The 55,777-nt window shown below is 68.3% G+C and carries 55 protein-coding genes, 1 tRNA gene and 1 riboswitch (2 of these 57 only partly in view); of the genes, 22 read left to right on the top strand and 34 right to left on the bottom strand.

What is annotated here, in order from left to right; all coding sequences use genetic code 11:
* The 3 genes from KIT25_01585 to KIT25_01575 all read left to right on the top strand — a co-directional run.
* Nucleotides 1-419, top strand: the 3' portion of a protein-coding gene (locus tag KIT25_01585) for an SUMF1/EgtB/PvdO family nonheme iron enzyme (protein ID UYN95667.1). The gene continues 913 nt to the left of window position 1, outside the view; only the last 419 of its 1,332 coding nucleotides appear in the window; the start codon falls outside the window, past its left edge; the stop codon is at nt 417-419.
* A 34-nt stretch (nt 420-453) separates the two neighbouring features.
* The gene (locus tag KIT25_01580; protein UYN95666.1) at nt 454-876 is read left to right on the top strand and encodes a hypothetical protein; all 423 of its coding nucleotides are present in this window, start codon (nt 454-456) and stop codon (nt 874-876) included.
* 64 nt (nt 877-940) lie between these two features.
* Nucleotides 941-1,030, top strand: a tRNA-Ser gene (locus tag KIT25_01575).
* 341 nt (nt 1,031-1,371) lie between these two features.
* Here KIT25_01575 and KIT25_01570 read toward each other — a convergent pair.
* Nucleotides 1,372-2,277: a GNAT family N-acetyltransferase gene (locus KIT25_01570; GenBank protein ID UYN95665.1), complete on the bottom strand. Its 906-nt coding sequence runs from the start codon at nt 2,275-2,277 to the stop codon at nt 1,372-1,374.
* Between the two features lie 559 nt (nt 2,278-2,836).
* Here KIT25_01570 and htpG point away from each other — a divergent pair.
* Entirely contained in the window at nt 2,837-4,735 is a 1,899-nt protein-coding gene (gene htpG, locus KIT25_01565; GenBank protein ID UYN95664.1) for a molecular chaperone HtpG, read from the top strand.
* A gap of 205 nt (nt 4,736-4,940) precedes the next feature.
* Nucleotides 4,941-5,486 carry a hypothetical protein gene (locus KIT25_01560; protein UYN95663.1) on the top strand — a complete coding sequence of 182 codons (546 nt, stop codon included), beginning with the start codon at nt 4,941-4,943 and terminating at the stop codon, nt 5,484-5,486.
* Nucleotides 5,487-5,592: 106 nt separating this feature from the next.
* Here KIT25_01560 and KIT25_01555 read toward each other — a convergent pair whose 3' ends face one another.
* The 4 genes from KIT25_01555 to KIT25_01540 all read right to left on the bottom strand — a co-directional run bounded on the left by KIT25_01555 (nt 5,593) and on the right by KIT25_01540 (nt 9,142).
* Nucleotides 5,593-6,699, bottom strand: a complete 1,107-nt coding sequence (locus KIT25_01555) for an NAD(P)H-dependent oxidoreductase (GenBank protein UYN95662.1) — start codon at nt 6,697-6,699, stop codon at nt 5,593-5,595.
* A gap of 129 nt (nt 6,700-6,828) precedes the next feature.
* Nucleotides 6,829-7,248, bottom strand: coding sequence for a RidA family protein (locus KIT25_01550; protein UYN95661.1), 420 nt, complete (start codon nt 7,246-7,248; stop codon nt 6,829-6,831).
* A 166-nt stretch (nt 7,249-7,414) separates the two neighbouring features.
* On the bottom strand, nt 7,415-8,284 hold the full coding sequence (locus tag KIT25_01545) for an MBL fold metallo-hydrolase (GenBank protein UYN95660.1): 870 nt from the start codon (nt 8,282-8,284) through the stop codon (nt 7,415-7,417).
* 78 nt (nt 8,285-8,362) lie between these two features.
* Nucleotides 8,363-9,142: an SDR family oxidoreductase gene (locus tag KIT25_01540; protein UYN95659.1), complete on the bottom strand. Its 780-nt coding sequence runs from the start codon at nt 9,140-9,142 to the stop codon at nt 8,363-8,365.
* A 276-nt stretch (nt 9,143-9,418) separates the two neighbouring features.
* On the opposite strand from KIT25_01540, the gene KIT25_01535 reads away from it, so the two are divergent.
* The 5 genes from KIT25_01535 (at nt 9,419) to KIT25_01515 (ending at nt 14,317) form a co-directional block, all read left to right on the top strand.
* Nucleotides 9,419-10,012, top strand: a complete 594-nt coding sequence (locus KIT25_01535; protein UYN95658.1) for a TetR/AcrR family transcriptional regulator — start codon at nt 9,419-9,421, stop codon at nt 10,010-10,012.
* Between the two features lie 10 nt (nt 10,013-10,022).
* Nucleotides 10,023-10,307: a hypothetical protein gene (locus KIT25_01530; GenBank protein UYN95657.1), complete on the top strand. Its 285-nt coding sequence runs from the start codon at nt 10,023-10,025 to the stop codon at nt 10,305-10,307.
* A gap of 216 nt (nt 10,308-10,523) precedes the next feature.
* Entirely contained in the window at nt 10,524-12,389 is a 1,866-nt protein-coding gene (locus KIT25_01525) for a dihydroxy-acid dehydratase (GenBank protein UYN95656.1), read from the top strand.
* A gap of 24 nt (nt 12,390-12,413) precedes the next feature.
* The gene (locus KIT25_01520) at nt 12,414-13,322 is read left to right on the top strand and encodes an LLM class flavin-dependent oxidoreductase (GenBank protein UYN95655.1); all 909 of its coding nucleotides are present in this window, start codon (nt 12,414-12,416) and stop codon (nt 13,320-13,322) included.
* Nucleotides 13,323-13,345: 23 nt separating this feature from the next.
* Nucleotides 13,346-14,317 carry a hypothetical protein gene (locus KIT25_01515; protein UYN95654.1) on the top strand — a complete coding sequence of 324 codons (972 nt, stop codon included), beginning with the start codon at nt 13,346-13,348 and terminating at the stop codon, nt 14,315-14,317.
* A 6-nt stretch (nt 14,318-14,323) separates the two neighbouring features.
* Here the strand turns inward: KIT25_01515 and KIT25_01510 are convergent, their stop codons facing one another.
* Complete coding sequence (locus tag KIT25_01510; protein ID UYN95653.1) at nt 14,324-14,989, bottom strand: hypothetical protein; 666 nt, start codon at nt 14,987-14,989, stop codon at nt 14,324-14,326.
* Between the two features lie 176 nt (nt 14,990-15,165).
* On the opposite strand from KIT25_01510, the gene KIT25_01505 reads away from it, so the two are divergent.
* Nucleotides 15,166-16,110 (top strand): hypothetical protein, encoded by a 945-nt coding sequence (locus KIT25_01505; protein UYN95652.1) that lies wholly within the window; start codon nt 15,166-15,168, stop codon nt 16,108-16,110.
* Nucleotides 16,107-16,757, top strand: a complete 651-nt coding sequence (locus tag KIT25_01500; protein ID UYN95651.1) for a hypothetical protein — start codon at nt 16,107-16,109, stop codon at nt 16,755-16,757. Before KIT25_01505 ends, KIT25_01500 begins: the two co-directional genes overlap by 4 nt.
* Nucleotides 16,758-16,772: 15 nt before the next feature.
* Here the strand turns inward: KIT25_01500 and KIT25_01495 are convergent, their stop codons facing one another.
* Nucleotides 16,773-17,939, bottom strand: a complete 1,167-nt coding sequence (locus KIT25_01495; protein UYN95650.1) for a hypothetical protein — start codon at nt 17,937-17,939, stop codon at nt 16,773-16,775.
* Between the two features lie 200 nt (nt 17,940-18,139).
* Here KIT25_01495 and KIT25_01490 point away from each other — a divergent pair, with 200 nt between their 5' ends.
* A complete protein-coding gene (locus tag KIT25_01490; GenBank protein ID UYN95649.1) occupies nt 18,140-18,604 on the top strand; it encodes a DUF2569 family protein in 465 nt (154 codons plus the stop codon).
* Nucleotides 18,605-18,643: 39 nt separating this feature from the next.
* Here the strand turns inward: KIT25_01490 and KIT25_01485 are convergent, their stop codons facing one another.
* Entirely contained in the window at nt 18,644-19,420 is a 777-nt protein-coding gene (locus KIT25_01485; protein ID UYN95648.1) for a two pore domain potassium channel family protein, read from the bottom strand.
* A gap of 109 nt (nt 19,421-19,529) precedes the next feature.
* On the opposite strand from KIT25_01485, the gene KIT25_01480 reads away from it, so the two are divergent.
* The 4 genes from KIT25_01480 (at nt 19,530) to KIT25_01465 (ending at nt 23,653) form a co-directional block, all read left to right on the top strand.
* On the top strand, nt 19,530-20,330 hold the full coding sequence (locus tag KIT25_01480) for an enoyl-CoA hydratase/isomerase family protein (protein ID UYN95647.1): 801 nt from the start codon (nt 19,530-19,532) through the stop codon (nt 20,328-20,330).
* 16 nt (nt 20,331-20,346) lie between these two features.
* Entirely contained in the window at nt 20,347-21,123 is a 777-nt protein-coding gene (locus KIT25_01475; protein UYN95646.1) for an SDR family oxidoreductase, read from the top strand.
* A 944-nt stretch (nt 21,124-22,067) separates the two neighbouring features.
* On the top strand, nt 22,068-22,967 hold the full coding sequence (locus KIT25_01470) for an NAD(P)-dependent oxidoreductase (GenBank protein UYN95645.1): 900 nt from the start codon (nt 22,068-22,070) through the stop codon (nt 22,965-22,967).
* Entirely contained in the window at nt 22,964-23,653 is a 690-nt protein-coding gene (locus KIT25_01465; protein UYN95644.1) for an alpha/beta hydrolase, read from the top strand. Before KIT25_01470 ends, KIT25_01465 begins: the two co-directional genes overlap by 4 nt.
* A 12-nt stretch (nt 23,654-23,665) precedes the next feature.
* On the opposite strand, the gene KIT25_01460 is transcribed toward KIT25_01465, so the two are convergent.
* The 6 genes from KIT25_01460 to KIT25_01435 are packed head-to-tail and all read right to left on the bottom strand — an operon-like array spanning nt 23,666 to nt 30,353.
* Nucleotides 23,666-24,883, bottom strand: a complete 1,218-nt coding sequence (locus KIT25_01460; GenBank protein UYN95643.1) for a CoA transferase — start codon at nt 24,881-24,883, stop codon at nt 23,666-23,668.
* Nucleotides 24,884-24,898: 15 nt separating this feature from the next.
* A complete protein-coding gene (locus tag KIT25_01455) occupies nt 24,899-25,879 on the bottom strand; it encodes an ATP-binding cassette domain-containing protein (protein ID UYN95642.1) in 981 nt (326 codons plus the stop codon).
* Nucleotides 25,876-26,856 carry an ABC transporter ATP-binding protein gene (locus KIT25_01450; protein ID UYN95641.1) on the bottom strand — a complete coding sequence of 327 codons (981 nt, stop codon included), beginning with the start codon at nt 26,854-26,856 and terminating at the stop codon, nt 25,876-25,878. Before KIT25_01450 ends, KIT25_01455 begins: the two co-directional genes overlap by 4 nt.
* Nucleotides 26,853-27,779, bottom strand: coding sequence for an ABC transporter permease (locus KIT25_01445; protein ID UYN95640.1), 927 nt, complete (start codon nt 27,777-27,779; stop codon nt 26,853-26,855). Before KIT25_01445 ends, KIT25_01450 begins: the two co-directional genes overlap by 4 nt.
* 2 nt (nt 27,780-27,781) lie before the next feature.
* Nucleotides 27,782-28,699 carry an ABC transporter permease gene (locus KIT25_01440; protein ID UYN95639.1) on the bottom strand — a complete coding sequence of 306 codons (918 nt, stop codon included), beginning with the start codon at nt 28,697-28,699 and terminating at the stop codon, nt 27,782-27,784.
* A 13-nt stretch (nt 28,700-28,712) separates the two neighbouring features.
* Nucleotides 28,713-30,353 (bottom strand): ABC transporter substrate-binding protein, encoded by a 1,641-nt coding sequence (locus tag KIT25_01435; protein UYN95638.1) that lies wholly within the window; start codon nt 30,351-30,353, stop codon nt 28,713-28,715.
* Between the two features lie 253 nt (nt 30,354-30,606).
* On the opposite strand from KIT25_01435, the gene KIT25_01430 reads away from it, so the two are divergent.
* Nucleotides 30,607-31,095, top strand: coding sequence for a MarR family transcriptional regulator (locus KIT25_01430; GenBank protein UYN95637.1), 489 nt, complete (start codon nt 30,607-30,609; stop codon nt 31,093-31,095).
* On the opposite strand, the gene pobA is transcribed toward KIT25_01430, so the two are convergent.
* Nucleotides 31,074-32,255 (bottom strand): 4-hydroxybenzoate 3-monooxygenase, encoded by a 1,182-nt coding sequence (gene pobA, locus KIT25_01425; protein UYN95636.1) that lies wholly within the window; start codon nt 32,253-32,255, stop codon nt 31,074-31,076. The two genes, KIT25_01430 and pobA, sit on opposite strands and share 22 nt — an antisense overlap.
* Before the next feature lie 173 nt (nt 32,256-32,428).
* Here pobA and KIT25_01420 point away from each other — a divergent pair, with 173 nt between their 5' ends.
* Nucleotides 32,429-32,704, top strand: a complete 276-nt coding sequence (locus tag KIT25_01420) for a hypothetical protein (GenBank protein ID UYN95635.1) — start codon at nt 32,429-32,431, stop codon at nt 32,702-32,704.
* A gap of 11 nt (nt 32,705-32,715) precedes the next feature.
* On the opposite strand, the gene KIT25_01415 is transcribed toward KIT25_01420, so the two are convergent.
* Nucleotides 32,716-34,308, bottom strand: coding sequence for an ABC transporter substrate-binding protein (locus tag KIT25_01415; protein UYN95634.1), 1,593 nt, complete (start codon nt 34,306-34,308; stop codon nt 32,716-32,718).
* Nucleotides 34,309-34,442: 134 nt separating this feature from the next.
* On the opposite strand from KIT25_01415, the gene KIT25_01410 reads away from it, so the two are divergent.
* A complete protein-coding gene (locus KIT25_01410; protein ID UYN95633.1) occupies nt 34,443-35,213 on the top strand; it encodes an ABC transporter ATP-binding protein in 771 nt (256 codons plus the stop codon).
* Nucleotides 35,210-36,013: an ABC transporter permease gene (locus tag KIT25_01405; protein UYN95632.1), complete on the top strand. Its 804-nt coding sequence runs from the start codon at nt 35,210-35,212 to the stop codon at nt 36,011-36,013. Before KIT25_01410 ends, KIT25_01405 begins: the two co-directional genes overlap by 4 nt.
* Here the strand turns inward: KIT25_01405 and KIT25_01400 are convergent.
* From KIT25_01400 to cbiE, 12 genes are all read right to left on the bottom strand, one after another.
* A complete protein-coding gene (locus KIT25_01400; protein UYN95631.1) occupies nt 35,955-37,436 on the bottom strand; it encodes an NAD(P)/FAD-dependent oxidoreductase in 1,482 nt (493 codons plus the stop codon). The two genes, KIT25_01405 and KIT25_01400, sit on opposite strands and share 59 nt — an antisense overlap.
* A 65-nt stretch (nt 37,437-37,501) precedes the next feature.
* A complete protein-coding gene (locus KIT25_01395; GenBank protein UYN95630.1) occupies nt 37,502-38,245 on the bottom strand; it encodes an ABC transporter ATP-binding protein in 744 nt (247 codons plus the stop codon).
* Nucleotides 38,242-39,222 carry an iron ABC transporter permease gene (locus KIT25_01390; protein ID UYN95629.1) on the bottom strand — a complete coding sequence of 327 codons (981 nt, stop codon included), beginning with the start codon at nt 39,220-39,222 and terminating at the stop codon, nt 38,242-38,244. The genes KIT25_01395 and KIT25_01390 overlap by 4 nt, the downstream gene beginning before the upstream one ends.
* Nucleotides 39,219-40,109 (bottom strand): ABC transporter substrate-binding protein, encoded by an 891-nt coding sequence (locus tag KIT25_01385; GenBank protein ID UYN95628.1) that lies wholly within the window; start codon nt 40,107-40,109, stop codon nt 39,219-39,221. Before KIT25_01385 ends, KIT25_01390 begins: the two co-directional genes overlap by 4 nt.
* Complete coding sequence (locus KIT25_01380; protein ID UYN95627.1) at nt 40,106-42,271, bottom strand: TonB-dependent receptor; 2,166 nt, start codon at nt 42,269-42,271, stop codon at nt 40,106-40,108. Before KIT25_01380 ends, KIT25_01385 begins: the two co-directional genes overlap by 4 nt.
* Nucleotides 42,268-43,008: a hypothetical protein gene (locus tag KIT25_01375; GenBank protein ID UYN95626.1), complete on the bottom strand. Its 741-nt coding sequence runs from the start codon at nt 43,006-43,008 to the stop codon at nt 42,268-42,270. The genes KIT25_01380 and KIT25_01375 overlap by 4 nt, the downstream gene beginning before the upstream one ends.
* A 110-nt stretch (nt 43,009-43,118) precedes the next feature.
* Nucleotides 43,119-43,307, bottom strand: a riboswitch (cobalamin riboswitch).
* A 25-nt stretch (nt 43,308-43,332) separates the two neighbouring features.
* Nucleotides 43,333-43,971, bottom strand: a complete 639-nt coding sequence (gene bluB / locus KIT25_01370) for a 5,6-dimethylbenzimidazole synthase (GenBank protein UYN95625.1) — start codon at nt 43,969-43,971, stop codon at nt 43,333-43,335.
* The gene (locus KIT25_01365; GenBank protein ID UYN95624.1) at nt 43,968-45,263 is read right to left on the bottom strand and encodes a cobyrinate a,c-diamide synthase; all 1,296 of its coding nucleotides are present in this window, start codon (nt 45,261-45,263) and stop codon (nt 43,968-43,970) included. The genes bluB and KIT25_01365 overlap by 4 nt, the downstream gene beginning before the upstream one ends.
* On the bottom strand, nt 45,260-46,048 hold the full coding sequence (gene cobA, locus KIT25_01360) for a uroporphyrinogen-III C-methyltransferase (protein ID UYN95623.1): 789 nt from the start codon (nt 46,046-46,048) through the stop codon (nt 45,260-45,262). The genes KIT25_01365 and cobA overlap by 4 nt, the downstream gene beginning before the upstream one ends.
* A gap of 33 nt (nt 46,049-46,081) precedes the next feature.
* Nucleotides 46,082-46,840, bottom strand: a complete 759-nt coding sequence (gene cobM, locus KIT25_01355; GenBank protein ID UYN95622.1) for a precorrin-4 C(11)-methyltransferase — start codon at nt 46,838-46,840, stop codon at nt 46,082-46,084.
* The gene (locus KIT25_01350) at nt 46,837-47,220 is read right to left on the bottom strand and encodes a cobalamin biosynthesis protein (protein ID UYN95621.1); all 384 of its coding nucleotides are present in this window, start codon (nt 47,218-47,220) and stop codon (nt 46,837-46,839) included. Before KIT25_01350 ends, cobM begins: the two co-directional genes overlap by 4 nt.
* On the bottom strand, nt 47,217-48,437 hold the full coding sequence (cbiE, locus tag KIT25_01345; GenBank protein ID UYN95620.1) for a precorrin-6y C5,15-methyltransferase (decarboxylating) subunit CbiE: 1,221 nt from the start codon (nt 48,435-48,437) through the stop codon (nt 47,217-47,219). The genes KIT25_01350 and cbiE overlap by 4 nt, the downstream gene beginning before the upstream one ends.
* On the opposite strand from cbiE, the gene KIT25_01340 reads away from it, so the two are divergent.
* On the top strand, nt 48,436-49,194 hold the full coding sequence (locus tag KIT25_01340) for a cobalt-precorrin-6A reductase (GenBank protein UYN95619.1): 759 nt from the start codon (nt 48,436-48,438) through the stop codon (nt 49,192-49,194). The genes cbiE and KIT25_01340 overlap by 2 nt on opposite strands.
* On the opposite strand, the gene cobJ is transcribed toward KIT25_01340, so the two are convergent.
* The 6 genes in view from cobJ to cobW are tightly spaced (at most 6 nt apart) and all read right to left on the bottom strand, a layout consistent with a single transcriptional unit that may run on beyond the window.
* Entirely contained in the window at nt 49,164-49,910 is a 747-nt protein-coding gene (gene cobJ / locus KIT25_01335) for a precorrin-3B C(17)-methyltransferase (GenBank protein ID UYN95618.1), read from the bottom strand. The genes KIT25_01340 and cobJ overlap by 31 nt on opposite strands.
* Nucleotides 49,907-50,665, bottom strand: coding sequence for a precorrin-2 C(20)-methyltransferase (locus tag KIT25_01330; protein ID UYN95617.1), 759 nt, complete (start codon nt 50,663-50,665; stop codon nt 49,907-49,909). Before KIT25_01330 ends, cobJ begins: the two co-directional genes overlap by 4 nt.
* Nucleotides 50,662-51,291 (bottom strand): precorrin-8X methylmutase, encoded by a 630-nt coding sequence (locus KIT25_01325; GenBank protein ID UYN95616.1) that lies wholly within the window; start codon nt 51,289-51,291, stop codon nt 50,662-50,664. Before KIT25_01325 ends, KIT25_01330 begins: the two co-directional genes overlap by 4 nt.
* Nucleotides 51,288-52,412 (bottom strand): precorrin-3B synthase, encoded by a 1,125-nt coding sequence (gene cobG / locus KIT25_01320; protein ID UYN95615.1) that lies wholly within the window; start codon nt 52,410-52,412, stop codon nt 51,288-51,290. Before cobG ends, KIT25_01325 begins: the two co-directional genes overlap by 4 nt.
* Nucleotides 52,409-55,540: a cobaltochelatase subunit CobN gene (locus tag KIT25_01315; protein ID UYN95614.1), complete on the bottom strand. Its 3,132-nt coding sequence runs from the start codon at nt 55,538-55,540 to the stop codon at nt 52,409-52,411. Before KIT25_01315 ends, cobG begins: the two co-directional genes overlap by 4 nt.
* 6 nt (nt 55,541-55,546) lie before the next feature.
* On the bottom strand, nt 55,547-55,777 hold the end of the coding sequence (cobW, locus tag KIT25_01310; protein UYN95613.1) for a cobalamin biosynthesis protein CobW. The gene runs 804 nt beyond the window's last position; the window shows 231 of its 1,035 coding nt (coding positions 805-1,035); the start codon falls outside the window, past its right edge; the stop codon is at nt 55,547-55,549.

Here is a 55,777-nt window from a genome sequence, read left to right as displayed (position 1 = left end):
AATGGGAAGCCGCCGCGGTCGGCCAGCCATCGGCCGACGGCGCGCACCTGGCCGACGCGAGAAGGCGCTGGCCGTGGGGAGACGCGCCGCCCGACCCCACGCGCGCCAACCTCGATTTCGCCGGCGACGGACCGCTCGACGTCGCGGCGCTGCCCGACGGCGACAGCGCCTTCGGCTGCCGCCAGACGATCGGCAACGTCTGGGAATGGACCGCGTCCGACTTCCTGCCCTTCGCCGGGTTCAGTGCCGACCCCTACGAGGACTATTCACAGCCCTGGTTCGGCACGCGCAAGGTACTGCGCGGCGGATGCTGGGCGACCAGCGCGCGCATCGCTCGCCCGGCCTATCGCAACTTCTTCACGCCGGATCGCGCGGATGTGTTCGCCGGCTTCCGCACCTGCGCCCTCCGGGCGAGGTAGGCTGGGCGGGCACGAGAGACGGAGAGAACGCGCAATGCCGATGCGTTGGGACATCGATCATACGGGGAGGTTCGTCACCATCGTCGGCGAGGGACCGTTGACCTTGAAGGACATGGAGGCGCATTTCGACGCACTCTCGGTCGCCGGCGCCATGGGCTACGCCAAGCTGGTCGACGTCTCCCGCGCCGAGCCGATCTACGACGACAAGGACGTGATGCTGATGGGCGCGCGGCTCAGCGCCTACACCTCGACGCTCGAATCGGGACCGCTCGCCGTGATCGGCCGCAACGACACGATCACCGCGGCCTTCATGCGTTTCGTCAACATCTCGCCGGCCAAGCGGCCGGCCCGCCTGTTCGCCACCGAGGCGGAGGCGCGGGCCTGGCTCGCCACCCAGGAGAACGCCGTGATGGCGCCGCCGCCCGGCGGGCGGACGACGCCAGGACCGCGCCAGTGACGGCTCGAGGGCCGCTTGCCCCTGCCCGCCCCGCCGCCTAAAAGGACGCCCGACCGCATCCCGGGGACAGGTGGCCGAGTGGTTTAAGGCACACGCTTGGAAAGCGTGCGTGGTGTAACAGCCACCGCGGGTTCGAATCCCGCCCTGTCCGCCAACCAGTCCGCACGCGGCGGTAGTTGCCGCATGTGCAGTCGGATCATCGAACGACTACCGGAGAACCGGCCAGGCGTCCCAGGTCGCGCCAATTCGCCCGATTTTCTCTGGACCATGATGGTCGAGTGGTCGTTTGTGATGCAAATGAGCAGATACCGAAGAGGCCGTTGCGGGACTATCTTCAGTGGAGATCCGAAAGCCACCTCGGGTTCGAATCCCGACTGGTTCAATCACCACCATCGGTTCGAATCCTGACCGGTAGACACGCAAACGATATCCATTTTCGAGGGGTAAAGCGGACATGGCGGACCCGCTTTCCGATAAGGTCATTGGCGCGGGCGACTACCGCCAGTCGTCGAGCACGAACATATCGGGCCGGCTGTAGCCCGGCTCATTGGGGCGGTGCATCGTGACACCCTGAAGCTGCGTCCGAAACCCGCGCTGTTGCATGGCGCGATAGGCCGCCTCGCGGCCTGCGTTCACTCCGGCCACGACGTTGGCCATTCCGACGGTGGCGCCAAAGTCGATGCACGCATCGAGGAGCGCCGCAAATCGCTGCTCGGCGCCTGGACCCGGCATCACCGCACCAAACTTCACGAAGAGATTGCCTTCACCCGCTTCGGTCGCCAGACCGAAATGGCAAACGGCGAACCCTGCCACGCGGCTCTCGCCTTCCATCAGCAGCAGCGTATCGCCAAGCTTGCGCGCAAAGACCGTGCGGATTTCGGCGCCGAGATCGAGGCCGGGATAGAGCTGCTCGGTCAGTGCGCGAACGGACGCTTGGACCTGGGGACGCTGCCCTTCCGGCAGCTCGCCGTGGCGCAGCCAGCGGCGCGTCGAGCCGGTCGTGGCGGGTATTGCCATCACGGGTGTCAGGAAGCGCGGATGGAAACCGAACTTGCCGTAGGTCCAGACGTGCTTGGCACTCTGCGGAAAGGTGAACAGGCCGGCGTGGCTCACGCCCCATGCATCGAACGCATCGCAGGCTTCGCGGACGAGGCGTTGGCCGATGCCACTGTCCCAGATGTCGGGCCGAATGGTGATTGGACCTAAGACGCCCACGCTGCCCCAACGTGTCGCGAAGTTCGATCCGACGAGTTGTCCCTTGTCCTCGGCCACGAACGCCTTGACGTGCTCGGCGCCGAAGCGGCCTCTGGCATAGTCGAGGTCGCTCCAGAATTTCTCCGGATCGGGTGCGCCCAGGAACGTCCCAAAGGCGATACGGATGATTCGCTGTGCCTCTGGCACGTCGCGCTCTTCAAGCGGCCGAATGATGGTAATCGCGCTCTCCCTGCGGCTGCGAGCGGAATACTACCAGACTTTCCTGTGGGAACCGCGACTTGAACCCTGCTGCTCACAAGGCCCCATCGCCCCTTGCAACTTGCGTGTCCGCTCTTGGCCCAGAGCTGACGTTGTCTGTGGGGCGCAGGGATGTCCACCTTTGAGGGGTAAAGCGAAACGGCATTCGGTAGCTCGAGTGTCCGACCAAGAGAGCGAACAATTGCCTTCGGTGCCAGCACCGGCAATCGCGCTGGGACTTCTGGCGAGTCTGGCTACCTTTATCGGGCTTGGAATTGCGATCTACGCTTTGAGGTGACTCTCAGAAGCCTTGATCCGGTTCATAGGGCTATGGCGTAGGTATAGTGCTCATCATCGTCGTGCACGGCCCGCCAGCGTGTCGAACGCCAACCATCGACCCGCAGTCCGCCTGCGCTGACAGGCGGGAGTTCCGCCGCGCGACCCACTTGCCCCGGCGATCAATTGTCCTATATCCCCGCCGCGAAATGTATCCGAGGGACCGACGGCGATGAGCGACGAGGCGGGAGAGAAGACGGCACGGCACCCGTTCCAGGCGGAGGTGGCCGAGCTGCTGAACCTGATGGTCCACTCGGTCTATTCCGAGACAGACGTCTTCCTGCGCGAGTTGATCTCCAACGCGTCCGACGCATGCGACAAGGTCCGCTACGAGGCGATCGCCCGGCCCGAGCTGCTGGCCGGCGACGAGAGGCTCGCCATCCGGCTGAAGCCCGACGCCGCCGCCAGGACCCTGACCGTCGTCGACAACGGCATCGGCATGGACCGGCAGGAGCTGATCGACAATCTCGGCACCCTGGCGCGCTCCGGCACCAAGGCGTTCCTCGCGGGATTGAAGGACGCGAAGGACGGGCTCGGCCTGATCGGCCAGTTCGGCGTCGGCTTCTACGCCGCCTTCATGGTGGCCGACCGCATCGTCGTGACCAGTCGCTGCGCCGGCGCGAGCGAGGCCTGGAGCTGGACCTCGGAGGGCGGCGCCGGCTTCGAGGTCGCGCCGGCCGGCGAGGCCGAGGCGGCGCGCGTGGCGCGCGGCACCGAGATCGTGCTGCATCTCAAGGAGGACGCGGCGCGCTACCTCCAGCCGTTCGAGCTGGAGCGCGTCGTCCACACCTACTCCGAGCACATCCTGTTCCCGATCGAGCTGGTCGACGACAAGGGCGAGGCGCGGCAGGTCAACGCGGCGAGCGCACTGTGGCAACGGCCGAAGTCGGAGCTGAAGCCGGAGGACTACACCCAGGCCTACCGGTCGACCGCCATGGCCTTCGACGAGCCGGCGCTGACCCTCCACTACAAGGTCGAGGGACGGCAGGCCTACGCCGTGCTGCTGTTCGTGCCGAGCCAGCCGCCCTTCGACCTCGCCGATCCCGGCCGCAAGGGACGCGTGAAGCTCTATGTCCGCCGCGTCTACATCACCGACGATGCCGAGCTCCTGCCCGCCTACCTGCGCTTCGTGCGCGGCGTGGTCGACAGCGAGGATCTGCCGCTCAACCTGTCGCGCGAGATGCTGCAGAACAACCCGCAGGTCCGGCAGATCCGGAACGGACTGGTCGGCCGCGTGCTCACCGAACTGGAGAGCGCCGCCACGAAGGAGGCGGAGACCTTCGGCAGGATCTGGAGCGCCTTCGGCCCGGTCCTCAAGGAAGGGCTCTACGAGGATCACGAGCGACGCGCCCAGCTTCTCGCGCTGGCACGCTTTTCCACGACGGCCGGCGAGACGCCGCGCACGCTCCGGGAGTACGTCGCCGATCTCAAGCCCAATCAGACGGAGATCTACTATCTGGTGGGCGACAGCCTGGAGCGGCTGAAGTCGAACCCCAAGCTCGAGGCGGCGCGGGCGCGCGGCATCGAAGTGCTGCTGCTCACCGATCCGATCGACGCCTTCTGGACGACCCTGCCGCAGGAGTTCGAGGGCAGGAAGCTCAGATCGCTGAGCCAGGGCGATGTCGATTTCGGCCCGGTCCCGCTGCTCGATGCGGAGAAGAAGGACGACGCCGACAAGCCCGACGGCCAGGAGGAAGCGGCGCTCCTCGAGGCGATCAAGGGCGTGCTCGGCGACGCGGTCGCCGACGTGAAGCCCTCGACCCGCCTCACCGAGAGCGCCTCCTGCCTGGTGGCGAGCGCCCACGGCCCCGACCGCGAACTCGAGCGCCTGCTCGCCCACCAGAGACAGGGCAGCGGCGCCAAGCCGATCCTCGAGCTCAACATGAAGCATGCGCTGCTCCGCGCCCTCGGCGCCGCCCGAAAGGAGGACCGGACCGGCGACGTGCAGGACCTGGCGCACCTCCTGCTCGACCAGGCGCGCATCCTCGACGGCGAGCTGCCGGCCGAGCCGGCCGCCTTCACCAGACGCCTCAACGACCTGGTCCTGCGCGGCATGCAGGCGGAGAAGTAGCACTCGATCGATATCGAGCCGAACAAGCGCCGACTTGGCGCGCCGGCGCTGCCGGTCGGCGCGTATGCGAGCGACCACAGCGGAGTGCCGCCATGGCGCCGCCGCGACGCGACGCCTTGGTCGTGGCGCGGGTATCAAAGGCTGTTTGGACCGCCCGCAAGAAGGCTAGAATATATTTCACTTACCCGGTGCGGAGGAGAGGCAGGTGTCGGAAAAGATGGACGCACTGCTCGCTTACATGGCGGATGCGGGTGAGCAAGCCCGCCACCACGAAACCGAGCGGAGTTCCTTCACCAATGCGGGACTTGGCTTTGCGGGGGCCATCGCAACCGTCGCCGCGAGCGCAGGACAAGGTGGGACGCCACTTTTAGTCGGCGGAATTGCGGTCGTGTTTCTTGGCGTCTTCGGTCTTGTCTTGTCGCTAAAGTGCTACGAACGCAATCGTTTCCACGTGAAGGTGTTCGAGCTGGCGCGAAAAGCCATCGACACCGCACTTGCAGGCGGAACTCCACCACCGTCGCTGACGGAAATTCGCGCGGCCGCGGAACTCGAGCATAGAGCGCAGTTTCGCACACTGTATTCCGCGCCTCGCTCTTCGTCCTCCGGCGCTTCGAAGGCAAGACCATCTTGGCTTGTCGGGCTCCGATTGAACCGCCTCTGGCTCATCGCCTGGATCCTCGTGATCAGTGGCGGAACCGTGCTGACTGTGGCCGGGGCGGCGATATGGTGCGGCGACACGCGCACCGGATAGACGAGACCGAGCTTCCCGTCGGCGCCGGCAGCGCAGGCCGAGCAAGCCGAGCGCCCTGGAGCCCGCCGAGCCACCCCGCCGATATGAGCGCGCGTGCGCAAAAGTGCTAGGGATCCTCGGAATCGAGATGATGAGCCTTGCGACCGCCTCGCGCGATCTGGGATGCGGCACTGTCCGACTCCGCCAGACGTCCCGCCAGCTCGACGCATCGATCGACAAGCTCACAAGCACCTTGGTGCAGCTCGGCGCTGTTTCGAACCTCGGTAATGTGATTCTCCATATCCTCGGCCGACCAGCCACGACTATGGGCGATGAATGGAAACGGCGGAAAAGAGAAACCGAGTTCTCCGAAGAACATCATCATCTGCCCGACGACCGCCTGAACATTGTCCTGCCCGCCGATCACGATGAAGGCGGCGACCTTGTTGCGGATGAGCACTCGATTATGGATCGTGATCTGGTTTTGCACGCAATTCAGCCGCTCCGTCATCTTGACGTAGAGCGAACCGGGACCGCCCCACCGGATGGGCGTGGCGATCAACACGATGTCGGCCCAAAAAACCAGCGCCTCATAGACCGCGTCGAGCTGATCGGTGGCGTCCATCTGCGTGATCGTACAGGGCCACGTGCAGGCATGGGCACTCTTCGAGTAATAGCCCTCGCACGCCCGGAAGCGAAGATCGTTGAGACGGATCAAACGTGTTTCCATTCCAGCTTCCCTGGCGTGGCCGAGCGACGTCTGAAGCAGGCCTTCGGAAGTGGAATAGCGCGGGAACTCGCGGTTCATGGCCGTCGTGGAGATTCCGGCAACCCGCAGCGGACCCGGTTCGCGCACGATGGCCCGGCTCAACGGGTGCTTGACATGCGGTGCCTGAATCCGCCGGGTGACAGGGGTGAGATCGATGTAGAGATCTTCGCCTTGAATGCGCAACGCGTGGCTCGGCACCGCGGCTGCAACTCCTGGCCGTGCCTGGCCGGTCGAGCGATGAAACATCCAGTTGTGCCAGGGACAGACGATATAGTCGTCCTTCAGTGAGCCTTGGCCGAGAGGTCCGCCGGCATGATTGCAGACGCCGGAGACTGCTCCGAACTCGCCGTCGCGGTAGGAAAGGGCAATGCGGACACGGCCGACTTCGAGCTGCTGAAGAGCGCATTTCTTCAGGTCTTCGACGGCCCCCAACCGCTGCCAGTTCTCGTTGGCTTGGTCTGCCATCTCATCTCCTTCCTCGATGCAAGCAGCCGAGGTCCGGCACGCCAAAATAGGCGGCCCGACCACGATAAACCATCACAATCACGTCGTTCGTCGTGCGCGGCACGGCACCGACTGCCGAGGCACCGAAGCTCAGGGCAGGATGGCTTCGCCTTCGATCTCGACCTTTGCCTGCGGATCGATCAACGCCGAGACCTGTACCAACGTCATCGCCGGGAAATGCTTGCCCAACGTCGCACCCCACGCCGCACCGATTGCGGCGCCGGCGCCGTTGAACTCCGCAATGTCCGTCACATAGGCGCGCAGCATCACCAGATGCCCTGGCTCGCCTCCCGCCGCCTTCAGAACGGCCACGACATTGCTCAGGGCCACGCGCCACTGCGTGCCGGCGTCCGTCCCCGGGGCGATATGGGCCTGTCCGGGCTCCCGGCCAATCTGCCCCGCGATGCGCACGCTCTTCGTGCCCCTGGCGACGACGGCATGCGAGAAGCCACGCGGCCGCGACCAGCCGTCCGGCAGGATCGGCGTATAGGCGATGTCGGATGGGCTCATACTTCGTGTCTCCTCCAGGATCAGATCGGACGGGTCAGTGATTCCAGTCAGGCTCCATGTCGGCTTCAACGTACGCTACCGCAAGTGCGTGGACGTACTTTGTAAGGATCGGGCTCTCTCTACCGCTACCAACCGCCCCTTCATCGGTTCGGCGTCACGCTCGGACTCATGCGTATTCCAGGCGGAAGCCGTCGCCCCAGCGCTTGATGTGGCCGACCGAGGGCGAGGGGAAATGCATGGTGCAGCACAAGGTGTCGGTGTCGCAGTAGCGCTCGAGGAAGCTCCGGCGCGTCCGGATGGCCTGCTCGCGGTCGGTGTCGACGCGCATGACCAGGTCGGGATAGCGGGCCTGGATCGGCGAGTGGATCAGGTCGCCGGTGAACACCGCGGCGTCGGAGCCCTTGCCGGCGCAGACCGCGAAATGGTCGGGCGTGTGGCCCGGGGTCGGGCTCAAGCGGACATGATCGTTGAGCGCATGGTCGCTGGCGACCAGCTCGGCCCGGTTGGCCTCGATGATCGGCAGCACGCTGTCGCTGATCTGGTCGAGCGGGGTCTTCTTATGGATCTCGCTCCAGTAGGTGTATTCCTTCTTCGAGAACAGGTAGCGCGCCTTCGGGAAGGTCGGCACCCAGCGGCCGTTCTCCAGCCGCGTGTTCCAGCCGACGTGGTCGCCGTGCAGGTGCGTGCACATCACGAAGTCGATGTCCTCGACCCCGAGGCCGGCCGCCTTCAGCGCCGCCATCCAGTTGCCGTCGGTCTTCTTGTTCCAGGTCGGCCGCTGCGGGAAGTTCTTGTCGTTGCCGATGCAGCTGTCGACCAGGATGTTGTGATGCGGCGTCTTGACGACGTACGACTGGAAGCACAGCACGACGTTGCCGGTCGCGCTGTCGTAGCCGCCGGGCGCCAGCCAGGCGAGGTTTTCGCTCAGCGTCTCCTTCGACAAGGTCGGCAGGAAGTCGAGGATCGGCGTGAAGCCCTGCTCCTGCTCGACGATCCGGTGGATGGTCATGTCGTTGACGGAAAAGCTCGTGCGCATCGCTGGCGTCTCCTCACCCGTGGTCCCTTCGAATTCGCCGCGCCATCATAGCCCAGCCCGCGGCCGATGGGGCACGCCTCACAGCGCGGTCATGCCGCCATCCACGAACAGTAGCGCGCCGGTGACGTAGGAGGCATCGTCGGAGGCGAGGAACAGGATGGCGGCGGCGACCTCCTCGGCCCGGCCCGGGCGCTTCAGCATGGTGCCGCGTGCCGCCTGCGCGTTGTACTGCTCGACGGTCTCGCCGGCCGCCGCGATGCGGCGCTGGTGGAACGGCGTGAAGATCGGACCGGGACCGACGGCGTTCACGCGAATGCCTTCCGCCGAGTGGTCGGCGGCGAGTGCGCGCGTCAGGCCCGCGATCGCCGCCTTGGTGGTGTCGTACTGCAGGTTGCCGCCGCCGGCGACGACAGACCGGACGGAGGCGACGTTGACGATGGCTCCCCCGGGGGCACCGCCCTTGTTGCGTCGCATCAGCGGGACGGCCGCCTTGGCGCAGAAGACGTAGCTCATCAGGTTGACGCCGAGGATCTCGTTCCAGCTCGCCGCGCTCGCCTCGTCGATCTTCTCGTACTTTCGGATGCCGGCATTGTTGACGAGGATGTCGAGGCGCCCGAACTGCCGCGCGGCGCCGTCGACGAAGGCGAGGCAGGCGGCTTCGCTGCCGACGTCGGCCTGGGTGAAGGCGACCCGGGCGCCGGCCTTTTCGAGCTCGCTCGCCACGCGCCGGCCGCCCTCGCCGTCGCGGTCGCAGAAGGCCACGCTCGCGCCCTCGGCGACGAAGCGCCTGACCGTCGCCTCGCCGATCCCCGATGCGCCGCCCGTCACCGCGGCGACCTTGCCGTCGAGCCTTGCCATGTCGTCCCCCTTCATTGCATTGCGAAACCTGCTCCCTCGCTTCAGGCCCGAGGAGCGCCGCCGATCATCCCCTGCCGCCGCGTCCAAGGCGAGGCCGTCATGGACCGACGAGTCGCTGGCACGATGATGGCCTCTTCGCCGGTCGTGCACTGCGCGAACGATCCACTGGCCGTCATTGACCGTGTAGGACATTTGTCCTAATCGTTCCTGGGTCGAATGTCCTACGACGTGGTTCACGGCTGGTGCCCGGGCGCGCGATATTCGTGGAGGTCGGACATGGGCGCGAGCGAAACCCGCAGGCAGATCGTGGATGCCGCAGATCGCCTCTTCTACGAGCAGGGCTTCGAAGCCACCTCGCTTGCCGACATCGCCCGGGACGTCGGCCTCTCTCGCGGCAATTTCTACTACCACTTCAGGACGAAGGACGAGATTCTCGATGCCGTCATCGCGCAGCGCGTAGCGAATACGCGCGCCATGCTCAAGGCCTGGGATGCGGAGTCGCCGACAGGTCGCATCCGCAGCTTCGTTCATATCCTCATCGTGAACCGAGCGAAAATCATGGCCTACGGCTGCCCGGTCGGCACGCTCTGCAACGAACTGGCCAAGCTCGATCACGCGGCGAAGGACGACGCGACCCTCCTGTTCGCCTTGTTCCGCGCCTGGCTCTCCCGCCAGTTCGCCGCCCTCGGGCGCAAGGCGGATGCCGATGCCCTGGCCCTCCACGTCTTGATGCGCAGTCAGGGCGTTGCGACGCTCGCCACCGCCTTTCGCGACGAGGATTTCATCCGCCGCGAGGTCGCCGACGTGGAGGCATGGCTGCGCGCCCAATGCCCTGCGAAGTCACGCCCGGCTTCGCGTCAACCCGCCTGACGGAGAAACCATGCACGTCATCACCCTTCGCTTTGCCGACAAGAGCAAGGCGCCGCAATTCATGGACGCGCACAACGCCTGGATCAAACGCGGCTTCGACGACGGCGTTTTCCTGCTGACGGGCAGTCTTCAGCCGAATGCGGGCGGGATGATCCTCGCGCACAATGCGTCTCGGGAGGAGATCGAGGCTCGCGTGCAGGACGACCCCTTCGTCGCCGAGGGTGTCGTCGACGCCGAAATCCTCGCCGTCACGCCGGGCCGCGCCGATGAACGGCTCGCCTTCCTGAAAGCCTGAGCCGCGAGCGCGGCGATCTCGCATCGCGAGCCGTTCCGGCAAGCCCGGATCGTAGCCGCGCCGGTTCCGTTCGACGCGCGACGTGCGTCGGCGCCGATGTCATCGCCGGCGCAGAGCGAACCCGGCCATCCGCCTAGGCAATGTCCGGGGCGGCTGGTACAAAACCGGCCGCCGCGAGCGACGCTCGACGCCATCACCGCCACGGACGTGCAGGACATGAACAGCAGGAACGTCATCATCGACCGGCATCCCGGCCGCTCCAGCCAGACCATCGGCATGGCCCGCGTCATCGGCACCGATCCCGACCTGATCCACGAGCCGTCGGTCGGCGTGGTCGGCACCAAGGGCGACAGCCAGTGCTATCTCGGCGTGATGGCCAAGGTCGACGCCATCCACGAGGCGCTGAAGGGTCGCATCGGCAGCGGCCAGGGCCAGCTCCGGCTGCGCCTCGTCCAGCCCGAATACACGATCGCCACCTCCGACGGCATCCGCAACGGCACGCGCGAGATGCGCTATTCGCTGATCGGCCGCGAGATCACCCACGATTCGCTGTGCGAGCACCTGAGCGCGACCGGTCTCGCCGGCACCATCGCCGTCGTCGCCTGCGACAAGCCTCCGGTCGGCGCGCTGGCCGCCCTGCTCGAACACAACCGGCCCGCCATCATCATGTCGGACGGCCCGATCCATCCCGGCAGGGATCCCGAATCGGGCGAGGCGCTCGACATCGTCAGCGCCTACCAGGTCGCCGGCCACCCCGACGCCGCGCTGCGCGAGCGCATCGCCTGCCACGCCTGCCCAGGCATCGGCAGCTGCGGCGGCATGTTCACCTACAACACCATGCAGACCTTCATTGGCACGGTCGGCATGCAGCCCCTGCACATGGTGGCGCCGCCGTCCGACGATCCGCGCCGGCTCGAGGAGTTCCCCGCCGAGCTCGTCCGGATGCTCGCCGACCTGATCGACAAGGACATCAAGCCGCGCGACATCGTCGGCCGCGATTCGATCCGCAACGCGGTGATCGTCGCCATGGCGATCGGCGGCTCGACCAACGTCGTGCTGCACGCGCCCGAGATCGCACGCGCCGCGGGCTTCGCCGACTTCTGGAAGGAAGTCATGACGCCGGAGGAGTTCAACCACCTCTCCCAGTACCTCGTGCCGGTGCTGACCGACGCACGGCCCTACGGCAAGTATTCGATGGTCGACATCGACAAGGCGGGCGGCGTGCAGACCATCGTGCGCGAGCTGCTCGACGCCGGCCTGCTGAACGGCGAGGTGCTCACCTGCACCGGCGAGACGCTGGCCAAACAGGTCGAGCGGCTCGGCGCCAGGCGCGCCGACGGCAAGGTCGTCTACGCCGTCGACAAGCCCTACAAGCCGACCGGCGGCCTGCGTGTGCTGGGCGGCAACCTGTCGCCGGATTTCTCCGCCATCCTGAAGCTCGCCGGCGTCGAGGGCGGGCTGGAGAACAACGTGTTCCGCGGCAAGGCGCGCATCTTCGAGGGCGAGCGCGGCCTGCTGGAGGCGCTCGACACGAATCCCGGCCAGTTCCAGAACCACGACATCGTCATCGTGCGCTACGAGGGGCCGAGCGGCGCGCCCGGCATGCCCGAGATGCTCGACCCGACCTCGCGCATCACCGCGCTCTGCCGCGAGCGCAACATCGTGGTGGCGCTGATGACCGACGCGCGCTTCTCGGGCGGCTCGGTCGGGCTGGTGATCGGCCATGTCGGACCCGAGGCGGCGCTCGGCGGCCCGATCGCCCTGCTCGAGGACGGCGACGAGATCGTGGTCGACCTCAACAGCAACGAACTGAACTGCCCCGCCCTCGCCGACAAGGCGACGCGGGAGCGGCGCCAGGCGGCGTGGGACAAGGTCGTCGCCGCCAATGGCGGGCTGCATCCCCATTGCGGCGTCGCCGACACCCGCCTGCTGCACCGCGCGCGGCTGACCGCCGTGCCGGCGACGCGCGGCGGCGGCCTGCATCCCAACCGCGAGGTCTGGGTGCGCGAGCCGCGCCGCGCCGAGCGCTCGGGCTTCACGCCACGCAACCGGCACCGACCGGACCGCAACAAGGCGTTCTGAACCGACGACCGGAGGAATCGAACGATGGCCGAACCGCTGCCCGCCCTGTGCCTGATCGCCGTGCCGGGGCGGCGGCGGACCACCCTCGAGCTGTGCCGCGAGGCCGAGCGGCGCGGCTATGCCGGCATCTACGTGCCGAGCCCGTTCGGCAACATGTCGATGTGCGAGGCGCTCGCCTGGAACACGACGTCGGTGCCGTTCGGCACGGCCATCGCGCCGATCTACCAGCGCACCATCGTCGATTTCGCGCAGAGCGCGGCGATGATGCACGAGATCTCGAATGGGCGCTTCCGCCTCGGCATCGGCATCGCCCACGGCCCCTCGCACGTGCGCATGGGCGTGACGCCGGGCAAGCCGCTCGCCGACACCCGCGCCTTCATCGAGAAGTTCCGCGCCGAGAAGTCGTTCGGCGCGCTGCCGCCGATCATCGTCGCCGCCTTGCGCCGCAGGATGGTGGCGCTGGCGGGCGAGCTGGCCGAGGGCGTGGTGTTCGCCAACGCCTCGCTGTCGCACATGGAAACCTCGCTCCAGGCGCTGCCGGCGGCCCGGCGCAACGATGCCGATTTCTTCATCGGCAACATGATCCCGACCTGCATCTGCGACGACGTCGAGGCCGCCCGGGCGGTGAATCGGCGCACGCTCACCAACTACGCCTTTCTGCCGAACTACCGGAACTACTGGAAGGAGGCAGGCTACGTCGAGGAGATGGACGCGATCGAGACGGCGGTCGCCGAGGGCCGCCGCGACGACGTGCCGAAGTACCTGACCGACCGCTGGCTGGCCGACAACACGCTGTTCGGCCCGACCGCCGCGGTGCGCGAGCGCGTCGAGGCGTGGCGCGCCGCCGGCGTCCACACGCCGATCCTCGTGCCCTCGTCGGCCGCCGGCAACCAGATGAAGGCGATCGAGGAGGTCTTCGCCGCATTCGCCTGAGGAGCGGGCGGCGGCGGCGCGCGATGCATCTCTATTGCACCTACTTCGACCATCGCTTCCTCGCGCGCGGCGTGGCGATGATCCGCTCGCTCCGCCGCGTCGATCCGGGCTGCCGCATCGTCGTGCTCTGTCTCACGCCCGACGGCGAACGGGGCCTGGCGCGCGAGACGGGCATCGAGGCGATCCGGCTCGCCGATTTCGAGCGCGACCATCCCGACCTGCTGGCGATCAAGGACACGCGCTCGCTGCGCGACTATTACTTCACCCTGTCCGGCTGCCTGGTGGCGGCGATGCTGCGCCGCGCCGCGCCCGACGGGATCGTGACCTATGTCGACGCCGACCTCTTCTTCTATTCGAGCCCCGCGCCGCTGTTCGAGGCCATGGCCGGAGCCTCGGTCGGCCTCGTTGGTCATCGGCACCATTGGTGGACGAAGCGCCTGGAGAAGTACGGCCGGCTGAATGTCGGCTGGGTGAGTTTCCGCAACGACCCGGTCGGCTGGATGGCGGCGCATTGGTGGCGCGAGCGCTGCATCGAATGGTGCTACGGCTATGTCGACGGCGAGCGCTTCGCCGACCAGAAATACCTCGACGGCATGATCGCCGCCTTCCCCCGGGTGGTCGAGATCGCCCATCCGGGCGCCAATCTCGGGCCGTGGAACATCTGCCGGCATTCGGTCGCCGCATCCACCGATGGACGCTTCGTCGTCGACGGCGGCCATCCGCTGATCTTCTTCCACTACTCGGGGCTGACCCGGCTCGACGCCGATCTCTATCTCTGCAGCAACGTGTCCTATCTCGGGCCCTTCACGCCGACGGTGCGGCGGAGGCTCTACGCGCCCTATCTCGGCGAACTCGAGCGGATCCGGCGCGAGCTCGGCCTGCCCGACGAGGTCGAGCCCGACGAGCGCGGAGAGCCGCGGCTGCGGCGCCGGTTGATGGCGCCCGTCCTGCGACTCGCCGGCCGCCTCGCCGGGCACTACGTCACGCCGGCCTGACGCCGGTCACTCCTCTTCCCCGCGGCTCGTCCAGCGCGGCGGCAGCAGGCGCGTGTTGAGATAATAGTGCGGGCTGTTGTGGGTCAGGCGGAGCGTGCCCACCAGCGGCAGGTCGTACTTGCTGTGGAAGTAGATCTCGGCGCGCTGGACGATGCCGGCGTCGTCGACGATCGGATGGCCGATCAGGGGGCGGAACGGGCAGCGGAAGTGCGCCGACTCGCCGGGCTCGAGCCGCTGCGTGCCCGACGGGAACTGGACGTCGACCGAGTCGATCAGAGTCGGCGGCGTGCCCGACGCCCGGATATGGGCGAGCACGCAGCCGATCCTGAGATCGGCGAGGGGAAACCACGGGCTGGTGTTCTCGACCCGGAAGGCGACGTCGAACGGCGAGCCGGTCACCACGTCGTCCGACGAATAGGCCGGCACCGGCCGCAGCGACCACAGGCCCGCGGCGGCGAGGGCGAGCAGGAAGAGCGCCGAAACCGTCACCAGCGCGCGCCGCAGCCACGACACCTCCTCGCGCGCCATCGCGAGCAGTTCCTGCCGCAGGGTGAGCGGCGGCGGCGCGGCGCGGCGCGCCTGTCGCCCCGGCACCTGTGGCGCCCGCGGCGCGGCCCTTCCGGCGGCGGCCCGTCCGGCGGCGGCTTTCGCGGTCTTCTTCTTTCTCGCCATGATCCCCGGTCGCTATACATCGCTCGTCGGGAGCGACCAAGCGCCTGAAAACGCTGGCGTATCGGGCACGGCTTCCGCTTCTTCCGAGATTTCCCGTTCTGCCGGTGATCGGCACGGTCGATGTCCTGTAGGGACCGGCATCCGCAGCCGCGGCCATCCCGCAGGAGGAAGCCCCGATGTCGAAGCCGAACGCCGTTTGCCAAGCGGACGGAACCGCCGCGAGCGAGGTCGCCCGTCGGCTCGTCCTGGCGGCGGCAGCCGCCGCGGCGCTCGCCCTGGCGCCCTCGCCTGCGCTGGCGAACGAGGACGCCGAACGCGCCAACCGCCTCCTGCTGGCGCCGCAGGACGAAGCGAACGCCCTGGCGACGATCGTCGGCTGCACGCCGCGCGACATGACCAATCGGGCCGGAGACAACGGCTACGGATGCGCGGGCAACAACTACCAGTTCCTGGTGGCGCGCACGTCGGCCGGCCGGCTCGACAGCGTCGTCTTCATCGTGGCGTCGGGACAGCGGAGTTGGGGAGTCGAGCCGCTCATGGAGAAATTCCTCGAGCGCTATCTGTCGCGAACCCGCATCCTGCAGATCGGAACCATGCTCGGGACCCGGGAACGGGAGAGTCGCCTGGGCAACATCGTCGTCGAGAACCTCGGCATCGGAACGAGCGGCCAGATCCTGCGGCTCAGTCACGGCACGGCGAAGCAGGAGGCCGCCGCCACCCTGCGCAAGAGGAACGCCGAACACTTCGCGTCGATGGAGCGGGTCCTCGGCAGCGGGGTCGCCCTGCGCGGCGTCTACATCGACGAGGGCGGCATAAGAAGCCAGAGTCACAGGATCGAGGTGTCGTTCAGCGACTACGATGCGGCCAAGGGCACGTTCCGGGCGCGCATGAAATGGCAATCGGGCTCGGTGCTGGCCCTCGCCGGCAAGGCGAACGGCAAGACGATCTCCCTCATGGAGACGGCCTGGATCCAGAACCCGACGAACAAGTCCGGTCGGTTCAACCGCTACGACGGGGTCGTGACCGCGTCGAACATCGAGGGCTGGCTGTGCACCAACGGCTCGCTGGCCGGGAAGTGCGACCGGGCGAAGTCGCGCTTCTCGCTGGAGCTCGCGCCATGACCGCGCGTCGGCGAATCCAACCGGACCGGCGCGAATCCTGGACCATGGTCGGCACGACCGTCGCCCTCTCGCTGGCGGCGACCGGCGAGGCCTTCGCCCAGGCCGCCCGCGGCGGCGACTCGGGCGGCGGCTTCCTGCCGGGACTGATCGTCACCCTCCTGATCGTCGCCGGTGCGGCCTATTTCTTTCGCGACCGCATCCGCCGGCAACTCGAGCAGGATCGCGCACGCGCCGCCGGGATCGCGGCGACTGCGGCGGGCCGGACGCAGCTTCACGGCCAGGTCGCGGCCCTGCGCATCGTCGCCATCGTGCTTCTCGTGGTGGCCGCGCTCGTGACGATCATCCTGCTGGTCAAGATCAACAACACCTCGAGCTGGGCGCTGCGCTTCGACTCTCGCGTGCACGAGCAGCTCGGCTGGTGGAGCATGGGCACGGGTCTCGCCTGGATCCTGGCGCTCGCGGCCGTCGTGCTGTGGCGCGTCGCGGCACGGAATCTCGGCCGCGCCGTCGCCACCCGGATCGCCGAGATCCGCGCGCGCCTCGTCGCCATCGAGCACGAGCTCGAACGCCGCGCCGACGGCACGAGGGCCGACCTGCGCGGCGAGAAGCAGATGCTGGAGTCCGAACTCAGGCAGCTCGGCGCCTGAGCCGCCGGGCGGCACCTACGGCTCGACCCGGATGTCGACCGGGTCACCGAAGAGACGCAGCCGCTGCTGGCCGGCACGCGTGGCAGTGAACACGACCGCCCGCACCGGCGTGTCGCCGCCGCAGGCGTCGCTGTAGCGATGGCCGACGCCGCCGTCCGACCACGCGCCGATCGAGAGCGTCGGCAGTTCGCCCGCGACCTCTTCCCAGGACGGTGGCGGCTCGCCGCATCGCCCGCGCTTGCCGTGAACGACGATCGCCTCGCCCACCTTGGCGACGACCGACGGCTGCCAGGCAACCGGCTGTCCCGCCCTGTCGATCGCCGTCGGGCCGGCCGGCCCGGCATCGGCGACCGGCGGCGCCTCCGCCGGCTCGACCCGGATGACCACCGGATCCTCGTAGAGCATGAAGCGGTCCTCTCCCGGCCGGGTGGCGGTGAACACCACCGCGCGCGCCGGCGTCGGGCCGCCGCAGGAGCGGCTGACGCGATAGCCGACGCCGCCGTTCGACCAGACGCCCGTCGACAGGTTCGGCAAACCCTGGAACGTCTCCTCCCACGACACCGGCTGCTCGGCACACCGCCCGCGCTTGCCGTGGATGACGGCCGATTCGCCCACCTTGAGGACGGTGAGCTCGCGGTTGAAGATGTGCTGCCCGGTCATGTCGATCCTCGGCGCGCCCGGCAGCTTGGAGGCGTCGACGGGACGCCACCAGTCCTCGGCGACGGTCAACCCGACGAAGCTCGCCGCGCCAAGCAGCAGCACGGCGGCGGCGATCGCCGGCTTCCAGCCCGACCGGCGCCCGGACGTGCCGGTGGTGGCGGACGGCGGATCGGCGGCGTCCCCCGCGTCGCCCTCCTCCGCGTTGCCCTCCTCCTCGACGGCCGGCCGGCGCCGCTGCACGTCGCCGTAGAGTCGGTTCCAGAGCTCCTGCACCTCGCCGTCCATGCCCTCGACCTCGAGCAGCAGGGTGAGGATGCGGAAATTGCGGCGGCTCGGCGCATGCACCCCCTGCCGCCAGTTGTTGAGGTTCTTCAGCGCCGTCTCGTAGGAGCTCTGCGTGCTCTTTCTGGTGAAGCTGCAATAGGCGCTGGCGAGCCGGCTGTTGTCGAGATGGCCGCGCTCCAGGCACAGCGCGTCGAACAGGGTGTGCCACTCCACGCACTTGCTGAACTTGCCTTGCATCGCACTCTCGACACCAGATTTCACAGCGAGTGCGCCAAGGGTTAGCTACCTTGCAGATGCTTTGCAACCTCTTGAAACGGCTTGCCAATTTCCCAGGTTTCTCGATTCTTGCAAGGCTGGAGCCTCGGCTCGCGAGGGCCCCCACTCAAGGCCGTGGCGACGCCGGCAGGGCAGGGACTGGCCTGGCAAGGAGAAGAGACATGCGGGAGTGGAAGCAGCTCAGCATCGACGAAGCCAAGGCGCATCCACTCTACGGAGTGAAGGGCTGGCTCCTGGTCGTCCTGGTCCTCTTGGCGTTGGGAGCGCTCAACGTGCTCTATGGCCTGCTGACCTATTCCGAAACGGCGGCCATATACGGCGCCTATACGCCGCTCTACATCGTCGTCTCCGCGGTTGGCGGCTTGATCGGCGCCTGTCTCGCCTATCTCGGCTTCACCAGGGATCGCCGCTTTCCGAAGTACGTCGTCACCTGGCTCTATGTCGTCATCGCGCTCGGAGCGTTCAATCTGCTTTGGACGCCCTTCGTGGTCGCCGCCGGGATGCGCTCGTTCGTGATCGGTGCCGGGATTCTCGGCCTCGTCCACATTGCCCTTCTCATCTGGTACTTCAGGGCCTCGAAGCGCGTGAACGTCACGTATTTCCACCGTGAACGGGCGGGTGCCTGACCTGCCGGACATCGTTCCGGATCGTGGCAAGCCTCGGCGTCAGCCAACCCCCTCGGTCTCGATGTGCAGCACCCGTCCGCAATGCTTGCAATGGACGGCGTCCGCATCGTGCACCAGCAGGCCGCAGTCGGGGCATTCGTGGTGGACCTTGCTCGGCCGGAAGATCGCCTGCAGCAGGCGCAGGAACAGGCCGACGCCGACCACCATGATGACGACGGCGAGGATGCGGCCGCCCGGCCCGGTGAGCGTGATGTCGCCGAAGCCGGTGGTGGTCAGCGTGGTGATGGTGAAATAGAGCGCGTCGACGTAGGTGACGATCTGCGGGTTGATGTTGTGCTGGGTGACGAACACCAGCGACGTGACGATGAAGATGAAGACGCCGAGATTGACCGTGCGCTGGATGATGTCCTCGTGGCCGCGGAACCACGGCGAATCGCGCCGCAGGTCGCGCAGCAGGTGGTAGGAGCGCAGCAGCCGGAGCGCGCGGGCGATGCGCAGGAAGGCGAGGTTCTCGACGAACAGCGGCAGCAGCAGGGTGGCGATGACGACGATGTCGGCGACCGCGACGAAGCTCAGCAGCGCCTTGCGGCGCGACGGCTCGGCATAGAGCCGGGCGGCGAACTCGACCGACAGCAGCACCGCCAGGGCGAGGTCGAGCGCCACCACCCAGCCCCGCACGCCGACCGTCGACGAGACGAGAAAGGCCGCGATGGTGACGACGTCGAACGCCACCAGCCCGTAGCGGAAGCGGCGCGCCTCGCGGTCGCCGCCGAAATAGAGTCGCTGGAGTCTGTCCCGCAGGGGCACGGTCTGCATCCGCCGTGGATAGCACCCGCGCGGGCCGCATGGCAGCCCTCGTCGCGCGGGTTGCCTTTGCCGTCCCGCTCGGTCAGCCTGCCCGGCAACCGAGGAGGAAACCGAGACCATGGCCGTCGTCGAAACCGAACGTCACGGACAGGTGCTGGTGGTGCGGATGAACCGCCCCGAGCGCCTCAACGCCCTCAACCACGAGATGCGCAGCGAGCTCGCCGAGATCTGGTCGGACTTCCGCCACAGCAAGGAGCTCGAGGTCGCCATCTTCACCGGCGCCGGACGCGGCTTCTGCGCCGGCGAGGACATGAAGGAATCGCTGCAGTCGGGCACGCCGGGCGGCAAGCGGCCGGCCAGGGAAGACCCGTTCATGGCCGGCACGCTCGAGAAGCCGGTGATCGCCGCGGTCAACGGCTTCGCCATGGGCGGCGGCTTCATGCTGGTCGAGCGCACCGACCTCCGGCTCGCCGTGCCGGAGGCGGTGTTCGAGGTCTCCGAGGCCAAGCGCTGGCTGCTCGGCGGCTACAATCACGGCCACATCGCCAACCTGCCCTACCCGGTCGCCATGGAGATGGCGCTCGGCTTCCGCTTCACCGCGCAGCGCTTCCACGAGATCGGCTTCCTCAACCGGCTGGTGCCGGCCGACCGGCTGATGCCGGAGGCGCTGGCGATGGCCGAGCACCTGCTTAGCCTGCCGCCGGCGTCGCGGGTCAACACCGTGCACATGATGCGCCAGATGCGGCCCGCGCCGACGGCGCAGCAGGAGAAGCTCGCCAGGGCGCTGCACGAGCACGGCGCCAAGAGCGACCTGATGGAATCGCGCGCCGCCTTCGCCGAGAAGCGCAAGCCCGACTTCAAGGGCTGGAACGATCCGCAGGACCGCTACCGCCTGCCGACCCTCGATTCGGTGAAGTGACGGCGCGGCGCGGGGCATGCGGTTCACCAACAAGGTGGCGCTGATCACGGCGGCGGCCAACGGCATCGGCCGCGCCACCGCCGCCATCATGGCGCGCGAGGGCGCCACGGTGATCGCCGCCGACAACCACGAGGGCCGGCTGGCCGAGGCCGTGCCGGCGCTGCGCCGCGAGATCGGCGGCTCGGTCGGCCGGGTCGAGGGCCGCCAGGTCGACGCCCTCGACGCGGCGCAGGTCGACCGGCTGGTGGCCGACACGCTGCGCGATCACGGCCGGATCGACATCCTGGTCAACGCCGTCGGCGGCAGCACGGTGATCGACGATCCGACGGCGACCACCGACAGGCTGAGCCTCGCCGACTGGCAGAAGCTGATCGCCTTCAACCTCGACGGCACGTTCCTGTGCTGCCACGCCGTGATCCCCGCGATGAAGCGCCAGCGCGCCGGCAAGATCGTCAACCTCGCCTCGATCGCCGGCCGCGGGCTGAGCTTCAACAGCTCGAGCGCCTATGCCGCGGCCAAGGGCGGCATCATCGCCTTCACCCGCAAGCTCGCCCACGAGCTCGGGCCCGACGGCATCAACGTCAACGCGATCGCGCCCAGCGTCACCCTGACCGAGCGCATCCGGCCGCACTGGGAGAAGCGCTCGCAGGCGGCACAAGCGGAGGAGATCGAGCGCACGCCGCTGCGCCGCGTCGCCGAGGCGGTCGACCAGGCCCGCGTGATCTGCTTCCTCGCCTCCGAGGACGCCGACTTCGTCACCGGCCTCACCATCGACGTCACCGGCGGGGTGTAGCGGGGGACGAGGCCCATCGGGCCGTCGTCTCCGGGCCGATGCAATGAATGCCACCGAAGGGAGATGTCCCCGAATCCGGCAGACGGCGAGGCCTTCAGTTGTGTTCGGGTGCATTGCGCAGACCACGTATGCAAGATGGCGGCGCAGGGCGCCCTCCGGTAGCGCACACGTCGCACGACGAGGACGAGGGCAGCGCCCCCCGAGATCGGAACGATTATTTCGGCCCGCAGGGCCGCCCGAACGGCGCTTGTTTGAGCTCAACCAGGAGCGGACGAAGGTGGGACGCTGACATCTGTGCGGATGACAAGATGCTTGTACGAACTCATACGATATGCCATACAGGGCAATGGCCTTGCTCGATCCCAAGTGGCGCCGGGGAGTTTCCGGTATTTGCGGTATTTCCGCCGGCCGATTTTCGTTCGACGTCATACGATGGCGGCCGCCGGCGACCCGGCAGGGGACTTCCCGGCCTTTCCGGCCTTTCCGCCACGGGCAAGACGTTCGTGTACAGGCAATGTCCCTCTCCAGCGGAGGGGGCGACCCGGCCGGATGGGGTTACGGCAGTTCCTGCAGTTTCTGCAGCGGCCTTTTCGCCTTCGCGGGCGCCGGTTCCGCCCCTCCGGCTGGTTCCCGCAGTCTCCGCCAGTGCGCTACCGGGTCGAACGCCGGAAAATTTGGTCCAGTTTCGCCGCCGCGGGAAAGGAGTGTGGGCACCCCTCGTCGCTACATCTGGACGCGGGGCGAATTGATTCCCGTTTTTTAATTCGGGCGACCCAACCTGTTGGGGCGGCTCGCCCCCTCTCCTCGCCTCTCCCCCTGTCGGGGGAGAGGAAAATGAAGGCGGGCGGCTGCATGGGGCACGGCTGCGGATGGGACAGCGGCGGCAAAGGGCGCTACATCGGCCATCGGTGAAGGCGGCGTCCCGTCGCCGTCAGGGAGGGAACATGGCCGGCAAGGTCGGATTCATCGGGCTCGGCGCCATGGGCGGGCCGATGGCGCTCAACCTCGCGAAGGCGGGGTTCGAGCTGGTGGTCCACGACATCGACGCGGCGAAGACCGGGCCGCTGCGCGCGGCCGGCGCCGCGGTCGCCGGCTCGGCCGAGCAGGTCGCCGCCGCGGCCGAGCGCACGGTCGTCATCGTCGAGACCACCGAGCAGGTCGAGGCGGTGACCATCGGCGGGCACGGCATCATCCGCGGCGCGAAGCCCGGCCACGTCGTCGCCTGCATGGCGACCATCGACCCGTTCGCCGCGCAGGCCATCGCCGACCGGCTGGCGGCGGTCGACATCGCCATGCTCGACGCGCCGGTGAGCGGCGGCACGGCGCGCGCCCGCTCGGGCGAGCTGTCGGTGATCGTCGGCGGCAGCGCCGACGCGCTCGCCAGATGCGCCGACCTGTTCGCGGCGATGGGCAACCGGACCTTCCATGTCGGCCCGCTCGGCAGCGGGCTCGCCATGAAGCTGGTCAACAACATGCTGGTCCAGGTCAACACCGTGGCGGTGGCCGAGGCCCTGGTGCTGGGCGTCAAGGCGGGGCTCGATCCGCAGACGATCTACGAGGTGGTGCGCGTCTCGACCGGCGCCAGCGCCGCCTGGGAGATGCGCGTGCCGCGCATCCTGGCCGGCGACTTCGCGCCGGGCGGCACGGTCGACATCTCCTACAAGGACCAGGAGCTGGAGACCGCCTTCGCCAAGCGGCTGGGCGTGCCGCTGCTGCTCGCCAACCTGACGCAGCAGGTCTACCAGATGGCGCGCGCCGAAGGGCTCAACAAGCAGGACGGGGCGGCGATCGTGAAGGTGTTCGAGCGCCTGGCGGGCGTGACGGTGAAAGGCGGCGGGCAATGACCACCTTCGTGCTGATCCACGGGGCCTACCAGGGCGGCTGGATCTGGAACCGGGTCGCCGAACGCCTGCGCGCACGGGGCCATCTCGTGCTGGCGCCCACGCTGGACGGCTGCGCCGAGCGCAAGGACCAGGTGCGCGCCGGCATCACCACCGAGACGCACGCCGCCGAGATCGCCCTGCTGCTGTTCTACCGCGACCTGAAGGACGTCGTCCTCGCTGGCACCAGCACCGGCGGCATGGTGATGGCGCGCGCCGCCGAGCTGGCGCGCGAGCGCGTCGCCCGCGTGGTCTTCGCCGACGCGCTCGCCCTGCTCGACGGCGAGGCGCTGCCCGACATCGTCAAGCGGCCGACGGCGGTGAACACCGAGCTGACCACCGGGCCGTCGCGCCACGATTTCGAGACGCGCCTGTTCGCCGACCTCGACCCGGCGACCAAGGCGTGGGCGCTCGACCGCTGCACGCCCCATCCGATCGCCGCCATGGAGGCGCCGGTGCGGCTCGAGCGCTTCTGGGACCTGGCGTGGGACGCCTCGGTGATCTGGTGCAGGCGCAGCGCCAACCCGCCGCGCGCCCACCAGCGCCGCGCGGCGGAGCGCCTGAACGGCCGCTGGCACGAGCTCGACACCGGCCACTATCCGATGCTGACCGAGCCCGAGGCGCTGGCCCGCCTGATCGCCGAGGGCTGACGGGCGTCGATGTCAGATGACGCCGCGCCGGCGCAGCTCGCCGATCCGGTCCGGGCCGTAGCCGAGCTCGCCCAGCACCGCGTCGTTGTGCTCGCCGAGCTCCGGCGCGATGCCGGGCCGGGCCGGCGTCTCGGAGAACTGCCAGGGCGTGCCGTGGACCTTGAGCTTGCGGCCGTACTTGGGATAGTCGACGTGGGTGACGTAGCCGTTGGCGATCACGTCGGGATCGTTCGACGCCTCGAGCATGGTGTTGATCGGCGCCGAGACGATGTCGGCGCCGCGCAGCTTGGCCACCCAGTCGTCGCGCGCGCCCGTCGCGAACAGCTCGTCGAGCAGGGCCAGCAGCTCGATCCTCCTGGCGTCGTTGTCGATTATGACACCGAGCTTCTCGAAGCCGGCCTGCTTGAGCCTCGGCATGAAGCCGAGCGCGGTCATGGCGTCGCTCCAGTTCTCCGGGCCGGTGAGCTGGAAGACCAGCGGCTTGCCGTCGCGGTCGTTGAACGAGGCGCTGATGCCCGGCCGCTCGGCGGTGCCGGTGACGCGCGCCTGGCCGGTGACGGGGTTCCGGTCGCGCCACATGGTGGTGGTGAAGGTCCAGCCCATCAGGCGCACCAGCGAGCCGAGCAGCGACAGCTCGATCTTCTGGCCCTGGCCGGTGGCGCGCGCATGGGTGAGCGCCGCGAGCGCGCCGCCGAAGGCCAGCATGGCCGTCGATTCGTCGGCCACCGAGGCGATGCCGGTGCGCATCGGCTGGCCGGGCTGGGCGTAGGCCTCGGCGATGCCGCCGAGCGCCTGGGCCATCGAATCGGTGCCCGGCAGGTGGCCGTTGGGGCCGCGCGTGCCGTAGCCCGAGATCGAGACGTAGACCAGCCTGGGGTTGACCTTGCGCAACTCCTCCCAGCCGAAGCCGTTCTTCTCGGCGGCGCCGGGGCGGAAGTTCTGGCCGAAGATGTCGGCGCGCGCGACCAGCTCGTGCAGGATGGCGCGGCCCTCGGCCTCCTTGAGGTTCAAGGTCACGCTCTTCACGCCGCGGTTGTTGGTTTCGAAGAAGGTGCTGGGCATGCCGGGCAGGACGGTCATGCGCCGCGAGCCGTCGCCGCCCCTGGGGGTCTCGATCTTGATCACGTCGGCGCCGAGGTCGGCCATCAGCATGTAGGGAACGGTGCCGGCCTGCGCGGTGGAGCAGGACACCACCTTCACACCGTGGAGCGGACCGTGCGGCTGGGACATGACGCGTTCCTCTACTCAAGCGTTGTCGAACAGGTGGCAGGAGACGAAGTGGCCGGGCGATACCTCGCGCAGCGCCGGCTCCTGCCGGCTGCAACGCGGCATCGCCCACGGGCAGCGCGGATGGAAGTGGCAGCCGTGCGGCGGATTGAGCGGCGACGGCACCTCGCCGCGCAGCTCGATCTCCTCCGCGCTGCGGCCGGGCCAGGCCACCAGCACGGCCGAGAACAGCGCCTTCGTGTAGGGATGGCGCACGTCCTCGAACAGCGACGCGGTCGGCGCCTTCTCGACGATCTTGCCGAGATACATGACGACGGTGTGGTCGGCCATGTGGCGCACCGTGGCGAGGTCGTGCGCGACCAGCAGGTAGGCGACGTTGTCCTGCGCCTGGATGTCTTTCAGCAGGTTCATCATCTGGGCGCGGATCGACACGTCGAGCGCCGAGACGGGCTCATCGAGCACGATCAGCTTGGGCCGCGAGGCGAGCGCGGCGGCGAGCGCGATGCGCTGGCGCTGGCCGCCGCTGAACTCGTGCGGATACTGCTCGGCCTGCTCGGGGCGCAGGCCGACCTGTTGCAGCAGCTCGCGCACGCGCCCGGCGATGCTCTCGCGGTCGCCCCAGCCGTTGACGATCAGCGACTCGGCGACGATGCGGCCGACCTTCATGCGCGGATTGAGCGACGACCATGGATCCTGGAACACCGCCTGGACCTTGGCGCGGTAGGCGCGCAGCGCCTCGCCGTCGAGGCCGTGGATCGGCTCGCCCTCGAGCAGGACGCGGCCCTCCGTCGGCTCGTCGAGGTTGAGGATGATGCGCGAGGTCGTGGTCTTGCCGCAGCCCGATTCGCCGACCAGGCCGACCGTCTTGCCGGCCTCGATCTCGAAGGAGACGTCGTCGACCGCCTTGATCTGGCCGAGCACGCGGGCGAACAGGATGCCCTTGAGCAGGGGAAAGTGCTTGCGCACGCCCTCGACGCGCAGCAGCGGCCCGCCGGTCACGACGCGCCGACCTTCCAGCAGTCGGCGGTGTGGGCGTCGCCCACCGTCACCGTGCCGGGATACGCCTCGAGGCAGCGCGGCTCGACCAGGGCGCAGCGCGAGGCGAAGCGGCAGCCGGCCGGCAGGTCCATCAGCGACGGCGGCTGGCCGTCAATGGTGGTGAGGCGGCCGGCGCTGCCGGTCATCCTCGGCACCGACGCGATCAGGGCGCGGGTGTAGGGATGCTGCGGCGCCTCGAAGATCCGCTGCACCGGGCCGCACTCGACGATGCGCCCGGCATACATCACCGCCACGCGGTCGCACATGCGGCCGACGACGCCGAAATCGTGGGTGATGAACAGGATCGCCATGCCGGTCTCGGCCTGCAGGCGCTTCAGCAGCTTGAGGTACTGGAGCTGGATGGTGACGTCGAGCGCCGTCGTCGGCTCGTCGGCGATCAGCACCTCGGGCCGGCCGCTGATGGCGATGGCGCCGACCACGCGCTGCTTCATGCCGCCGCTCATCTGGTGGGGATACTGGCCGATGCGCTGCTCGGGCGCGGCGATCTCGACCCGGCGCAGCGCCGCCACCGCCTCCTTCATCACCTCCGACAGGCTGGCGCCGCTTCGTCGGCGCACGATCGCCTCGCGCAGCTGGTCGCCGACCGAGAACACGGGGTTGAGCGACGTCTGCGGATCCTGCAGCACCATCGAGATGCGCCTGCCGCGGATCTCGCGCATCTCGGCGGGCGAGCGCCGCAGGATGTCCTCGCCGCCCAGCAGCACCTCGCCCTCGACCGTGCGCGCCGCGCCCTTGGGCAGCAGGCGCATCACCGACAGCGCGGTCAGGCTCTTGCCGCAGCCCGATTCGCCGACCAGGCCGAGCACCTCGCCGCGCCGCAGCGAGAAGCTCACGCCATCGACCGCCTTGACCACGCCCCGCCGCAGGAAGAAGTGCGTGTGCAGGTTGCGGACGTCGAGGACCGTGTCGGCGCTCACAGCTGGCGCAACCTCGGATCGAGCCGGTCGCGCAGCCAGTCGCCGAACAGGTTGACCGACAGGACGAGGAGCGTGATGGCGATGCCCGGGATCAGTGCCACCCACCAGGCGTCGGCGATGCGGCCGCGGCCTTCCGAGATCATCAGGCCCCAGGTCGGGGTGGGCGGCGGGATGCCGGCGCCGAGGAAGCTGAGCGAGGCCTCGGCGATGATGACGACGCCGATGTTGAGCGTGACCAGCACCATGAAGGTGTTGAGGACGTTGGGCAGGATGTGGGTCGCCATGATGCGCAGCGACGAGCAGCCGCGCACCTTGGCGAGCGCCACGAAGTCGCGCTGGCGCAGCGCCAGCACCTCGCCGCGGATGACGCGGGCGAAGCTCGCCCACAGCAGCAGGCTGATGGCCGTCACCAGCGTGCCCATGCCCTGCCCGAGCGTCACCGCGAGCAGCAGGGCGAAGAGGATCGCCGGGAAGGTGAAGGCGGCGTCGACCAGGCGCATCAGGATGCCGTCGACCACGCCGCCGACATAGCCGGCGACGATGCCGATGACTAGGCCGACGCCGCCGCCCGCGGTCAGCGCCAGCAGGGCGACCAGCAGGCTGACTCTGGCGCCGTAGATCAGCCGGCTCAGGGTGTCGCGCCCGAAAGCGTCGGTGCCGAGCAGGTACTTCGTGCTGCCGCCCTCCATCCACGCCGGCGGCAGCAGCCGGTCGCGCAGGGTCTGGTCGATCGGCGAATGGGGCGCCAGCAGCGGCGCGAACAGCGCCATCACCACGATCGTGGCGATGATGGCGATCGGCACCCAGGGCACGCGCGCGGCGCGGCGCCCGAACGCGGGTACCCGCGCCGGCCAGACGAGGCGCCACAGCGACAGCCGCGGCGCGACGGTTTCGGGCGAGGGCGGACGTTCGGCGAGCGCCACGGTCAGGCCAGCCTGATGCGCGGGTCGACGTAGGCATAGAGGATGTCGACGCCGAGGTTGATGGTGAGGATGAGGATGGACTTCAGGATGATCACGGCCTGCAGCAGCGGGAAGTCGCGATAGATGACGGCCTCGTAGGTGAGCCGGCCGACGCCTGGCCAGGCGAACACCGTCTCGGTGACGATCGCGCCGGTGATGAGGTTGCCGACGAAGACGCCCCACAGGGTCAGCACCGGGATGAGCGCGTTGCGCAGGCAGTGCTTCCAGATCACCACACTCTCGCTCAACCCCTTGATGCGGGCGAGCTTGACGAACTCGCTTTCCATCACCTCCAGCATCGAGGAGCGGGTGATGCGCATGAAGCCGGCGACGAGGAAGGTGCCGAGGGTGATGACCGGCAGGACGTAGTGCTCGGGGCCGCCCATCCGGCCCGACGGCAGCCAGCCGAGCTCGACGCTGAAGAAGAAGATCAGCAGGATTCCCAGCCAGAAGTTCGGCATGGCGATGCCCAGCACGGCCACCGTGCCGGCCGCCCTGTCGAGGAGGCCGCCACGGTTGAGCGCCGCCACGACGCCGAGCGGGATGCCGAGCATCATGCCGAGCAGGATCGCCCAGGGGATGAGCACCAGCGTATTGGGCAGCCGGTCGAAGAAGGCCTCGGCGGCCGGCTGCTTCATGCGGATCGAGTTGCCGAGGTCACCCTGCACGGCATTGCCGACGAAGATGGCGAACTGATCGAACAGCGAGCCGTCGAGGCCCAGGGTCTGAACGAGTGCGGCCCGATCTTCCGCGGTGGCGTCCTCGGGCAACATGAGGTCGACCGGATTGCCGGTCAGCCGCCCGAGGAAGAACACGATCGTCGCCACGAGGCAGAGCAACACCGCGCCCTGCATCAGCCGGCGCGCGATGTAGCGCTTCATGACGTGGCGGGTCTCACTTCTTCCAGGGCTTCTGCTCGGGCCGCGGGATGCGCTCGAAGACGTCGCCCAGCTCGTGCCGGCCGGCGATCGCCTCGAACTGGCCGACCTTCTTGGTGTTGATGGCGTAGTAGCCCATGCCCTCGATGATGGGGACCACCGTCCAGGTGTTGGAGACCAGTTCGACCATCCTGTCGGTCAGCGCGGTGCGCTTGGCACGATCCAGCTCCGAGCCGAGCGCGCGATAGACGTCGACGAACTCCTTGCACGGCCCGGCGCAATTGTCCTTGTCGCCGAGCAGGCGCTGCGTGCTCTCGGGCGAGAAGCCGCCGTTGTAGCGCCATGGCGCATCGGGCCGGCCGGCGGTGCGATACATCGACGCCCAGCCCGTGAGCTGCGCCTGGTCGCCGCGCTCGAGCGGCGCGAACGAGCCCCACTCGTAGTGCTTAAGCGTCACCTTCACGCCCACCTTGGTCCACATGTCGGCGATCGCCGTGCCGATGTCGACCATGTACTGGGTGCCCGGCAGGGCGGTGTTGGCGAACTTGAGCTCGAAGCCGTTGGGATATCCCTCCTCCGCGAGGATCTTCCTGGCCAGCGCCGGATCGTAGCGAAAGGCCTCGGCCGCCCATTTGCTCCAGCGGTCGGCGCTGAAGAAATCGGTGTAGCCGAAGGTCGCGAAGGGATGCGGCGTGCGCGCCTTGCCGTTCATCACGTGGTCGATGACCTGCTTGCGGTCGATCGCAAGCGACAGTGCCTGGCGCACGCGCGGCTTGGCGATCGGCTGATCCTTCACCTCCGGCCGCCAGGTGCCGTAGAACTGGAAGATCGCCTGCATCGTGCCCGGCACCGACAGCACCTCGAGGCCGGCACGCGACGCACCCAGCATGGTCTCGGGTCCGATCGAGGCGATCGCCGCCTCGCCGGTGCGCACCATTGCCACGCGGGTGCTCTCCTCCGGAACCAGCAGGATGTGCAGATCCTTGAAGTGCGGCCGGCCGCGCCAGTGCGGCGTGGTGACCGCGGTGAACTCGATGCGATCGCCCGGCACGTTGCGCACGAACTTCCACGGGCCGCTGCCGATCGGCTTCTTGCGATACTCCTCCTCGCCGACCTTCTCGATGTAGTTCTTCGGCATGATGGCGCCTTCCGGCGCCACGGCGCGCGACAACCCCGCCGGCAGGCCGATCTGCGGGCTGGTCGTATGGACCTTGACCGTCAGGTCGTCGACCACCTCGACGCTCTTGATCGTCCGCCGCATGGTCGCCGCCGCGGCGGCGAGCGACCCCGGCCCCATCTGGCGTTCGAGGCTGAACTTGACGTCGTGCGCCGTCAGCTTGTCGCCGTTGTGGAAGGTCTGGCCGGGCCGGATGAAGAACGTCCAGGTCATGCCGTCCGGCGACAGTTCCCAGCGTTCGGCGACGCCGGGGCCGACGCCGCCCTTCTCGAAGTTGAAGCCGACCAGGGAGTCGTACATCACCGCCTGGTAGACGGCGTTGCCGGGCCGACCCTCGAGAATCGGGTCGAGGGTCTGCGCTCCCAGCGATTCGACGGCGAAGACGAGCGTACCCTTCTGGTCCTGAGCCTGCAGCGGCGTGAACGCGGCGACGGACATGACGCCAGCGAGGGCGGCGGCCCTCGCGAATTGCCGGAACATGAGTTCCTCCCTAGGACAGCCTTGTACTCGGTGCTCTTGGACTCAAACGCGCGGCTCTTCGACTATCGGGCTCGTGTCGAAAACTTGTCAATAGCGCGACGGCCTGGATCGAGGTTCGCGGTGCGAGGCTGTCGTTCGCAGGATCGTTCGACGCTGAACCGGGCCGGCGCCGCACCGACATGCGCCCGTTCCTTGCCGGCGTTGCCTCGCTCTCCTAGGCTATGATTCACAACGACGAAGCGGAGGGTGCGTCGTGGACTCGGCCAGACACGCGAACGGACAAGTCGCATCCCGGTCCGCCGCCATCGACGTCGGCGTACTCGACGACAGCATCGGCTACCTGCTGCGACGGGCGCAGGTCACCGTGTTCCAGCGATTCTTCGAGGTTTTCGCCGAAGTCGGCTTGCGCCCCGGCCAGTATTCCGTCCTGGCCGTGATCGAGCGCAATCCGGGCCTGCGCCAGACGCAGCTGGGCGACGCGCTCGGCATCAAGAAGGCCAATCTGGTGGCGATGATCGACAAGCTGGAGGAGCGCGGACTGGCGCGCCGCCTGCCGGCGGCGAACGACCGCCGTTCGCATGCGCTTCATCTGACGCCCAGAGGCAGCGCCCTGATGGTGCGCCTGCACCGGCTCAACAGCCGCCTCGACCAGAGGTTTTCGCAGGTCCTCGGCACCGACGACCGCCGGCGGCTCTGCGACGCCTTGCGCCGCATCTCCGCTCAGAACGGCAAGCCGACGTAGTTCTCGGCCAACGCCGTCTGTGCCGCGCGCGAGGACGCGAGATAATCGAGCTCGGCCTGCTGCATGCGCGCTTCGAAGCTCGCCTCGTCGTGCAACTTGTGCAGCAGGTTGGTCATCCACCAGGAGAACCGCTCGGCCTTCCAGACGCGGGCGAGCGCGGTCTCGCCGTAGGCGGCGAGCAGTGCGCCGTCGCCCCGGCGATAGTGCGCGACCAGGGCATGCCGCAGATAGTGGACGTCCGACGCGGCAAGGTTCAGTCCCTTGGCGCCGGTCGGCGGAACGATGTGAGCGGCGTCGCCGGCGATGAACAGGCGGCCGTGCTGCATGGGTGTCGACACGAAGCTGCGCAACGGCGCGATGCTTTTCTCGATCGACGGGCCGGTGGTCATAGTCGCCGCTGCCTGCGGCCCCAGGCGGAGCTTGAGCTCATCCCAGATCCGTTCGTCCGGCCATTCGTCGATGTCCTCGTCGAGGCGGCACTGAACGTAGTAGCGGCTGCGGGTCGGCGACCGCATCGACGCGAGCGCAAACCCGCGGGCGTGGCTGGCATAGATCAGTTCGTGCGAGCACGGCGGCACCTCGGCCAGGATGCCGAGCCAGCCGAAGGGATACTCGCGCTCGAAGGTCCGGAAGACGGACGACGGCAGCGACGGTCGGCTGACCCCGTGATAGCCGTCGCATCCGGCGACGAAGTCGCAGGTGAGTTCACGCGCCTCTCCGCCGACACGATAGGTCAGTCGCGGCCGCTCCGTGCCGACGTCGTGGATCGTGACGTCCGCCGCTTCCCACACGATCGGGCCGTCGCCGGCCAGACGCACGGCGATGAGGTCCTTGGTCACCTCGGTCTGACCGTAGACGGTCACGGTCTTGCCGACGAGCTCGCGGAAGTCGACGCGAAAGCGGTACCCGCGTACGGCGAGTTCGACGCCATCGTGAACGAGTCCCTCGCGATGAAGGCGGTCGGCGACGCCGGCCTGCTCGAGCAGCGACACCGTGCCCTGCTCGAGGACGCCGGCACGGATGCGCCCCTCGACATAGTCGCGCGATCGGGCTTCCAGGATCACGCTGTCGATACCCTCGATCTTCAGCAGCCGTGCGAGCAGAAGGCCCGCCGGCCCTGCCCCGATGATGCCGACCTGAGTTCTTCGCAGGGCTGACATGGTCTCCGTTGTCTCCGTCGCAATAGTAGGCCGGGAGGCGCTGGCGCTGCATCCGATTTGTTTGTCACCCCAACAATATCGCCTCACGAACGTGCGACTTGGCAATGTCGCCTTCGGGTTGTAGGGGTACTGGCGCGCGGCAGTGCCAGACGGCGCGGAGAGCCCACGGGGGAATGAGTCCTACTTTTACCGTTGCCTTGCTGGTTTGCGCGATCCTGGGTGCCTTCCTGGGCTGGTCCTACGGCACGCGGCATCTATACCGCCGCCCGCGGTCGAGATGGGCGTCGGACGAGATTCCCAAGGAGCGCATCAGCAGGCGATTGTTGGCCCGCCGCAAGCGGCAGCGCATCGAGTATGCGCTGACCGCCGCGGTGATCGCTCCCGTCATTCTCTATGTGACGTTCGTCGGGTTCAATACGCTCGTCGACATGATGCGCGCCGCCAACTGACGGCGCGCCTGCTATTTCTTGTCGTCGATCCAGACGTCTTCGAAGCGCGTGCCGTTGTAGATGCTGTTCACATGCAGGGTGACGCCCTTGACATGCGGCTGCCAGCAGCCTGCCGCCTTGTTGTGCGAGATGATCGGCCGCGCGATGTCCTCCTGCAGCTTGCGGTCGATCTCCCAGACGAGCTTCTGCCGCTTCTTCTGGTCTGTTTCACGCGACTGCGCGGCGAAAAGCTTGGTCATCTCCTCGCTGCAGTAGTTGTTGTAGTTGCGCAAACTGCCGCAGGCATAGCCTTCGAGGAAGACGACGTCGGGATCGTCGACGCCGGCGCCCGTCAGGTTGAGGGCGACCACGTAGTCCTTCTTGAAGACGCGGCTGTAGTACACTGCGGTGTCGATGATCTCGAGCTCGCCGTCGACGAAGATGTGGCGGAGCTGGTCGATCAGAATCACGGCCGGATCACGGAATGGCGCGATGTTGCGCGTGCTGATCTTGATCTTCAGGCGCTTGTCCTCGCCGTAGCCCGCCTGCTTCATCAGGTGGCGCGCCTCGGCGCGGTTCTTCTCGACGTCGCCGTGGCCGATGACGCCCTTCAGCATTTCCGGCGGCAGGCCCCAGACGCCGTCGGGCGGTGGCAGCAACGCCCCTCCTTGGGTGGCCTGGCCTTCGCTCAGGATGTCTATGAAGGCCTGGCGGTCGAGCGCCAACGCCATGGCGCGCCTGACCTTCGGGTTGTCGAAGGGAGGCGCGTCGCGATTGACGATCAGGTTGGTGCTGACGCCGGTGGCACGCAGGGTACATTGCGCATGCGGCGCCTCCTTCCGGATGTCCTTGAGCAACGGCACGGTGACATCGGTCGGGAAGGTCATGTCAAAGCGGCCGGCGATGAAGGCCAGCATGCGTGTCGACCGATCCGGGATGATGGTGAATTCGATGGCGTCGAGATAGGGCCGGCCCTGCTTCCAGTAGCCTTCGTTCTTCACCAGCCGGATGCTCTCCTTCATCTTGAATTCGGCGAGCTTGAAAGGACCGGTGCCTACGGGCTTACGGCGCATGTCGGCCGGCGACACATGGCAGGGATAGATCGGGGTGTAGCCCGATGCCAGCAAGGCAAGCAGCGCAGGTTGCGGCTCTTTGAGGTGCACGGTGACCTGAAAGTCACCGTCGACGGTGGTCTTTTCGACGTTCGTGTACCAGGCACGACGCGGATTGCGCCGCAGCTTGTCCGGACTCAAGAGCAAATCGAAGGTACAGGCGACGTCCTTGGCGGTGAATGGCTCACCATCGTGCCACTTTACGCCTTGACGCAAGGTGAAGGTCAGCTGACGCCCGTCGCCGTTCCAGCTCCATTTGGTCGCCAGATCGGGCACGATGGAGTCGAAGCTGTTCTTGGCGACGTTCTGGTCGAACATCACGAGGTTATTGAACACGCTCATGAACGGTACTGCCGCAGACACCGTCGCTTCCTCGTGGATCGAGGTGCTGGGGGGTGTGTCCATATGCTGGATCTTGAGAGTGCCGCCCGACTTCTGGGCGAAAGCGGTACCAGCCGCAACCACGCTCGCAAACAACGCGACAAACGCCACACGCAAGACAAGCTTGTTCATGGTGGCCTCCTCGCCGAAGCGGCCGGATTGTAACTCGGCAAACCGGCTTGGCGAGCGTCGAACGAGGTTCCTGGGTGACGAAATGTTCACTTTTGGCGGTATCTCGTCCAATAAGAGAGCGGGAGACACGACGTATGCGCAGCAACGACCCACCGCCGGTTCGTCGGCCGATCGTCCGGCTCCAGGACGTCGCCAAGCGCTATGCGACGGGCACCACAGCCGTGACCGGCGTCGCTCTGGAGATCCAGGACGGCGCGTTCGTCAGTCTTCTGGGACCCTCGGGCTGCGGCAAGACCACCGTCCTGCGCATGATCGCAGGGCTCAGCGAGCCCTCATCGGGCCGGATCGACTGGCCGCAGGACCGCCCCGATCTGGGCTACGTCTTTCAGGACGCCACGCTCATGCCCTGGGCGACGGCCGAGCAGAACGTCCTGCTGCCGCTTCGGCTGCGGAAAATGCCCGGGCGCGACGCGGCGGCGCGGGCGCGACGAACGCTCGACGCCGTCGGACTCGGCTCGTTCCTCAATGCCTATCCGCGCGAACTGTCGGGTGGCATGAGAATGCGCGTGTCGATAGCCCGCGCGCTGGTCACCCAGCCTCGTATCCTGCTGATGGATGAGCCGTTTGCTGCGCTCGACGAGATCACGCGCCAGAAGCTGAACGACGACTTGCTCGCACTCTGGCAGCAGGCGCGCTTCACCGTGGTATTCGTCACCCACTCCATATTCGAATCGGCCTACCTGTCGCAGCGCATCGTCGTGATGGCGGCGCGGCCTGGTCGCGTGATCGCCGACATCACGACGGACACGCCAATGCCGAGACCCGCTGCCTACAGGACGTCGGCTGAATTTGGCGCGCTGTGCCGGATGGTCTCAACCCGGCTCGTCGAGGCGTCCGTGGCATGAGCGAGGGACGCGAGCGCACGGAGGCTTGGCAGAAGGTCGTCGCACCCCTCATCGTCGGCGTCGCCGTACTCGGCCTGTGGGAAGCGTCGGTTCGCCATGCCGGCATACCGCCCTACATCCTGCCCGGCCCATGGTTGATCGCCAAGACGCTGGTCGCCGACTGGGGCACGCTGTCAGGTTCGCTCTGGGTGACGCTCGAAATCACGGGCCTCGCGCTCGCCGCCGCCGTAGTGGTGGGCGGCCTGCTGGCGATCCTGTTCGCCCAGTCGAGATGGCTGGAACTCTCGCTCTTTCCCTACGCCATCATCCTGCAGGTTACGCCGATCGTGGCGATCGCACCGCTGATCATCATCTGGGTGAACGACACCTTGTTCTCCCTGCTGATCTGCGCCTGGATCGTGGCGTTCTTTCCCATCCTGTCGAACACCATCCTCGGCCTCAATTCGGCCGACCGGAATCTCGTCGACCTGTTCCGTCTCTACGACGCGAGCCGCTGGCAGACCTTGCGCTACCTGAGACTGCCGGCGGCGCTACCTTACTTCCTGGCCGGCCTGCGCATCTCGGGTGGCCTCGCCTTGATCGGCGCCGTCGTCGCGGAGTTCGTCGCCGGCACGGGCGGCACGGCGTCGGGCCTCGCCTTCCGCATCCTCGAGGCCGGCTACCAGCTCAAGATCCCGCGCATGTTCGCCGCACTCGCGCTGGTATCGATGGCCGGCATCGCGATCTTCCTGCTACTGAACCTCATTTCCCATCTCGCGCTACGGCACTGGCACGAGAGCGAGATGGATCGGGAAAGATGAGACGGTCGGGATCGAGTTCGACCTGCTGGACATCGTAGGCCAGCAGCGACTGCCAGTGACGCTCGAGGTCGCCGGCGAAGAGGCCGCGCGTCAGACCAGCGACCAGTTTGGGAACGGCGATGGTCATGGCGTTGATGCTGGCGCCGGATGGTCCGAAGCTCATCGTCGAACCGATGCAGAAGACGTGGATGTCGGCGAGGAACGGCGCCTCGCCCGGGGTCTTTTCCAGGAAGGCGTAGTCGGGGCCCAGGTAGGGAAAGGCGCCGAGAAAATCGTCCTCTTCGCCCTGCGGCGGCGTGTAGCGGTCGCGCCATAGCGCTATCCTGTCGGCGAACAACGACAGTTCCGGCCGAAGCTTCACATCCTGCCGAACGCCCGTGCCGCAGATCGCGTAATCCGCGCGGAACGGACCGAGCGGCGTGTCGATGCGGATGCGCCCCTCATCCATGCGCGCATCGGTCCACGGGCGGCCGACATGCATGTGGAAGTTTGGAAAGGCGACGACGCGACGGTAGGTGTCGGCGGGAAAGTTCTCGCGCCCGCGCAAGATGGTGCCGAGGATGCGCCAGCGCCATTCGTCGGGCATCTCGCCGATGTGCCGCATGAAGCCCGCGAAAGTCAGCCAGCGAAAGCGCTGCACGGTCGTCGGCTCGGCGCGACGATTGAACAGATGTACCTCGGCGGCGCCGTGCTCGAGGGCGACGGCCGCGTTGTCCATTGCCGACGCGCCCGCGCCCAGTACCGCGACGACGCGGCCCTTCAGCCGATCGAAATCGATCGCGACCTCGCAAGTGTGGGCCCGCCGATCTGCCGGAAGCGCCCGAACGAACTCGGGCATCCACCACTCGCCGGTGCCATCCTGGCCGGTCGCCAGCACCACCTTGCGCGCGGCAAGAACCTCGCCCGTCGACAGGGTGACAAGAAGACAGCGCCCGCCATCGTCGAGGCATCCCGGCTCGATCGCCGTCGCGGCGATTCCATTGCGCACCGGCAGGCCGAGCACGCGGCGGTACCAGCGCAGGTAGTCCTGCCAGTCGCCGCTGGCGATCAGATGTAGGTCGGCGAAGGCGGTTGGGCCACGTGTCGCCTCGAACCACGCCTGGAAGGTGAGGCTCGGCAGGCCGAGGTCCGGGCCGGTCTGCTCCTTCGGGCTGCGCAGGGTCGGCATACGCGCGAAGGTCACCCACGGCCCCTCCTCGCCCTCGGCAGCGCGGTCGACGACGAGGATGTTGCGCACGCGGTCGCGCATCAGGGCGAATGCCGTGACGAGACCGGATTGGCCGGCGCCGACGATCAAGACGTCCAGCGCCGTCTTTCCGCGATGGAGCCGCGGCGTCATCCACTCGGTGCGCGGATGGGCCGTCATCTCGATTTCCCGTGCGACCTGGCGTTCGAGGGCGGTCAGCCCGTGGAGTTCATGCATGTTGGGCAGAAGTCAGCAAAGCCTATGCCATCGATGTCAACCGCAACTTTCTGGGCCACCCTGCGTCAGCGCCGCGCGCGCAACGACCAGCCATCCTCCGTGCTGATGCGTTCGAACCGCACGCCGAACGCGACATCGAGCTCCGGCAGCTCGATCGCCCGATGCGCCGGTCCGTCGGCCACGATCCGCCCGCGATCGACGACGATCACCCGCTCGAAGAACCGGAATGCCAGATCGAGGTCGTGCACGACGACGACCGAAAGATGGGAGCGGCCGCGTTCCGCCAGCGCCTTCATCACATCGAGCCGATGGCGGATGTCGAGCGCGGCCGCCGGCTCGTCGGCCAGCAGGATCGGCGGGTCGACGACCAGCACCATCGCCAGCAGCACACGCGCACGCTCGCCGCCCGACAAGGTCGACCACCGGCGATGGCCCAGGTCGTCCAGTTCATGAGCCGCCATCGCGCCGGCCAACGCTCCGGGCGGCAGGACGTCGGCCCGTTGCGCCGCGAGATCGACCAACTCGAGGACCGATAGATCCCAATGCGGCTCGAAATGCTGCGGCAGGAAGCCGATCCGACGTGCCCGATCGCGCCGGGACAGGGCACTGAGTTCGCGGCCGCCAACGCGCACCGTCCCGCTATCCGGCGTCTCCAGGCCGGCCAGCATCTTCAGGAGAGTCGACTTTCCGGCACCGTTCGGCCCGATCAGTGCCACGGAGCCGGTCGACGGAAGGGCGAGCGAAAGACCACTCAACAGCGTGGCACCGTCGCGCGTCACGGTGAGGTTGCTCGCCGCAAGCCCGGTCATTTGCGCAATCTCCGGGCGAGCAGAAAAATAAAGAATGGTCCGCCGGCAACGGCGGTGACCAGGCCGAGAGGAATCTCGGCCGGCGGCAGAGCGGAACGCGCCAGCGCATCGGCCAGGGTGACGACAATGGCGCCGACCAGCGCCGACGCCGGCAGCAACGGGCGGTGCAAGGGGCCGACCAGCCAGCGCGCGATGTGGGGTGCGGCCAGGCCGACGAAGGCCACCAGGCCACCGAAGGCGACGGCGGCGGCGACGACCAGCGACCCGACCAGAACGGCGACGGCCACGAAGCGGCGTGTCTCCAAGCCGAAGGACTGCGCCATGGTCTCTCCGAGTCCGAGCGTGTCGAGTCCGTGGGCGAGCGCCAACGCGAACCCCATGCAGGCGAGGGCAATCGCGACCAGCAGGGCAAGCACCGACCACGTTGGCGTCTGCACGCCACCCAGCACCCAGCTCAGCACGATCTGCAGGCTGACCGTCTCGTCGGAGAGCGCGAGCATCAGGAACGAGCGCAACGCCCCTAGGATCGCCGCCACCGCGACACCGGCCAGCAGAAGTCCCGCCGCGTCGACCGCGCCGGCGACGCGCGAGATGCCGATCACCATCATCGTGGCGCCCCAGGCGCCGGCGAAGGCCAGCGCCGGCAGCAGGACAGTCTGCGGCAGCGCCATCGGCACCAGCAGAGCGAGCGTCGCGCCAAGCGCGGCGCCGCCGGCCGATCCCAGCAAGTACGGCTCGGCCAGGGGATTACGGAAGACGCCCTGGAACACCGCGCCGCCCAACCCCAGCAAGGCGCCGACCAATGCCGCCGCCAGCACGCGCGGCAGCCGCCATTCCAGCAACAGGCGCCCCCTCATCGAGGTGTCGCCCGCGATGGCCCGCCAGATGTCCGCGGGCGTCGCCCAGTCGTGACCAGCGCAGGCGGCGAGCACGACCGCCGCCAGGAGCCAGCAACCGATCAGCAGCCAGATCTTCATCGCTTGGCCGCCGTCGGATGAAGCAGCGTCGCCAGCCTCTCGATCCCATCGAAGGTGCGCGGACCCGGGATCAACAACTCGGGCCGCGGCACGGCGTGTACCCGCCCATTGCGCACTGCGGTGAGGTCGGACCAGCCGGGGCGGGCGATCAACTCCTCGAGGTCGCGCTCGCTCCCGGCGAACAGCAGCACGTCGGGATTGGCGTCGAGGATCGCCTCGGGCGACACTTGCGCGATGTGCGCCGTGCCAGCCAACCCGAAGCGGCCGCCGGCACGCACGATGGCGTCGCCGGTGTACGTGCCCTCGCGTGCCACCAGCATCAGCCCGTTGCCGAGGCGGCCCGTGATCATGATCGTGCGCGGCCGCTGGAGGCCCTGCGTGCGTTCGCGTACCCTGGCCATGCGTGCCTCGAGGCGGGCAGCCACCTCTTCGCCGCGTGCTGCAACTCCGGCCAGACGTCCCATCAGGCGCATGTTGGCCAGAATTTCCTCGACGGTGCGATGCAGGAAGACCATGACCGGCACGCCGAGACGGTCCATCGGGTCGACCAGCGTGTTGGCCGCCTGGCGCGCCGGCGTGACGACGACGAGGTCGGGCCGGAGCCCGACCACGGCGTCGACCGAGAAGCCGAGCCGGCCGCCGACCAGCGGCCGGTTCCTGATCTCGGGGGGAAAGCGCGTATAGGCCTCGATGCCGACGATCCGGTCGGCCAGGCCCAGCGACACGACGATCTCTGTGTTCGAGGCGAAGATCGGCACGATGCGCTGCGGCGGAGCAGCCAGGGTCACCTGACGGCCGAGCGCGTCGCGCACCGTGACGGCCTGTCCGGCGGCCGGAGCCGCCGACAGAGCCGACACGACCAGTGTCAGGGCAAGGGCGCGGCTCACCAGCGGAGCTGAAAGCCGACGATCACTTCGCGACCCGGCATCGAGTTGCCGCACGAACCGTTCTGCTGCGGCAGGTTGGCGCCGCAGGGATTGGTGTCGAGGGCGATGAAGATCGGATGCTGGTTCATGTCGAAGATGTTGTTCACCGCGGCGAACAACGTGATGCCCTTGCGGACCTCGATCTCGCCACGCGTGTTCCACACCCAGAACGGAGCCTTCCGATAGACCGTGGTGTTGCGCACCTGTCCGGGGAAGAACACGGGCGAGAGCGCCTCTTCCGTATTGTACCACATGGGTCCGCGCAGAATGCCGAGGATCTGCAGGTTCCACGGGAAGCGTGTCTCGACCTGGCCGAATCGGGTGCCGATCGCGGCCTGGTACTGGTTGATGCGGGTCGCCATGTCGGTGCCCGCCGCGGCGACGGCACCATAGTCGGTCATCTTGAAGTTGTAGTAGCCGTTACCGAAGACGCTCCATTGCCAGGATGGAGAGACATCGAGTGACAACGTCTTGAGCACGTCGGCATCGAGCTGGAACTCCACACCCTGAACCTGGATGTTGGCCGGGTTGTTCTGGAAGCGCTGGATGACCCGGCCACCGATCGACGACACGGTCACCGCCTGGATGCGGTTGGTGATCAGGTTCTGGAAAATGGCGGCGTCGAACCGGCCGAAGCCCCAGTTCAGCGTGGCGCCAGCTTCGATCTGCTGCGCCGTCTCCGGCGCCAATCCGGGATTGCCGAAGATCGTCGTGCCGATCGGCGTGGTCGTGAAATTGGCGCCGAGCTCGGTTGCCGTCGGTGCACGAAAGCCGGTCGAGGAGCCGGCCCGCGCCGTCAGCCAGTCGGTGATCTGGAACGTCGCACCGGCCGAATAGGTCGTTGCATTGTAGCTCGTCGTGCCTGGAATGAGCGTCGGCGCGTTGGGTGTCCAGTCGAGCGCGGTGGCTCCGGTCGTGTAGCGCACGCCGCCGCGCACCGTGACCCGATCGTCGAGGAAGCGCTGCGCATCCTCGACATAGAAGCCGAACACGTTCTCCGTCTGGTTGTTGTCCTGCGGCGAAAGCTGCGTCACCGCCGAACCGCCTCGCCGGAACCGCTCCGACCGAATCCAGCTCCGTTCCCAGTCGATGCCGAGCAGGAACTCGTTGCCCGCCCACGGCTTGAAGCCGGGTTGGAAGCGCGCTCCGACGATGTCGAGCTGCCGCCGGTTGCGATCGACATTGGTGCGCGACGCAACGGCGTTCAGCGTGCTGAGCGGCGATGGGTTGTTGAGGTCGTCGACGTCCCGCACGTAGTAGGTCTGGAACATCAGGCTCATGCCGCCATCGGCCGACTTGCCGTTGTAGGTCACGTCGACCGACTGGTTGTAGCGCGTATCGTAGGCGAAGAGGTTGGCGCTCGAACCGCGAAACCCCGCGTCGTACACGCCGTCGGTGCGAGCGACGACGTCAACTCGATGATCGTCGCTGAAGTCCCAACCGAGCGCCGCGGTGGCGCCGAAGCGCGTCCACTGGGTGTTCCGTTCGACCTGACCGCCACCGACCTGGTACTCGCTCTGCGTGCCGGCATTGGCGCCGAAGTAGTAGGCAAGCTGGCCGTCCGTGCCGCCGGTCTGCGCCTTGCCCTCGATCAGACTCCACGAGCCCGTTGCACCTTCGAACAGGTTGCCGGGCGCCGTGCGGCCGTTTTTCAGGATGATGTTCACCACGCCACCCATGTTCTGGCTGCCGTAGACCACGGAGGATGGACCGCGCACGATCTCGATGCGCTCGACGTCCGCAACCGACAGCTTCGACACGTTGGCGGTGCCGGCACGATGGCCGTTGACCAGGATGAGAATCTGGCTGCGGAAGTCGCGGCCCTGCCCTTCGGTCGCGGCACCGCGGATGTTCAGCGAGGTCTGAGCCTGGGTCCATTGGCTCATGAAGCCGACGGCGTTCTCGGCCAGCAGGTCGGTGACATTCTTGGCCGACGACTTCTCGATCCTCTCCTGCGAGATCACCTGCATGGTGCCGGCGATGCGCGTCATGCTCTCCGGCCGGCCAGTCGCTGTGACGACCACGTCCGGCAGGACATGGACCTGGGGTTGCGGCTGCGCGACGGCCTGGGCCGTCATCAGCACGGATGCCGCAAGGGTGAGGGACGCGCGACGGGCGATCATGCGCGCCTCCACACCAGCACGGCGGATTTACGCGGGATCTCGAGGCGATAGCCACCCGCATCCGGCTGGGCCTGGGCCCTCAGGTGCCCCGCGAGCTGGCGGCGTCGCGGATCGGCGGGCGACCATCCCAGGCGATCGCACAGATAGGCAGCGAGGGCGTCGAGGTCGCTCACGACCCCGGAGAACGTCCAGTCGACGAAGCCGATGTCGTGCGGCCTGGACAGTGCCGTCAAGGCCGCCAGGACGATGTCGATACCCGGTGTTTCGTCCTCGCCATGCCATTCGGCCGGCAGGCACCCGGCAAAGCACAGGCCTCGCGGGCCGTGATGCGCCGGCACGACCCATATCACGTTGCGGCGCGCCCAGTCGCAGCAGCGCACGAGAAACGACTCGGTGCGGTCGAAAAAGGCGGGCATGGTCGCGGCGAGCACGCTGTCGTGCGCGCCTGCCGCGACATCGGCATCGCACCAATCCGACGGCACGATCCGCGGCGGCGCGTGGAGGCGGGACAGACGCGCCCGCATGGTCGGCGACGGCTCGATGGCCGACCAAGGGCGATGCATGTCGCGCAACACCGAGCCGAGCTGACCGCCGCCCGCGCCGACATCGAGCAGTTCGCCGACATCGGCAGCGAGGCGTCGCACCAGGGGGGCGACGCGGGAGACATAGTCGGAGGTATCGATTGCGGATGCGTAGAGCTCGAGCGGATCGAAACTCTGTCGACTTACGATGGACAATGATGATTTGGACACGGGACGACTCGCGGCACATCAGTCGTCACAGCGAACTGAAGCCCCCGGGCTTGGCCCCGTGGACTTACATCAGGACACCCCGCCCGATGCGCTCGCGTGTGACCGCGGTTGATGGCAGGTCTCCTGGCTCACGGGTCTTTGCTCGGGGCCGCCTTCCCAGGAGCTCTGCACTCCCAGTGGCACGATCGGTCACAAGCTCGCCGCTCACAGTTGCGGGGGCAGCCGCGGTGTCGCACCGCGTTCCCTTTTGATCCCTTGCGGGAACCATCACGTAGAATCGTGGCAGCCCAAGGCGTCAGCGTCAAGCTTTCAGCGGTCGAACGTCACGTCGGCCGCGTAGTGCCTGCCTTCCCAGTGATGGCGCTCGAGTTCGGGATCGAGATGCTCCTCGGCCGGCCAGCCGATGCAGAGGTAGGCGACGAGTTTCCACTCCCGCGGGACGTCGAGTGCGCGCGTCACTTCGATCGGATCGAGGATCGAGATCCAGCCCATGCCCAGTCCTTCGGTCCGCGCACCCAGCCACAGGGTCTGGATGGCCGCCACCACGGAGTAGCGGAGCGTTTCCTGCATGGTCTGGCGGCCGAGGCCGTGACCGGTCATGGTGGCTTCGTCCGAGAACACCGCGAGATGGACCGGTGCCTCGCGCAGACCGGCCAACTTGAGGCCGGCGTAGTGGGTCCGCTGTTCGCCCTCATAGCCCGCGAGAGCGCAGGCGTTGGCCGTCTCGAAGCTGCGCCCGACCGCTTGGCGCCGCTCGGCAGACACGACCTTGACGAAGCGCCAAGGCTGGCTGAGCCCGACCGAAGGTGCATGTGTTGCAAGCTCCAGCAACGAGTCGACGAGGGCCGGGTCGACCGGATCGGTGCGAAACCGTCGCACGTCTCGCCGCCACAAGACGAGATCGCGAAACTTCGCGCGGAACACCTCGTCGAAGACCGGAGGCATCATGAGCTCGCACGATCGATGGCGTGAAAGAACGTGCCGCTGACGGTGCCGCGCCGCGCCCCCGCTTCGGCTACGACCATTCCCGACGCGTCCCAACACTCGACGAGCGGTTCGTCACCCGACGACACGACACTGGCGTAGTGGAATTCATGACCGAGGATCTCGCTCCCCCTCGCGCCCAACGCACTATCGGAGATCAGACGCGCGCGGCGATAGCCGAGATGCAGGTGTCGCCTGGCAAACGATGTCTCGAGCTTCAACAGGCCCGCCATGGCATGGTGGCGGCCATCGGCATCCTCGATGCCTTGCCCCAGCACCATGTAGCCTCCGCACTCGCCGTGGATGGGCACGCCACGTCCGGCGGCGTGCCGCAACCCCGCGAGGAAGCGCTGCGCCGCCGTCAGCGCTTCGCAATGAAGCTCCGGATAACCGCCCGGGAGCCACACCGCATCGGCGTCGCCGCGCGGCGCCTCGTCGGCAAGCGGCGAGAACGCCGCAATCTCGGCTCCGGCCGCACGCCAGCGCTCGATGACATGAGGGTAGACAAAGGAAAAGGCGCGATCCTGCGCGAGCGCAATCCTTTGTCCCGGCGGATCGAAGCCCGGCATTCCTCCCGCCACCGCCACGGACTTCGCCGCGAGCCGAAGGACGGCTTCGACGTCGACCGATGCCTCGACGACGTCGGCGAACGTGTCGAGCGTGTCGCGCAACCCCACGGTCTCCGCGGCCTGAACCAGGCCGAGATGGCGTTCCGGCAGAACGAGGCGCGTGTCGGTGGCGATCGCGCCGAGGATCGGCAGGCCGATCCGCTGGAAGCCCGGACGGATCAGCGTCAGATGACGCTCGCTGGCGACACGGTTGAGGATGACGCCCGCCACCGCCACGTCGGTGCGATAGCCAACGCACCCTCGCGCGATGGCTGCCGCTGTCTCGGTCTGGCCGGACACATCGAGCACCAGCAGCACCGGCCATCCCGTCGCCGCGGCAATGTCGGCGGTGGCGCCCTTGCCGGCCACGCCGTCGAACAGGCCCATCACGCCCTCGGCCAGGGCCAGCTCGGCAGGATGCCCGGCGACGAGACGGGCGATCGCTCCGGGCGACATCGCCCAACCGTCCAGATTGAAGCTCGGCCGCCCGGTCGCGACACGGTGAAAGGCGGGATCGATGTAGTCGGGGCCACACTTGAAGGGCTGGACGGCGACACCGCGACGCACCAGCGCGCGCATCAGGCCGAGCGTGACGGTCGTCTTTCCGGCACCCGAGCGCGGCGCGGCGATGACGAGCCCGGTGGTCATTGCCAACGAACCAGCGATGCCAGGAGATGCCGGCGCAAACCCGCCGTCGCGCCGATCACGACGATGGCGGGCGAGCGGATGTCGCCGTCGGCAACATCCTTCACCAGTGCGCCAAGCGTGCTTTCGACGACCCGCTCGCCCGGGAGACTTGCCGACTGGATGACGGCCGCCGGCGTGGCGGCATCGAGACCACCCTGCTCGAGCGCGCGGGCCATCTCGGCGAGCTGCGACATCGGCATGTAGAGGATGATCGGCTGGCCGAGCCTAGCGAGGGCCACCCAGTCGGCCGTGGACTTGCCGTCCTCGGCGCGATGGCCCGCCGCCAGCACGACAGCATGGTTGGTGTCGCGCGTCGTGGTCGGAATGCCGGCGAGCGCCGTCGCGGCGAGGCCCGACGTGATGCCGGGAATGATGCGAAAGCGCACGCCCGCTGCGGTCAGCGAAGCGGCTTCATCCCAGCCGCGGCCGAACACGAAGGGGTCGCCGCCCTTCAGGCGCAACACCCGACGACCGGCGCGGGCACGCTCAATCAAGACGTCGTTGATGTCGCGCTGGTGCGGCGACGGCCTGCCACCGCGCTTTCCCGCGAAGATCAACTCGGCATCGTGCCGGGCGAGTTTGAGCACACGTGGATCGACGAGCGCGTCGTGAACGACGTCGTCGGCGACCGACAGCGCATGCCATGCCAGCACGGTTAGAAGTCGCGGATCGCCGGGGCCCGCACCGGTAAGCCACACTTCTCCCGGCGGAAATTCGGGCAGGTCGGGGAAAGCGTCAGGCAGCATGGGTATCGCACGAACCGAAGAACGAAGCAGTTGTCACGTCCTGCCCCGGAATCGTCGCTGGTAGTCGGGGTCGTAGAGAGCGCTGTCACGGAAGTCATGCGCCATCAGGACCCTGCCGACGACGATCAGCGCCGTACGCTCCATCGGCGCCTGGGCCACTTCGCCCACGATGCTCGACAGGGTGCCGCGCACGATGCGCTCGTCGGGCCAGCTCGCCCGATAAACCACCGCAACCGGGCAATCCGAGCCATAGTGGGGCGACAGGTCCGCCACCACCTTGTCGAGTACGTGGATCGACAGATGGACTGCAAGCGTGGCGCCGGTGGCCGCGAAGGCCTGAAGTGTCTCATTCGGCGGCATTTTCGAAGCCCGACCCGAAGTGCGCGTCAATACGACCGATTGGGCGACTTCCGGCAAGGTCAGCTCCCTGCCGAGAGCGGCGGCGGCGGCGGCGAAGGACGGCACGCCCGGTGTGATCGTGACAGGGATGCCCGCCTGCTCCAACCGACGCAGCTGTTCGCCGAGCGCGCTCCACACCGAGAGATCGCCCGAGTGAAGGCGCGCGACGTCCTTGCCCAATGCCGTCGCCGCCGTGCACTCGGCCATGATCTCGTCGAGTGTCATCGGTGCGGTATCGACGATACGCGCGCCCGGCGGACAATGGTCGAGCAATGCCCTCGGCACCAGGGAACCGGCATGGAGGCAAACCGGGCAGCGGGCGATCAGCTCGCGGCCGCGCACCGTGATGAGGTCGGCCGCACCCGGGCCGGCACCGATGAAGTGCACGGTCATCGCCCTTCTCCGACGGCGATGGCGCAAGTTGCACGGTGGCTGGCCACGCGCGTACCCAGAAGTCTCGCGCCCTTCCCCGCCGCCACCAGCGCCGAGGCTTCGGCGATGGACGGCACGCCCTTGGCCTCGAGGACCAACCTGGACGGCGTCAGCACCTGTCCGGCCACGCGGTCGAGATCGTCGGTCGTGCAGGCCACCACGCGAACCGACAGGCGGCGGGCGGCTTCGACGAATCCCCGCTCCGTCGCCTTGGCCGCTTCGGTTGCGACAGCAGCAAGCCGTTCAGACGGCAAACGGAACAGGTCGAGCGCCAGACGTACGACTTTCTCGATTTCTTCCGCCGTCGTGTCGCGACGAAAGCCGACGCCCGCGACGATCATGGTTTCCTCGTGCGCCACTGGATGACGGGTGCCGCGGCGCGCCAGACGAACACCTCGCTCGATCCTGCCCGGCCGGCGCGCGACACGTCGAGGCAGACGAGTTCACCGCCGTGGCTGCGGAACAGGTCGATCAGACGGGCCTCCGACTGGAGCGAGACGGCATTGGCGACCAATCGACCTCCCGGTTTCAGCGGCGCCCAAACCGCCTCGAACACACCGGGGTCGCCGAGACCGCCGCCGACGAACACGGCATCCGGTGCCGGCAGACTGTTCAATGCGGCCGGCGCCCGGCCCTGCACGATCCGCAGATCCGGCGCGCCGAGAGAAGCGGCATTGCGAGCCGCCCTCGCCGCGCGCCCGGCATCCTCCTCGACACCGATGGCCTGGAGCGATGGATGGCGCAGCAGCCATTCGATGGCGACCGAACCCGCGCCGAGGCCGATGTCCCACAAGAGCTCACCCTGGCGTGGCGCCAGTGCCGACAGTGTCACGGCGCGAACCTCGCGCTTGGTGAGCTGTCCGTCATGCTCGAACATCTCGTCGGGCAGGCCGGACGACAGGCTGGCGACGCGCGCGTCGGGGCCCGCGACGACTTCCACCGCCACGACGTTCAGTGCCGCCGCACTCGCAAGGTCATGGTGCACGCGCTCCTGCGGCCCGCCCAGCCGCTCCAGCACCGTCAGTGACGACGCACCGAAGCCGCTCTCGGCGAGCAGCGCGGCGAGTTTGGCCGGCGTCGAGCCATCCCACGAGAGGGCGAGGATTCGCGCGCCCGGTTGCAGATGGCGCACGATCCCCTCGAGCGCGCGGCCATGCAGGCTGACCAGCGACACATCCTGTAGCGGCCAGCCGAGTCGAGCCGCCGCCAGGCTGAAGGACGAGGGCTGCGGCAAACAGAGCATTTCGACGCAGGGTATCGACCTAGTCAGCAGCTCGCCGACGCCATAGTGAAACGGATCGCCGCTCGCCAGCACAACGACAGGGCGACCGCGATGCCTGGCGATCTCCGGCACGGCGTCGCCGATCGGGCTCGGCCAGGACAGGCGAGCACCGTTGATGAGCGAGTTGACGAGCGACAGGTGCCGCTTGCCGCCCACCACCAACTCGGCCGCGGCGACGAGCTGCCGAGCCACCGGCGAAAGCCCCGCGACACCATCCTCGCCCACGCCGATGATGGACAGCCACGGCGCGGCCGGGCAGGTTGCCGCCTCAACCATGCGCATCCTCGTTCTCGGCGGCACGACGGAAGCCTCCGCGTTGGCGCGGCTTCTGGCCGGCGACACGCGCTTCGACGCCATCCTGTCCCTCGCCGGCCGCACTTCGGCACCGAGCGCGCAGCCCCTGGCGATGCGCTCCGGAGGGTTCGGCGGCGTGGGCGGTCTCGTGCGCTACCTGCGCGAACACGGCACCAATGCCGTGATCGATGCGACCCATCCCTATGCCGACCAGATGTCGGCCCATGCCGTCGCCGCCTGTCGGCAGTGCGACGTGCCCCTGGTCTCGCTGGTGCGCGCGCCGTGGCAAGCGCAGCCCGGCGACAGATGGCGGATCGTTCCCGATACCCAGGCGGCCGTGGGCGCGTTGGGCGCACCGCCGCAGCGTGTGTTCCTGAGTCTCGGCCGACAGGAACTGCAGGCCTTTGCCGGAGCCCCGCAGCATCTCTACCTCGCACGAGTCATCGATCCGCCCGACCCGGCCGGTCTGCCAGCCGGCCTGCGCTTCATCCAGACGCGCGGCCCCTTCGATCTGCCGGCCGAACGGCGCTTGCTCGCCGAGGAAAGAATCGACGTCGTGATCTCCAAGAACGCCGGTGGAGCCGCGACCTATCCAAAAATCGAGGCAGCCCGCGCACTCGGCCTGCCGGTGATCATGATCGATCGACCGTACAAGCCGAGCGGCCATGTCGTGCATGGCGCCGGGGAGGCGCTCGACTGGCTGGCGCGTCATGTCGCGGCCTCGCGACGCGGCGTGTAGATCCAGCGCCCGACCTTGCGCGTCGCGCTGGCGCCGACGATGACAAGGGTGCGCATATCGGCCTGGCTTGCCTGCGCCGCATCGAGAGTGGCCGTGACGACGGTCGCCTCGGGTGTTCCCGCGGCCCGTACGAACAGGACAGGCGTGTTGCCGGCCTTGCGCTTGCGCAGCAGATCGAACGCCTGTCCGAGCTGGTGGGGTCGCGCCCTCGACGCCGGATTGTAAAGCGCGATCACGAAGTCGCCGTCCGCAGCGGCCACGAGCCGCCTTTCGATCGTGGCCCACGACTTGAGATTGTCCGACAGCGAGATGGCGCAGAAGTCGCCGCCCAGGGGGGCGCCGACTTCGGCCGCCGCCGCCAGCATGGCGGTGACGCCGGGCTCCACCCGAATGTCGAGCGCGCGCCAGCCCGGGTCGCCCGTCTCGATGGCCTCGAAGACCGCCGCCGCCATGGCAAAGACGCCGGGGTCGCCACCGGAGACAACCGCCACCCGCCGGCCCGACGCGGCCAGTGCCAGTGCAAGCCGGGCGCGATCGAGTTCGACACGATTGTCCGACGCATGACGGCGCTGACCGGCATGCAGCGCCGGCACGCGCTCGAGATAGGGGCCGTAGCCGACCAGGTCGGTCGCCTGTTCCAGCGCCGCGCGCGTCGCGGGCGTCATCAGTTCGGCGCTGCCGGGACCGGTCCCGACGACGACCAGCGAGCCGGTCATATCTGCCGCCCCCGCCCCGGGATCAGAATCATCGCGAAGTAGGCGCCGCCAGTGGCGCCGCAGTCGGCGAGCGGCAGGATGCGCTCCTCGGTCATCGTGCCGCGCTCGACGTAGACGGCGCGCGACAGCAGTCCCGCGGCTTCTACTGCCCGCCGGACTTTGCCGAGGTTGCGCCCGACCTTCATGATCACCGCTGCGTCGGTCGAGCGCAGGCGCTCGGTCAGCCGATGTTCGTCGAGCGTGCCGGGCAGCACCGCGAGCGTGTCGTCACCCCAGGTGATCGGAAGATTGGCGCGCGTCCAGCAGCCCGACATGCCGGTGACGCCGGGCACGACCTCGACCGGGAAATCCGAGGCAATCCGGCGCCACATATGCATGAAGGAGCCGTAGAAGAACGGATCGCCCTCCGCCAGCAAGCCGACCGACCGGCCCTCACGCAGCAGCGCGGCCAATGTCGCCGCCGTCTCGCGATAGAAGGCGCCCATGGCCTGCAGATACTCGGCGCTGTCGGACGGCACCTCGTCGGTGATCGGATACTCGAAGCGCCTCTCGTCGCGGCCGGAAGCGACGAGGGGCGCCACGATCCGCCTTGCGTTGCCGAGTTGCCCGCGCTTGGCGAAGTAGGCGATCACGTCGACCGAGCGCACCACACCGGCGGCGCGCAGGGTCAGATAGCGCGAATCGCCGGGGCCGACGCCGACGCCGTAGAGCGTGCCTCGGGTCGCCGTGCCGGCCAAGGTGTCGAGGCTGGTCATTCGGCCTCGCTCGCCAGCGCATTGACTGCCGCCGCCGCCATGGCGCTGCCGCCCCGGCGCCCTTTGACGACCAGGAACGGCACGCGGCCGTCCGCCGCGAGCGCCTCCTTCGATTCCACCGCACCGACGAAGCCGACCGGCAGCCCGATCACGGCGGCCGGCGGGCGCGCGCCCGCGTCGAGCAGTTCGAGCAGGCGGAACAGCGCGGTGGGGGCATTGCCGATGGCGACGACGGAGCCACCGAGACGTTCGCGCCAAAGCTCGATCGCCGCGGCAGTGCGCGTGTTGCCGATCTCGCGTGCCAGCGCGGGCACAGCGGGATCGCCGAGCGTGCAGACGACGTCGTTGTTCGCCGGCAGGCGCGCGCGGGTGATGCCGTTGGCCACCATTCTGGAATCGCAGAGGATCGGCGCGCCGGCAATCAGTGCTCGCCGGGCGGCGTCGGCGAAGCTCGGCGACAGAACGATGTCGCGCACCACTTCGGTCATGCCGCAGGCGTGGATGATGCGCACTGCGACGCGCTCCTCGAGCGCGCTGAACCGCGCGAGCTCGGACTCGGCGCGGATGATGGCGAAGGAGCGCCGGTAGATCTCGGCGCCGTCGCGGATGTAGTCGCGGCCGCTCATAGCTGATCGGGCGTCAGCCAGTGCTCGGGCCGCTCGTGGGGCGTGCCATTGCGAATCACACCATAGCGCCCTTGGTCCCCAACCAACACGAGGTCGGCCGGTGCCGATCGCGCGCACCCCTTGGCGCAGCCCGAGACGTGCAGCGTTCCCGGCGTGCCGCGCGCCGCGAGGCGCAGTGCGTCGCCCCGGCTGTCGACGGTGGCGGACGTGCAGGAGGGCGCCCCCGGGCAGGCATCGACCCGCAGCAGGGCATCCGTGGGATCGACGATCAGGCCCAGTTCGATGGCGGCCTGCAGCATCGCGGCGTCGTCCCGCGTCGGAATATAAAGGGTGCGCCACGGCGAGAGACGTAGCTCCTCGGTCGCCCACGCGGCGAGGCCGGCGAGCTGGCGGGCCTCCAGATGGCCGAAGGGTGCCGCAACGCCGACCGCGCCCGCCACCGCCCCCACGCGGTGGTGACTGCCCGGCGGCCGGATGGCGAGCGGCTCGAGGTCGACATCGACCTCGATGTCGGCGGCGTCGCGCATCCGTCCCTTGGCGCCACTCGCAAGCAAGGCGCCCGCCAATGCAAGCGCCACGTCCGCCGCGCGCGCAGCATCCGAAAGCCCCAGCCAACGCGTGCCCGATGGCGTGTCGATGCCGACGGCGACACGCCCATCTGATGCACGAAGCGCGATGTCGGCGCGCTCTCCTGCGATCGAGACGGCGCCGCCGCCGTCGACCAACATGCCGAACTTGGCCGGCAAGCCGCGCAGGCAGCGAGCCTCCAGCTCGCGCGCGAGCGGCCTTACGTCGACCGTTTCGGGATCGATCCCGGCGAGCGGCGCGACCATGACATTGCGCGCGGCTTCGGTTTCGACGTCGGGATCGAGCAGGCCGAGCCGATCCAGGGCGACGTGGAGTTCCGGCAGGCCGTCCGGGCGTACGCCACGGATCTGCAGATTGGCCCGGCGCGTCAGCTCGATCTGGCTGTTGCCCAGGCGCTCGGCGATCTCGGCGAGCGCGTACGCCTGTGCGGCCGTGAGCGCCCCGCAGCGCGGCCGCACACGCACGATCAGCCCATCGCCGCTTTCCATCGGCCGCAGCGCGCCCGGGCACCAACCCTTGATCGCGACGGTCATGGCGTCGACGCGGAATTGCGCCGCGTCACCCACAGACCGCGCGCGAGTGCGTCCTGAAACCGTGCGACGATCGCGTGCGTCGCGGCCTCGTTCGCGCTCGTCATGGCGCCGAACACGGTTTCGTCTGCGACGAGGGCGGCATAGGTCGCGTCGAACAGGTGGCCCGGCACCGCTTCCGCCGTCGCGGCGAAGGCGTAGAGCGCATCGACCGCCTGGGCGATTTCGGCGACGCCGCGATGGCCGTGCCGCAGCATCGAGGCGATCCAGCGCGGATTGGTGAGGCGGCCACGGACAACGCGCGCGATTTCCTCGTGCAGGCGGCGCGCCTTCGGCGCCTGCGGCCGGCTGGTATCGAGATGGTAGAGCTCCGGCACGCGGCCGAGCAGCGAGGCCGCAGCGGCGAATCCGCCGGCGAAGTCGGCGACGCCGTCGCCATCGAGCACGTCGCGCTCACGATCGTCCTGTGGATGGACAAGGGCGTCGGCTCCGGCCACACGGCTGCGAAAGCCATCGCCCGCAGGCCGTATCGATCCGACGCCGCCGTAGGCGTGGGATATTGCGGCCAGGTAGGCGGTGCCGAGGTCGGCGCGCGCGCGCCACTCGCCGTCGAGCGCCAGATCGCCGGCCGCCGCGCCATAGCTCCCCGGCGCGCCGCCGAATATCCGCGAGAGGTCCTCGCCGCGATGCGCGGCGCCCGCCAGCGGATTGTCGGCGTCGCCCTCTTCCAGCGCCGCCACCCGGCGCACCGCCAGGTCGAACAGAGCGATCTGACTCTCGAAGATGTCGCGGAACAGGCCGGAAATGCGCAAGGTCACGTCGATGCGCGGCCGGCCGAGCGCGCCAAGCGGCAGGATCTCCACGCCCGTGACCCGGCTGGCGTTGCCGTCCCAGGTCGGCCGTGCGCCGAGATAGGCCAGCGCCTGCCCGAGGTCGTCGCCGCCGGTGCGCAACGAAGCCGACGCCCACAGGTCGATCACCAGCGCGCGCGGATGCTCGCCGTGATCCTGCAAGTAGCGACGAACCACCTCGTCGGCCGCGCGCGCGCCGATCGCCGCGGCGGTGCGCGTCGGAATGGCACGCGGGTCGATCGAGGTGAGGTTGCGTCCCGTCGGCAGCACGTCGGCGCGCCCGCGCGTCGGCGCGCCGGCCGGCCCCGGCGCGACGCGCCGGCCGTCGAGCGCGGCGATCAGGGCCTGCCGCTCGCGGGCGGCACTGGTGCGCACCCCTTCGTCGCAACCGGTGGCCGCGATCAGCCGATCCAGAGCCGCGCTATCGGGCATGCGACCGAAGACGTGCAGGCCGTCGCGGATGCTGAGTTCCTTGATATCGCAGAGCTGGGCGTCGAGCTTGGCCACGGCCTCGCGTCCGGCTTCCCCCTTCACCAGCCCGCATTCCGCGGCAAGGCCGGTACTCCAGGCTCGCTCCACGATCTCGTTCTCGAGCAGGCGCGCGCGCCGCGTGTCCAGTCCGTCGGCCGTGGCGTACTCCTCGATGATGCCTTCCATCTCGGCGAGCGCGCCATGTAGGCCGGCATCGCTGAGCGGCGGCGTGAGATGGCCGATCATGACGGCAGACAGGCGGCGCTTGGCCGGCATCGCCTCGCCTGGATTGTTGACGATGAAGGGATAGATCACCGGCAGCGGGCCGAGCACGCGCTCCGGCCAGCACGACGCCGACAGCGCCAGCGCCTTGCCGGGCAGCCACTCGAGCGTGCCGTGCGTGCCGAGATGGATCAGCGCGTCGATGCCTTCATCCTCGCGCAGCCGGCGGTAGGTCTCGACATAGTCAGGCGCAGGTCCGGCCGTGGTGTCGTGGTAGGCGCCGCCGCGATCGGGCTGCAGCAGGACCAAGACCTTGCCGCACCTGAGATGCGGCACGGCGCGGTCCAGCAGCGGCGCCACGTCCGCGGCCGACCAGTCTCGACCGGCCGTGTCGTAGCCCTCGTCGCCCAGCAGCCGCAGGATCTCGACAACGCTTTCGATGCTGTCGAGGCCGACGGCATAGCCGGCGCGCCCGCCGCGCGCGGGGTAGTCCGACATCACCAGTGCAAGCCGCCGCTCGTGGCGCGGTTTGCGGGCCAGCCGCACCCAGCTGGCCGCCAGCCGCGCGACGAAGTCGACGCGGTCGGGCAGCGGCACGTGGCGCACGCCGGTGAACTCCAGCCGCGGGTCGACGGGCGTCTCGCCCTTGAAGGAGATGGCGCGGGTCAGCAGCCGGCCGTCGAGTTCGGGCAACACCACGTTCATGGCGAGATCGGCCGGCGCCAGGCCGCGGTCGGCCTCGGCCCAGGCCTCGCGCGTGCTGCCGGCGAGCACGACCTGCAGCACCGGCACGTCGGCGGCATCGAGCACGGTCGTGTCGTCGCCGCGCATTGCCGAGAAGGCCGTGGTGTTGAGCACGATCGCGGGGCGGCGCTCACGGATCAGCACCTCGATCGCCGGTTGGATCGCGTCATCCTTCAGGCTGCCGACGGCGACGGCAAGCGGCGCCAATCCCTCGCGGTCGAGGGCGGTCGCGAGCTCGCGTACAGGTGCGTCGTCGCCGGCGAGGAGGCTGGCGCGATAGAAGACGACAAGCGCCGTGGGCCGTGCATCCTGCTCCGCGCCGAGCACGGCCAAGGGGCTGACGGACTTCGGCGCCTCGGCCGGTAGTCCGGCGAGATGGCGCAGCGCCTGCAGAAGATTGTTGGGGCCGCCTTCGCGGAAGTAGCGGTCGAGGAGAGCCAACGTTCCGGGCGGCGCGGTCGACGCGGCGGCGAGCCGATCGTCGGGCCGGTCGTCGCCCGGCAACGCCGCAAACAGTGCGCCGGTTTCGCGCGCGACGTCGGCGATGCGCTCGATCCCGTAGCGCCAGTAGTCGAGGCCACCCAAGCATCGCACAACGACCACCTTCGCCCGCACGATCACGCGGTCGATGTAAAGATCGACCGACATCGGGTGCTTGAGCTTCTTGAGGCTTGCGAGCCGCAGCGAGGGTAACGCATCGGCATCCTGCTGCCAGGCGGCAGCCAGCGCCGTGAGGTCGCTGTCAGAGAAGGAGAGTACAGCGACCTCGGCCGGCGATTGGCCGAGGTCGATTGCCTGTTCCGCCTCCTCAAGACCCGCCAACTGTGTCGCCAGCACATGCATAGTCGATCAGTCCAGGACAAGGGAACAAATCGCCGCCTGGTCGAGACCCTTTTTGCCGATCACCACCAGCCGCCCCCGCCGCGGTTCGCCCGGCCGCCACGGCCGATCGAACTGGTGCTGGATGCGGCTGCCGACACCCTGCACGAGCAGCCGCATCGGCTTGCCGGCAACCTCGGCAAAGCCCTTGATGCGCAGGACGTCGTGCGCTTCGGCCGCCTTCGCGATGCGGTCGACGAA

This window comes from Enhydrobacter sp. (assembly GCA_025808875.1).
In the GTDB taxonomy this organism is placed as follows: domain Bacteria; phylum Pseudomonadota; class Alphaproteobacteria; order Reyranellales; family Reyranellaceae; genus Reyranella.
The sequence above is the reverse complement of the archived record's forward strand: the minus strand, read 5'-3'. Positions and strand labels throughout refer to the sequence as shown.

Bases quoted from the DNA above. Each gene is read 5' to 3' on its own strand.
- KIT25_01485 (UYN95648.1), bottom strand. From the start codon at position 19,420: ATGCAGACCGTGCCCCTGCGGGACAGACTCCAGCGACTCTATTTCGGC.
- KIT25_01475 (UYN95646.1), top strand. From the start codon at position 20,347: ATGCGGTTCACCAACAAGGTGGCGCTGATCACGGCGGCGGCCAACGGC.
- KIT25_01365 (UYN95624.1), bottom strand. From the start codon at position 45,263: ATGACCACCGGGCTCGTCATCGCCGCGCCGCGCTCGGGTGCCGGAAAG.
- KIT25_01420 (UYN95635.1), top strand. From the start codon at position 32,429: ATGAGTCCTACTTTTACCGTTGCCTTGCTGGTTTGCGCGATCCTGGGT.
- KIT25_01325 (UYN95616.1), bottom strand. From the start codon at position 51,291: ATGAGCGGCCGCGACTACATCCGCGACGGCGCCGAGATCTACCGGCGC.
- KIT25_01390 (UYN95629.1), bottom strand. From the start codon at position 39,222: ATGAAGATCTGGCTGCTGATCGGTTGCTGGCTCCTGGCGGCGGTCGTG.
- KIT25_01400 (UYN95631.1), bottom strand. From the start codon at position 37,436: ATGCATGAACTCCACGGGCTGACCGCCCTCGAACGCCAGGTCGCACGG.
- KIT25_01350 (UYN95621.1), bottom strand. From the start codon at position 47,220: ATGATCGTCGCGGGCGTCGGCTTTCGTCGCGACACGACGGCGGAAGAA.
- KIT25_01495 (UYN95650.1), bottom strand. From the start codon at position 17,939: ATGCAAGGCAAGTTCAGCAAGTGCGTGGAGTGGCACACCCTGTTCGAC.
- KIT25_01330 (UYN95617.1), bottom strand. From the start codon at position 50,665: ATGACCAGCCTCGACACCTTGGCCGGCACGGCGACCCGAGGCACGCTC.
- KIT25_01510 (UYN95653.1), bottom strand. From the start codon at position 14,989: ATGGCGAGAAAGAAGAAGACCGCGAAAGCCGCCGCCGGACGGGCCGCC.
- cobM (UYN95622.1), bottom strand. From the start codon at position 46,840: ATGACCGTGCACTTCATCGGTGCCGGCCCGGGTGCGGCCGACCTCATC.
- KIT25_01415 (UYN95634.1), bottom strand. From the start codon at position 34,308: ATGAACAAGCTTGTCTTGCGTGTGGCGTTTGTCGCGTTGTTTGCGAGC.
- KIT25_01380 (UYN95627.1), bottom strand. From the start codon at position 42,271: ATGATCGCCCGTCGCGCGTCCCTCACCCTTGCGGCATCCGTGCTGATG.
- KIT25_01435 (UYN95638.1), bottom strand. From the start codon at position 30,353: ATGTTCCGGCAATTCGCGAGGGCCGCCGCCCTCGCTGGCGTCATGTCC.
- KIT25_01395 (UYN95630.1), bottom strand. From the start codon at position 38,245: ATGACCGGGCTTGCGGCGAGCAACCTCACCGTGACGCGCGACGGTGCC.
- KIT25_01490 (UYN95649.1), top strand. From the start codon at position 18,140: ATGCGGGAGTGGAAGCAGCTCAGCATCGACGAAGCCAAGGCGCATCCA.
- cobA (UYN95623.1), bottom strand. From the start codon at position 46,048: ATGCTGCCTGACGCTTTCCCCGACCTGCCCGAATTTCCGCCGGGAGAA.
- KIT25_01470 (UYN95645.1), top strand. From the start codon at position 22,068: ATGGCCGGCAAGGTCGGATTCATCGGGCTCGGCGCCATGGGCGGGCCG.
- cbiE (UYN95620.1), bottom strand. From the start codon at position 48,437: ATGGTTGAGGCGGCAACCTGCCCGGCCGCGCCGTGGCTGTCCATCATC.
- KIT25_01500 (UYN95651.1), top strand. From the start codon at position 16,107: ATGACCGCGCGTCGGCGAATCCAACCGGACCGGCGCGAATCCTGGACC.
- KIT25_01410 (UYN95633.1), top strand. From the start codon at position 34,443: ATGCGCAGCAACGACCCACCGCCGGTTCGTCGGCCGATCGTCCGGCTC.
- KIT25_01555 (UYN95662.1), bottom strand. From the start codon at position 6,699: ATGGCAGACCAAGCCAACGAGAACTGGCAGCGGTTGGGGGCCGTCGAA.
- KIT25_01440 (UYN95639.1), bottom strand. From the start codon at position 28,699: ATGAAGCGCTACATCGCGCGCCGGCTGATGCAGGGCGCGGTGTTGCTC.
- KIT25_01465 (UYN95644.1), top strand. From the start codon at position 22,964: ATGACCACCTTCGTGCTGATCCACGGGGCCTACCAGGGCGGCTGGATC.
- KIT25_01515 (UYN95654.1), top strand. From the start codon at position 13,346: ATGCATCTCTATTGCACCTACTTCGACCATCGCTTCCTCGCGCGCGGC.
- KIT25_01505 (UYN95652.1), top strand. From the start codon at position 15,166: ATGTCGAAGCCGAACGCCGTTTGCCAAGCGGACGGAACCGCCGCGAGC.
- KIT25_01405 (UYN95632.1), top strand. From the start codon at position 35,210: ATGAGCGAGGGACGCGAGCGCACGGAGGCTTGGCAGAAGGTCGTCGCA.
- KIT25_01340 (UYN95619.1), top strand. From the start codon at position 48,436: ATGCGCATCCTCGTTCTCGGCGGCACGACGGAAGCCTCCGCGTTGGCG.
- KIT25_01540 (UYN95659.1), bottom strand. From the start codon at position 9,142: ATGGCAAGGCTCGACGGCAAGGTCGCCGCGGTGACGGGCGGCGCATCG.
- htpG (UYN95664.1), top strand. From the start codon at position 2,837: ATGAGCGACGAGGCGGGAGAGAAGACGGCACGGCACCCGTTCCAGGCG.
- KIT25_01550 (UYN95661.1), bottom strand. From the start codon at position 7,248: ATGAGCCCATCCGACATCGCCTATACGCCGATCCTGCCGGACGGCTGG.
- KIT25_01535 (UYN95658.1), top strand. From the start codon at position 9,419: ATGGGCGCGAGCGAAACCCGCAGGCAGATCGTGGATGCCGCAGATCGC.
- KIT25_01530 (UYN95657.1), top strand. From the start codon at position 10,023: ATGCACGTCATCACCCTTCGCTTTGCCGACAAGAGCAAGGCGCCGCAA.
- bluB (UYN95625.1), bottom strand. From the start codon at position 43,971: ATGATGCCTCCGGTCTTCGACGAGGTGTTCCGCGCGAAGTTTCGCGAT.
- KIT25_01520 (UYN95655.1), top strand. From the start codon at position 12,414: ATGGCCGAACCGCTGCCCGCCCTGTGCCTGATCGCCGTGCCGGGGCGG.
- KIT25_01580 (UYN95666.1), top strand. From the start codon at position 454: ATGCCGATGCGTTGGGACATCGATCATACGGGGAGGTTCGTCACCATC.
- KIT25_01480 (UYN95647.1), top strand. From the start codon at position 19,530: ATGGCCGTCGTCGAAACCGAACGTCACGGACAGGTGCTGGTGGTGCGG.
- cobJ (UYN95618.1), bottom strand. From the start codon at position 49,910: ATGACCGGCTCGCTGGTCGTCGTCGGGACCGGTCCCGGCAGCGCCGAA.
- KIT25_01525 (UYN95656.1), top strand. From the start codon at position 10,524: ATGAACAGCAGGAACGTCATCATCGACCGGCATCCCGGCCGCTCCAGC.
- KIT25_01315 (UYN95614.1), bottom strand. From the start codon at position 55,540: ATGCATGTGCTGGCGACACAGTTGGCGGGTCTTGAGGAGGCGGAACAG.
- KIT25_01460 (UYN95643.1), bottom strand. From the start codon at position 24,883: ATGTCCCAGCCGCACGGTCCGCTCCACGGTGTGAAGGTGGTGTCCTGC.
- pobA (UYN95636.1), bottom strand. From the start codon at position 32,255: ATGTCAGCCCTGCGAAGAACTCAGGTCGGCATCATCGGGGCAGGGCCG.
- cobG (UYN95615.1), bottom strand. From the start codon at position 52,412: ATGACCGTCGCGATCAAGGGTTGGTGCCCGGGCGCGCTGCGGCCGATG.
- KIT25_01545 (UYN95660.1), bottom strand. From the start codon at position 8,284: ATGCGCACGAGCTTTTCCGTCAACGACATGACCATCCACCGGATCGTC.